This is a genomic window from Pseudomonas sp. ok272 (genome assembly GCF_900109995.1).
GTDB lineage: Bacteria > Pseudomonadota > Gammaproteobacteria > Pseudomonadales > Pseudomonadaceae > Aquipseudomonas.
In genome coordinates, this window is record NZ_FOCB01000001.1 from 224,922 (window position 1) to 281,757 (window position 56,836).

Annotated in this window: 49 protein-coding genes and 1 pseudogene (2 of these 50 only partly in view); 29 read left to right on the forward strand and 21 right to left on the reverse strand. The window is 61.9% G+C overall.

What is annotated here, in order from left to right:
* Positions 1-2,143: the 5' portion of a WG repeat-containing protein gene (locus BMW74_RS24515; RefSeq protein ID WP_139208351.1), read on the reverse strand. The gene continues 11 nt to the left of window position 1, outside the view; the window shows 2,143 of its 2,154 coding nt (coding positions 1-2,143); it begins with the start codon at positions 2,141-2,143; the stop codon falls past the left edge of the window.
* A 559-nt stretch (positions 2,144-2,702) separates the two neighbouring features.
* Between BMW74_RS24515 and BMW74_RS01050 the strand changes: the two genes are divergently transcribed.
* From BMW74_RS01050 to BMW74_RS01085, 8 genes are all read left to right on the forward strand, one after another.
* Positions 2,703-3,428, forward strand: coding sequence for a tellurite resistance TerB family protein (locus tag BMW74_RS01050; protein WP_093412292.1), 726 nt, complete (start codon positions 2,703-2,705; stop codon positions 3,426-3,428).
* Between the two features lie 172 nt (positions 3,429-3,600).
* Complete coding sequence (locus BMW74_RS01055) at positions 3,601-5,223, forward strand: methyl-accepting chemotaxis protein (RefSeq protein WP_093412295.1); 1,623 nt, start codon at positions 3,601-3,603, stop codon at positions 5,221-5,223.
* On the forward strand, positions 5,223-5,759 hold the full coding sequence (locus tag BMW74_RS01060; RefSeq protein ID WP_093412298.1) for a chemotaxis protein CheW: 537 nt from the start codon (positions 5,223-5,225) through the stop codon (positions 5,757-5,759). Before BMW74_RS01055 ends, BMW74_RS01060 begins: the two co-directional genes overlap by 1 nt.
* Positions 5,756-7,018, forward strand: a complete 1,263-nt coding sequence (locus BMW74_RS01065) for a CheR family methyltransferase (protein ID WP_093412301.1) — start codon at positions 5,756-5,758, stop codon at positions 7,016-7,018. The genes BMW74_RS01060 and BMW74_RS01065 overlap by 4 nt, the downstream gene beginning before the upstream one ends.
* Positions 7,015-7,698: a chemotaxis protein CheW gene (locus BMW74_RS01070; RefSeq protein ID WP_093412304.1), complete on the forward strand. Its 684-nt coding sequence runs from the start codon at positions 7,015-7,017 to the stop codon at positions 7,696-7,698. Before BMW74_RS01065 ends, BMW74_RS01070 begins: the two co-directional genes overlap by 4 nt.
* A complete protein-coding gene (locus BMW74_RS01075; protein WP_093412307.1) occupies positions 7,695-9,980 on the forward strand; it encodes a hybrid sensor histidine kinase/response regulator in 2,286 nt (761 codons plus the stop codon). Before BMW74_RS01070 ends, BMW74_RS01075 begins: the two co-directional genes overlap by 4 nt.
* Positions 9,977-10,987: a chemotaxis response regulator protein-glutamate methylesterase gene (locus tag BMW74_RS01080; protein ID WP_093412310.1), complete on the forward strand. Its 1,011-nt coding sequence runs from the start codon at positions 9,977-9,979 to the stop codon at positions 10,985-10,987. Before BMW74_RS01075 ends, BMW74_RS01080 begins: the two co-directional genes overlap by 4 nt.
* Before the next feature lie 48 nt (positions 10,988-11,035).
* Positions 11,036-12,037, forward strand: a complete 1,002-nt coding sequence (locus tag BMW74_RS01085; protein WP_093412313.1) for a response regulator — start codon at positions 11,036-11,038, stop codon at positions 12,035-12,037.
* A gap of 148 nt (positions 12,038-12,185) precedes the next feature.
* On the opposite strand, the gene BMW74_RS01090 is transcribed toward BMW74_RS01085, so the two are convergent.
* The 3 genes from BMW74_RS01090 to BMW74_RS01100 form a co-directional block, all read right to left on the reverse strand.
* Positions 12,186-12,350, reverse strand: coding sequence for a rubredoxin (locus BMW74_RS01090; RefSeq protein WP_256562506.1), 165 nt, complete (start codon positions 12,348-12,350; stop codon positions 12,186-12,188).
* Between the two features lie 42 nt (positions 12,351-12,392).
* Complete coding sequence (locus tag BMW74_RS01095) at positions 12,393-12,731, reverse strand: hypothetical protein (protein WP_093412320.1); 339 nt, start codon at positions 12,729-12,731, stop codon at positions 12,393-12,395.
* A 258-nt stretch (positions 12,732-12,989) separates the two neighbouring features.
* The gene (locus BMW74_RS01100) at positions 12,990-13,394 is read right to left on the reverse strand and encodes a saccharopine dehydrogenase NADP-binding domain-containing protein (protein WP_093412323.1); all 405 of its coding nucleotides are present in this window, start codon (positions 13,392-13,394) and stop codon (positions 12,990-12,992) included.
* Between the two features lie 498 nt (positions 13,395-13,892).
* Here BMW74_RS01100 and prfB point away from each other — a divergent pair.
* From prfB to BMW74_RS01135, 7 genes and pseudogenes are all read left to right on the forward strand, one after another.
* A protein-coding gene (prfB, locus tag BMW74_RS01105; protein ID WP_139208352.1) for a peptide chain release factor 2 occupies positions 13,893-14,988 on the forward strand; the annotation gives its coding sequence in 2 pieces (ribosomal slippage) (positions 13,893-13,964 and positions 13,966-14,988; 1,095 coding nt in all).
* A gap of 98 nt (positions 14,989-15,086) precedes the next feature.
* Complete coding sequence (lysS, locus tag BMW74_RS01110) at positions 15,087-16,589, forward strand: lysine--tRNA ligase (protein ID WP_093412326.1); 1,503 nt, start codon at positions 15,087-15,089, stop codon at positions 16,587-16,589.
* A gap of 112 nt (positions 16,590-16,701) precedes the next feature.
* Positions 16,702-17,406, forward strand: coding sequence for a TetR/AcrR family transcriptional regulator (locus BMW74_RS01115; RefSeq protein ID WP_093412329.1), 705 nt, complete (start codon positions 16,702-16,704; stop codon positions 17,404-17,406).
* Positions 17,407-17,622: 216 nt separating this feature from the next.
* Positions 17,623-17,730: pseudogene (locus BMW74_RS25130) on the forward strand (hypothetical protein); the annotation flags it as partial.
* Positions 17,731-17,765: 35 nt separating this feature from the next.
* Positions 17,766-19,043, forward strand: coding sequence for a flavohemoglobin expression-modulating QEGLA motif protein (locus BMW74_RS01125; RefSeq protein WP_093412331.1), 1,278 nt, complete (start codon positions 17,766-17,768; stop codon positions 19,041-19,043).
* A 163-nt stretch (positions 19,044-19,206) separates the two neighbouring features.
* A complete protein-coding gene (locus BMW74_RS01130) occupies positions 19,207-20,121 on the forward strand; it encodes an alpha/beta hydrolase (protein WP_093412334.1) in 915 nt (304 codons plus the stop codon).
* Entirely contained in the window at positions 20,118-20,447 is a 330-nt protein-coding gene (locus BMW74_RS01135; RefSeq protein WP_093412337.1) for a PA3694 family proteiin, read from the forward strand. The genes BMW74_RS01130 and BMW74_RS01135 overlap by 4 nt, the downstream gene beginning before the upstream one ends.
* A 133-nt stretch (positions 20,448-20,580) precedes the next feature.
* Here BMW74_RS01135 and BMW74_RS01140 read toward each other — a convergent pair whose 3' ends face one another.
* The gene (locus BMW74_RS01140) at positions 20,581-20,925 is read right to left on the reverse strand and encodes a pilin assembly protein (protein WP_093412340.1); all 345 of its coding nucleotides are present in this window, start codon (positions 20,923-20,925) and stop codon (positions 20,581-20,583) included.
* A 183-nt stretch (positions 20,926-21,108) separates the two neighbouring features.
* Here BMW74_RS01140 and ppc point away from each other — a divergent pair, with 183 nt between their 5' ends.
* The 6 genes from ppc to BMW74_RS01170 all read left to right on the forward strand — a co-directional run bounded on the left by ppc (position 21,109) and on the right by BMW74_RS01170 (position 27,837).
* A complete protein-coding gene (gene ppc / locus BMW74_RS01145) occupies positions 21,109-23,739 on the forward strand; it encodes a phosphoenolpyruvate carboxylase (protein ID WP_093412343.1) in 2,631 nt (876 codons plus the stop codon).
* 292 nt (positions 23,740-24,031) lie between these two features.
* Entirely contained in the window at positions 24,032-24,679 is a 648-nt protein-coding gene (adk, locus tag BMW74_RS01150; protein WP_093412346.1) for an adenylate kinase, read from the forward strand.
* A 90-nt stretch (positions 24,680-24,769) separates the two neighbouring features.
* Positions 24,770-25,444: a tRNA (adenosine(37)-N6)-threonylcarbamoyltransferase complex dimerization subunit type 1 TsaB gene (gene tsaB / locus BMW74_RS01155; RefSeq protein ID WP_093412349.1), complete on the forward strand. Its 675-nt coding sequence runs from the start codon at positions 24,770-24,772 to the stop codon at positions 25,442-25,444.
* A gap of 366 nt (positions 25,445-25,810) precedes the next feature.
* Positions 25,811-26,119 carry a hypothetical protein gene (locus BMW74_RS01160; RefSeq protein ID WP_093412352.1) on the forward strand — a complete coding sequence of 103 codons (309 nt, stop codon included), beginning with the start codon at positions 25,811-25,813 and terminating at the stop codon, positions 26,117-26,119.
* Positions 26,119-26,979 carry a DUF72 domain-containing protein gene (locus BMW74_RS01165; RefSeq protein ID WP_093412354.1) on the forward strand — a complete coding sequence of 287 codons (861 nt, stop codon included), beginning with the start codon at positions 26,119-26,121 and terminating at the stop codon, positions 26,977-26,979. Before BMW74_RS01160 ends, BMW74_RS01165 begins: the two co-directional genes overlap by 1 nt.
* A gap of 36 nt (positions 26,980-27,015) precedes the next feature.
* Entirely contained in the window at positions 27,016-27,837 is an 822-nt protein-coding gene (locus BMW74_RS01170; RefSeq protein WP_093412358.1) for an isocitrate lyase/PEP mutase family protein, read from the forward strand.
* Positions 27,838-27,880: 43 nt separating this feature from the next.
* Here the strand turns inward: BMW74_RS01170 and BMW74_RS01175 are convergent, their stop codons facing one another.
* Positions 27,881-28,501, reverse strand: a complete 621-nt coding sequence (locus BMW74_RS01175) for an energy transducer TonB (RefSeq protein WP_093412361.1) — start codon at positions 28,499-28,501, stop codon at positions 27,881-27,883.
* Between the two features lie 93 nt (positions 28,502-28,594).
* Here BMW74_RS01175 and BMW74_RS01180 point away from each other — a divergent pair, with 93 nt between their 5' ends.
* The gene (locus tag BMW74_RS01180; RefSeq protein ID WP_093412364.1) at positions 28,595-29,377 is read left to right on the forward strand and encodes a class I SAM-dependent methyltransferase; all 783 of its coding nucleotides are present in this window, start codon (positions 28,595-28,597) and stop codon (positions 29,375-29,377) included.
* Between the two features lie 112 nt (positions 29,378-29,489).
* On the opposite strand, the gene BMW74_RS01185 is transcribed toward BMW74_RS01180, so the two are convergent.
* The gene (locus BMW74_RS01185; protein WP_093412367.1) at positions 29,490-30,128 is read right to left on the reverse strand and encodes a TetR/AcrR family transcriptional regulator; all 639 of its coding nucleotides are present in this window, start codon (positions 30,126-30,128) and stop codon (positions 29,490-29,492) included.
* A 91-nt stretch (positions 30,129-30,219) separates the two neighbouring features.
* On the opposite strand from BMW74_RS01185, the gene BMW74_RS01190 reads away from it, so the two are divergent.
* Together BMW74_RS01190 and BMW74_RS01195 are read left to right on the forward strand one after the other, a co-directional pair.
* A complete protein-coding gene (locus BMW74_RS01190; protein WP_093412370.1) occupies positions 30,220-31,320 on the forward strand; it encodes an efflux RND transporter periplasmic adaptor subunit in 1,101 nt (366 codons plus the stop codon).
* A gap of 6 nt (positions 31,321-31,326) precedes the next feature.
* The gene (locus BMW74_RS01195) at positions 31,327-34,392 is read left to right on the forward strand and encodes an efflux RND transporter permease subunit (RefSeq protein ID WP_093412373.1); all 3,066 of its coding nucleotides are present in this window, start codon (positions 31,327-31,329) and stop codon (positions 34,390-34,392) included.
* Positions 34,393-34,522: 130 nt separating this feature from the next.
* Here the strand turns inward: BMW74_RS01195 and BMW74_RS01200 are convergent, their stop codons facing one another.
* From BMW74_RS01200 to plsB, 3 genes are read right to left on the reverse strand one after another with little or no spacing between them, the layout of a single operon-like run.
* Positions 34,523-35,212 carry a DUF4197 domain-containing protein gene (locus BMW74_RS01200; protein WP_093412375.1) on the reverse strand — a complete coding sequence of 230 codons (690 nt, stop codon included), beginning with the start codon at positions 35,210-35,212 and terminating at the stop codon, positions 34,523-34,525.
* Between the two features lie 27 nt (positions 35,213-35,239).
* Positions 35,240-35,638, reverse strand: a complete 399-nt coding sequence (locus tag BMW74_RS01205) for a YbaY family lipoprotein (RefSeq protein WP_093412378.1) — start codon at positions 35,636-35,638, stop codon at positions 35,240-35,242.
* A 51-nt stretch (positions 35,639-35,689) separates the two neighbouring features.
* Positions 35,690-38,194 (reverse strand): glycerol-3-phosphate 1-O-acyltransferase PlsB, encoded by a 2,505-nt coding sequence (plsB, locus tag BMW74_RS01210; RefSeq protein ID WP_093412382.1) that lies wholly within the window; start codon positions 38,192-38,194, stop codon positions 35,690-35,692.
* Positions 38,195-38,438: 244 nt separating this feature from the next.
* Between plsB and BMW74_RS01215 the strand changes: the two genes are divergently transcribed.
* Positions 38,439-38,648, forward strand: coding sequence for a cold-shock protein (locus tag BMW74_RS01215; RefSeq protein ID WP_093412385.1), 210 nt, complete (start codon positions 38,439-38,441; stop codon positions 38,646-38,648).
* 138 nt (positions 38,649-38,786) lie between these two features.
* On the opposite strand, the gene BMW74_RS01220 is transcribed toward BMW74_RS01215, so the two are convergent.
* The 4 genes from BMW74_RS01220 to BMW74_RS01235 form a co-directional block, all read right to left on the reverse strand.
* Entirely contained in the window at positions 38,787-39,164 is a 378-nt protein-coding gene (locus tag BMW74_RS01220; protein WP_093412388.1) for a hypothetical protein, read from the reverse strand.
* Between the two features lie 86 nt (positions 39,165-39,250).
* Entirely contained in the window at positions 39,251-40,060 is an 810-nt protein-coding gene (locus tag BMW74_RS01225; RefSeq protein WP_093412391.1) for a putative RNA methyltransferase, read from the reverse strand.
* Positions 40,060-41,211, reverse strand: a complete 1,152-nt coding sequence (dapE, locus tag BMW74_RS01230; protein WP_093412394.1) for a succinyl-diaminopimelate desuccinylase — start codon at positions 41,209-41,211, stop codon at positions 40,060-40,062. The genes BMW74_RS01225 and dapE overlap by 1 nt, the downstream gene beginning before the upstream one ends.
* A gap of 216 nt (positions 41,212-41,427) precedes the next feature.
* The gene (locus BMW74_RS01235) at positions 41,428-44,019 is read right to left on the reverse strand and encodes a glycosyltransferase (protein WP_093412396.1); all 2,592 of its coding nucleotides are present in this window, start codon (positions 44,017-44,019) and stop codon (positions 41,428-41,430) included.
* A 279-nt stretch (positions 44,020-44,298) separates the two neighbouring features.
* Here BMW74_RS01235 and tcdA point away from each other — a divergent pair, with 279 nt between their 5' ends.
* Complete coding sequence (gene tcdA, locus BMW74_RS01240) at positions 44,299-45,108, forward strand: tRNA cyclic N6-threonylcarbamoyladenosine(37) synthase TcdA (protein ID WP_175479134.1); 810 nt, start codon at positions 44,299-44,301, stop codon at positions 45,106-45,108.
* 768 nt (positions 45,109-45,876) lie between these two features.
* On the opposite strand, the gene BMW74_RS01245 is transcribed toward tcdA, so the two are convergent.
* The 7 genes from BMW74_RS01245 to map form a co-directional block, all read right to left on the reverse strand.
* Positions 45,877-46,281, reverse strand: a complete 405-nt coding sequence (locus BMW74_RS01245) for a SufE family protein (RefSeq protein WP_093412402.1) — start codon at positions 46,279-46,281, stop codon at positions 45,877-45,879.
* The gene (locus BMW74_RS01250) at positions 46,278-47,483 is read right to left on the reverse strand and encodes an aminotransferase class V-fold PLP-dependent enzyme (RefSeq protein WP_093412405.1); all 1,206 of its coding nucleotides are present in this window, start codon (positions 47,481-47,483) and stop codon (positions 46,278-46,280) included. The genes BMW74_RS01245 and BMW74_RS01250 overlap by 4 nt, the downstream gene beginning before the upstream one ends.
* A 124-nt stretch (positions 47,484-47,607) precedes the next feature.
* The gene (gene dapD, locus BMW74_RS01255) at positions 47,608-48,642 is read right to left on the reverse strand and encodes a 2,3,4,5-tetrahydropyridine-2,6-dicarboxylate N-succinyltransferase (RefSeq protein WP_093412408.1); all 1,035 of its coding nucleotides are present in this window, start codon (positions 48,640-48,642) and stop codon (positions 47,608-47,610) included.
* Positions 48,643-48,675: 33 nt separating this feature from the next.
* Complete coding sequence (locus BMW74_RS01260) at positions 48,676-49,038, reverse strand: ArsC family reductase (RefSeq protein WP_256562500.1); 363 nt, start codon at positions 49,036-49,038, stop codon at positions 48,676-48,678.
* Between the two features lie 399 nt (positions 49,039-49,437).
* Complete coding sequence (gene dapC / locus BMW74_RS01265; protein WP_093412414.1) at positions 49,438-50,637, reverse strand: succinyldiaminopimelate transaminase; 1,200 nt, start codon at positions 50,635-50,637, stop codon at positions 49,438-49,440.
* 109 nt (positions 50,638-50,746) lie between these two features.
* Positions 50,747-53,449 carry a [protein-PII] uridylyltransferase gene (locus tag BMW74_RS01270; protein WP_093412417.1) on the reverse strand — a complete coding sequence of 901 codons (2,703 nt, stop codon included), beginning with the start codon at positions 53,447-53,449 and terminating at the stop codon, positions 50,747-50,749.
* Between the two features lie 42 nt (positions 53,450-53,491).
* Positions 53,492-54,274 carry a type I methionyl aminopeptidase gene (gene map / locus BMW74_RS01275; protein ID WP_093412421.1) on the reverse strand — a complete coding sequence of 261 codons (783 nt, stop codon included), beginning with the start codon at positions 54,272-54,274 and terminating at the stop codon, positions 53,492-53,494.
* A 371-nt stretch (positions 54,275-54,645) separates the two neighbouring features.
* On the opposite strand from map, the gene rpsB reads away from it, so the two are divergent.
* The 3 genes from rpsB to pyrH all read left to right on the forward strand — a co-directional run.
* Positions 54,646-55,383, forward strand: a complete 738-nt coding sequence (rpsB, locus tag BMW74_RS01280) for a 30S ribosomal protein S2 (RefSeq protein WP_003219330.1) — start codon at positions 54,646-54,648, stop codon at positions 55,381-55,383.
* 190 nt (positions 55,384-55,573) lie between these two features.
* Positions 55,574-56,437: a translation elongation factor Ts gene (gene tsf, locus BMW74_RS01285; RefSeq protein ID WP_093412424.1), complete on the forward strand. Its 864-nt coding sequence runs from the start codon at positions 55,574-55,576 to the stop codon at positions 56,435-56,437.
* Positions 56,438-56,645: 208 nt separating this feature from the next.
* Positions 56,646-56,836: the beginning of a UMP kinase gene (pyrH, locus tag BMW74_RS01290; protein ID WP_071487452.1), read on the forward strand. Its footprint extends 553 nt past the window's final position; the window shows 191 of its 744 coding nt (coding positions 1-191); it begins with the start codon at positions 56,646-56,648; its stop codon lies off the right edge, out of view.

Sequence of the window (56,836 nt, forward strand, 5' to 3'; positions counted from 1 at the left end):
CCGGTATCACCGCGCCTGTTTGATCGTAGACGGTGTAGACGTCATCGTCCTCGCCATTGGCGGTGACAAAGGTATAGCGGGCGGTTTCGCCATCTTTCGCGGTGGTAGAGCTGCGCAGGTCGCCGGCAAATGCAGCGACAGACTGGTTGTCAGGCGCAATCAGCCGATAAACACCGGCCTCGGCAGCCAGGGCGGTGCCTCCTGAAAAGGTGCCGGCATCGTCATACATGAAGGGGATGACCCGTTTTCCCTGGGTGTCGATATAGCCAAACAGGTCATCGCTGCCTTTGACGGCAGCCAGTCCGTTGGAGAATGGCTTTAGTTGCTCATAGCTACTCAGGTCCAGCGGGGCGGTCTGTCCGTCTCGTTGGATATAGAAGTTACGGTCTTTGATATCGGTTACGAGCAGCAAGCCATCTTTGCCGAAGGTGTCGTATATCTCCGAGTAGGGTTCAAGGTTGAGGCGTTTTCCGTCGAGGTTGTAAATGTCGTAGTTGCTGTAGAGGTAATTGCCATCACCGTCCATGGCCTGTGTCTCTCTGGATTTCAGCGCTTTGGCGGAACGAATCCTGCTGTTGACAATGACGATGCCATTGTCGGTTTCCATCTCGTAAAACTCACCGCTGAGAATGAGTTGCCGATCACTGAGTCGATAGACCTCGCGGTGCGGGACGTCGCTGCCTTTTCGTTTGCTGTAGTTGAGCGTCGTGATGAACGGGTCGTTGACTTCAATGTTGTAATACTTCAACGGCAAGATGATTTCATGGGTCTTGATGTCTACAAGTCCCTTTACCAGGTTGTCACTCGGGTCTTTGTTGATCACCAGAAAGCGATTCTGATGCAGCTCGGCATTCATGATGTGAAAGGGTTGCAGCGTGAAGGTCTGAACGGCGCGATCCAGCAAGTAGATACGGCTGTCGCCCTTGGCATCGGAGATGTCGTAGTAGTCATCGGCGACTTGATGAAGGCGGGGGTAAGCCGGCTTGATCAGCCACTGCCCTTGCTCATCAATGAGGCCGTAGAGGTCGAGGTGCTCGTCCACGGCGACGGTCAATCCATTGGCGTAGCTGTGTTGGGTCTTGGTGATGCTGAAGGTGTGGGTGCGCTGCCGTGAGCTGGGCTTGAGGTACACGATGACGGACGTCGGGTTGCCGCTGAATTGATAAGAGGCCAGGGTTTCAGGTGGGTGTTCTTTGGCGATCGCCTCTTTTGAAGGAGCGTTGTCGATGTAGTAACTGGCCAGCTGTTTCTTATCGCTGATCGTTCCGTCGTCTATTCGTTGAACCGTCGTCATCAGGAACGCGTTGAGCTGTTCAATGTAGTACGCGTCGTTGGTGTATGACGACTGGCCATTCAACTTCAGCGCTTTACCTTGCGCATTGAACGCTTGCACGTTCAATAACGTGTCAGCGTCGCCGGCGGGCAGTGTCAGGGTGACTTCACCCGCGTTGATGGATTGCAGCGCGATACCGGCCTGGCGGTCCTTGGATGGCTCAGTAAAGGTCAGTGGTTTGACGGTGCCGGGCAACGTGTAAGTGGCCGCCAGATCAACGGACACGATGCGCTTGTTGGCGTTGACGATGACCGAGTCAGCATCGTCGGTTGTCTTCGGGCTCATTGAGGAGCCGTCTTTGAAGTGGACTAATGTGGTCTCGATTTGTACCGGGGCATATTGATATTCGTCATACCCAGGGGCTATCACGTTGAAGCCGTACTCGCGAAAGTCGCTCTGTACATAAGAGAAGCTGCCGACGATTTTCTGCCCAAAGGCCAGCGAGTCTAAATGTTGATCGAACTTGGCCTGGATCTCCGCGGCGCTGGGCGGGATGAAGGGTTCGACCTCTTGATCGTCGCGCTCATCTGACGCGGTGGCGGACAGGCGCAGGCTGGCGAGGCTGGACACGTCGTCCAGTGACGCGATCTGTTCGCTGAGCATGTCTTTTATCTGTGCCAGGGTTTTGTCCCCCAGTTCGCTTTCCAGTTCATCCTTCATGACCTGGTTGGCGGCGAGCCTGGCTTCACGTTCAACCTTCGAGGCGTGGGTCTGGAGGTAGATGACTAACAAACCAATCGAGCAGAGTGCGCCCAGAAGCAGCCATAAGTATTTGGGCTTGATGGACGCTCTAACGTTATCGGTAATCATGGGTAATCCCTTACAAGTCTAATACGGCGGCGTCATCAGGGCAGTTCGCTGCCGTTTCAGACGGTTTGGAGAGGTTGTCTACGCATTCCATCGCTTTAATCAGCAATGAGCGCTCGCTCAGCCTGGTGAGTTCGGCCTGCGCCTTCTGCGATCCGTTCGCGGCGGCCTGCTCATACCCATACATACCTTTTTAGTGCAACGCTGTTCACTTAAGGGCGTCCCGATAGTGAAGAAACCCCCGTGGCGAGCGAGCTGTTTGAGTGTCGAGCATTACCTTTTTAGTGGGCGTGTCTGGCGTGTGTGTCGTGGCCATTCACAGTCGACTTAACGTGAAGTCGGCAGGGTAGCAGCGCCGTTCACAAAGGTATCTAAGATGTTTGCGAAACCTTATCGGTGAAGCCCGGGCCGGATGACGTTTGGCGTCGCGGCAATCCGTGGCAGGGTGCGCAGCCATGCTCCGCAACATCTGGAAGCAGTCTGGCCAATGGGCGCGTGGCACTTTAGATCTAGGCTGGTGGCCTTATTTATTGGTGTAACGTCATTTTTCCGGAGGCCGCACATGAATACCCGTGGTTTGCTCGATCAACTACTCAAGTCCGGACAGGACCTGCTGCAGAACAAGGCCGGTGGCGCGCAGCGCAACACTCAAGGTCACGACAAGGGCGCCCTGGGCGGCTTGTTGGGGGGTGGGGCCGGCGGATTGGGCGGCTTGCTGTCCGGGGCCGGTGGTGGTGCCTTGGCCGCTGGCGCCATGGGCCTGTTGCTCGGGAGCAAGAAGGCCCGCAAGGTCGGTGGCAAGGTGGCGGTCTACGGTGGCCTCGCGGCCCTGGGCGTGATGGCCTACAAGGCGTATGGCAACTGGCAGGCCCAACAGGGCACGGCGCCCCGGACTGAGCCGCAAACCCTCGACCGCTTGCCGCCGGCCCAGGTCGAACAGCACAGCCAGGCGATCCTCAAGGCCCTGGTGGCAGCGGCCAAGGCCGACGGCCATATCGATGAGCGCGAGCGGGCGTTGATCGAAGGCGAGTTCAGCAAGCTGGACAACGACCAGGCGCTGCACCACTGGCTGCACGCCGAACTCAACAAACCCCTAGACCCGGCCGACGTCGCCCGCGCCGCCAGCACCCCGGAAATGGCCGCCGAGATGTACATCGCCAGTGTGATGCTGGTGGATGAAGAGAGCTTCATGGAGAAATCCTACCTCGACGAACTGGCTCGCCAGCTCAAGCTGGAACCGGGCTTGAAGGCCGAGCTGGAGAAACAGGTGCGCCAGGCGCTGGTTTGAACCCAGGCCTCACCGGGTAAGTCCCGCTTATGGGCGCGAGCAGGCGCGCGCCCATAAGCGGTAGAGCGGTGTTCATATTTACTCGGGATGAGACACAGTGCACGCGCGCTTATAGAACGCGGCAGGCCCTGGGCTATACTCGGCCCCATTTGAATGGCCCCGAGGACTGACTGTGAAGAACTGGACGTTGCGCCAACGCATTTTGGCGAGCTTTGCGGTAATTATTGCCATCATGCTGTTGATGGTCGTCGTCTCCTATTCACGGCTGTTGAAGATCGAGGCCAGCGAGACCACGGTCCGTGAGGATGCCGTGCCGGGTGTCTATTACAGTTCGATGATTCGCAGTGCCTGGGTCGATAGCTACCTGACCATCCAGCGGATGCTCGGCATGGAGGCGGAGCAGGGTGTCACCGCTGACGATGTCGCGCAGTTCAAGGCCTTCGAGCAGCGTCTCGGCGAGCAGATGAGCAACTACGCCCTGACCATCCGGAGCGTGGAAGACCGGGCCGCGTTCGATGCGTTCGAGAAGGCGCACCAGGATTACAGCCGGCTGCTGGCCACGGCCCTGGAGTTGCACAAGAATAAACAGAGCGCCGAGGCGAACAGGTTGTTCACCGAACAGTTGACCCCGGCCTGGGTCGCCGGGCGCCAGAAGCTCAATCAGATCATCAGCGAGAACAAAAGCGTGGCCGACCATGCCACCGCCGGTATCGACGATGCGGTCGTGGCGGCGAAGATCAGCATGGGCGTGTCCCTGCTGGTGGCGGTGCTCGCCGCCGGGCTGTGCGGCTTGTTGCTGATGCGCGCGATCATGGCGCCGATGAGCCGCATCGTGAAGATCCTCGACATCATGCGCACCGGTGACCTGAGCAATCGCCTGAACCTGGACCGCAAGGACGAGTTCGGCGCGGTGGAAACCGGCTTCAATGACATGATGACCGAACTCACGGCCCTGGTGTCCCAGGCCCAGCGCTCCGCGGTGCAAGTCACCACCTCGGTCACCGAAATTGCCGCCACCTCCAAGCAACAGCAAGCCACCGCCACGGAAACCGCGGCCACCACCACCGAGATCGGCGCCACCTCGCGCGAGATCGCTGCCACGTCCCGTGACCTGGTGCGCACCATGACCGAAGTCTCCACCGCCGCCGACCAGGCGTCGGTCGCCGCGGGTTCCGGCCAGCAAGGTTTGGCGCGCATGGAAGACACCATGCACTCGGTGATGGGTGCCGCCGACCTGGTCAATGCCAAGCTGGCGATCCTCAACGAGAAGGCCGGCAACATCAACCAAGTGGTCGTCACCATCGTCAAGGTCGCGGACCAGACCAACTTGCTGTCGCTCAACGCCGCCATTGAAGCGGAAAAGGCCGGTGAGTACGGGCGCGGGTTTGCCGTGGTCGCCACCGAAGTGCGGCGCCTGGCCGACCAGACCGCCGTGGCCACCTACGACATCGAACAGATGGTCCGTGAGATCCAGTCGGCGGTGTCGGCGGGGGTGATGGGCATGGACAAGTTCTCCGAAGAAGTGCGCCGTGGCATGTCCGAAGTGCAGCAGGTGGGCGAGCAACTGTCGCAGATCATCCATCAGGTCCAGGCGCTGGCACCGCGGGTGTTGATGGTCAACGAAGGCATGCAGGCCCAGGCCACCGGGGCCGAGCAGATCAACCACGCCCTGGTACAGCTGGGGGATGCCAGCGGCCAGACGGTGGAGTCCCTGCGCCAGGCCAGCTTCGCGATCGACGAACTGAGCCAGGTGGCCGTCGGGCTGCGCAGTGGCGTCTCGCGATTCAAAGTCTGATGAGCGAGCTTGTGGTCAAGCGGGGCACGGGTACCACCGCGAAACAGGCGCTGTTCCTGGTGTTTCGCATTGGCGAGGAGCGTTACGCGCTGCAGGCCATTGAGGTGGCGGAAGTGTTGCCGTGCCTGCCGCTCAAGCCGATCGCCCATGCGCCGCACTGGGTCGCGGGGGTCTTCGCCTATCGCGGCGCGGTGGTGCCGGTGATCGATGTCGCGGCACTGACGTTCGGCCAACCGGCCCAGGCGCGCACCAGCACGCGCCTGGTGCTGGTCAACTATCAACCCGAGGGCGCCGAGGTGGCTCAACGGCTGGGGTTGATCCTGGAGCAGGCCACCGACACCCTGCGCTGTCATCCCGCGGACTTCAAGCCGTACGGGCTGGACAATCGCCAGGCGCCGTACCTGGGGCCGGTGCGCGAAGATGCCCAGGGCTTGCTGCAATGGGTGCGGGTGGCCGATCTGCTGGACGCGTCGGTGCGGGCATTGCTGTTCCCCACCCCCGCGCGTGATGTGGCGAGCCTCGGGGGCATGCCATGAGCGGCGACCAGCGCTTTGTCGAGTTCCTCAAGGAACGCATCGGCCTGGACGTTACCTCGGTGGGGCCGGCGATCATTGAGCGGGCCGTGCGCCAACGCATGGCCGCGCTGCGCATCGAGTCCAGCGACGATTACTGGCGGCACCTGCAAGGCTCGCGCGATGAGCAGCAAGCGCTGATCGAAGGGGTGATCGTCCCGGAGACCTGGTTCTTCCGCTACCCGGAATCGTTCGCCACGCTGGCCAAGTTGGCGGCCAAGCGCCTCGCCGAGCTCAAGGGCATGCGCGCACTGCGTCTGCTTAGCCTGCCGTGCTCCACCGGCGAAGAACCCTATTCGATTGCCATGGCCCTGTTCGATGGCGGGCTGTTGCCCCATCAGTTCAAGGTCGATGGGCTGGACGTCAGCCCGTTGTCGGTGGAGCGCGCGAAGCGGGCGTGCTACGGCAAGAACTCCTTTCGCGGGCAGCCCATCGATTACCGCGAGCGCCACTTCAGTGCCGAGGCCGAGGGCGATCGCCTCCACGAGCGGGTGCGCGAGCAAGTGCGCCTGCAGGTGGGCAACGTGCTGGATCCGAACCTGCTGGCCAACGAAGCCCCTTACGATTTCGTGTTCTGTCGCAACCTGCTGATCTACTTCGACCAGCCGACCCAAAAGCAAGTGTTCGAGGTGCTCAAGCGCTTGACCCATGTCGACGGCGTGCTGTTTATCGGCCCGGCCGAAGGCAGCTTGTTGGGGCGCCTGGGCATGCGCTCGATTGGCATTGCCCAGTCCTTTGCCTTCAGTCGTCACCACGAGCCCGCGCCCGCATTCATCACCCCGCCCGCGCCGGTGAGCCTGCCTGCACGTCCCGTGCCTGCGTCAGCCCCGGCGCGTGGCCGGCCGTTTAGCCGCGTCGCCCCGTCGCCCCGTCTTGAACCGGTGCCGGCCACCGACGCCGTGGCCGTGCTGGCCACCATCACCCGCCTGGCCAACACAGGCAAAAGCGCTGAAGCGCGGGCGGCCTGCGAGCAGTACCTGCGTGACCACGAGCCGGCGGCCCAAGTGTTTTACTGGCTGGGCTTGCTCAGTGACATGGCCGGCCAAGTGCTGGAGGCCCAGGGCTTTTATCGCAAGGCGCTGTACCTGGAACCGCAACACCCCGAAGCCCTGATGCACCTGGCGGCACTGCTCGCCGCCCAGGGGGATGTGGCCGGGAGCCGGCGCATGCAGGCGCGTGCCGCACGCAACGAACGTATCGCTGACAGTGAGCGCAAACGATGACCGGTTCTGTTTCGTTGAACGTCACCCATGAAGATGCCCAGGCCATCGACGACTGCTGGAACCGCATCGGTATCCGCGGCGACACGTCCTGCCCGCTGCTGGTCGAACACATTCACTGCCGCAACTGCGCGGTGTATTCCGCGGCCGCCACGCGCCTGTTGGACCGTTATGCCTTGCAGCAGGACGACCAGGTCCATGCCTGGGCGACGGTTGAGGCGCAAGTCGCCACGCGCTCGTTGCTGGTGTTCCGCCTGGGCGAAGAATGGCTGGCCCTGACCACCCGCAGCCTGGTGGAAGTGGCGCCGGTGCAGGCCATTCATTCGCTGCCGCACCAGCGCTCGCGGGCATTGTTGGGCGTGGCCAACGTGCGGGGCGCGCTGATCGCCTGCCTGTCGCTGGTCGAACTGCTGGGGCTGCCAGCCAGCGCGGACGTGGCGCCGGGGGCACGGGTGATGCCGCGCCTGTTGATCATCGCCGCCCACGGTGGCCCGGTGGTGGTGCCGGTGGATGAGGTGGACGGGATTCACGCCATCGATCAGCGCCTGCTCGACAGCGCCTCGCTCTCGGGGCCCCAGGCCAGCGCCAAGTACACCCGTGGCGTCTTGCCTTTCAAGGGGCGCAGCCTGCGTTGGCTGGATGAAGAACAGGTGTTGTCCGCCGTGACCCGGAGCCTCACATGACCCCCGAGCAAATGCGCGATGCCTCGCTGCTGGAGCTGTTCAGCCTGGAGGCCGACGCCCAGACCCAAGTGCTGAGCGCCGGCCTGCTGGCCTTGGAACGCGATCCGAGCCAGGCCGATCACCTGGAAGCGTGCATGCGCGCCGCCCACTCGCTCAAGGGCGCGGCGCGGATTGTCGGGGTCGAGGCCGGGGTCAGTGTGTCCCACGTGATGGAGGATTGCCTGGTCAGCGCCCAGGAAGGCCGGTTGCTGCTGCGCCCCGAACACATCGATGCGTTGCTCCAGGGCACCGACCTGCTGATGCGCATTGCCACCCCGGGCGCCGAGGTCGGGCCGGCGGCAATCGATGCTTACGTGCGGTTGCTGGGGCAACTGCTCGATCCGGCGTCGGCGCCACCAATGCCAGCGCCGGCCGCCGAGGGGGCGATGGCTGAGTTGCAACTCGAACCGCCCGCCGCCCAGGCCCCCGCGCCGGAACCGCTGCCGGAGCGTGTCGTCGAAGCGCCGCGCAAGAGCTCGCGGATCACCGAAGGGGGCGAGCGGGTATTGCGGGTGACCGCCGAACGCCTGAACAGTCTGCTCGACCTGTCGAGCAAATCCCTGGTGGAAACCCAGCGCCTCAAACCGTACCTGGCCACCCTGCAACGCCTCAAACGCCTGCAGAGCAACGGCCTGCGCGCCCTGGAGAACCTCAACGCCCAGCTCAGCGAACAAACCCTGAGCCTGGAGGCGCAAGCCGCGCTGGAAGAATCCCGGCGCTTATTGGCCGAGTCCCAGCAACTGCTGGCGGAAAAGACCGCCGAACTCGATGAGTTCGCCTGGCAGGCCAGCCAGCGTGCCCAAGTGCTGTACGACACCGCGCTGGCGTGCCGGATGCGGCCGTTCGCCGATGTGCTGGCCGGTCAGGCGCGCATGGTCCGCGACCTGGGCCGCAGCCTGGGCAAGCAGGTGCGCCTGGAGATCGAGGGCGAGAAGACCCAAGTCGACCGCGATGTCCTGGAGAAGCTCGAAGCGCCGTTGACCCACTTGCTGCGCAACGCCGTGGACCACGGCATCGAATCCCCCGAGCAGCGGCTGCTGGCCGGCAAGCCTGCCGAGGGCCTGATTCGCCTGCGCGCCTCGCACCAGGCGGGCTTGCTGGTGCTGCAATTGAGCGACGATGGCCACGGCGTGGACCTGGAGCGCGTGCGTCGCAGCATCATCGAGCGGCAACTGTCGCCGGCCGAGACCGCGGCGCAGTTGAGTGAAGAAGAACTGCTGACGTTCCTGTTCCTGCCCGGCTTCAGCCTGCGCGACACCGTCACCGAAGTCTCCGGGCGGGGAGTCGGCCTGGATGCCGTGCAGCACATGGTCCGCCAGTTGCGCGGCGCGGTGGTGTTGGAGCAGCAGACGGGCCAGGGCAGTCACTTCCATCTTGAAGTGCCGCTGACCTTGTCGGTGGTGCGCAGCCTGGTGGTGGAGGTCGGCGATGAGGCCTATGCCTTCCCGCTGGCCCATATCGAGCGCATGTGCGACCTGGCCCCGGAAGAGATTGTCCAGGTCGAGGGCCGCCAGCACTTCTGGCACGAAGGTCGCCACGTCGGCCTGGTGGCGGCCAACCAGCTATTGCAGCGCCCGGCCAGCCAGCACAGCTCTGCGACCCTCAAGGTGGTGGTGATTCGCGAGCGCGACGCGGTGTATGGCGTGGCGGTCGAGCGGTTTATCGGTGAGCGCACCTTGGTGGTGCTGCCGCTGGATGAGCGCCTGGGCAAAGTTCAGGATATTTCCGCCGGGGCCTTGCTCGATGATGGCTCGGTGGTGCTGATCGTCGACGTCGAAGACATGCTGCGTTCGGTGGAGAAGTTGCTCAACACCGGGCGCCTGGAGCGCATTGCCCGCCACAGCCAGCAGGCGAACCAGGTGGCCCGCAAGCGCATCCTGGTGGTCGATGACTCGCTGACCGTGCGTGAGTTGCAGCGCAAGCTGTTGCTCAATCGCGGCTATGACGTGGCCGTCGCCGTGGATGGCATGGACGGCTGGAACGCCTTGCGGGCCGAGGACTTCGACCTGTTGATTACCGATATCGATATGCCGCGCATGGACGGGATCGAACTGGTCTCGTTGCTGCGCCGTGACAACCGGCTGCAATCGCTGCCGGTGATGGTGGTGTCTTACAAGGATCGTGAAGAGGATCGTCGTCGTGGGCTGGACGCCGGGGCTGACTACTATTTAGCCAAGGCCAGCTTCCATGACGACGCCCTGCTTGACGCTGTCGTCGAACTCATTGGAGGGGCGCGGGCATGAAGATCGCAATCGTCAACGACATGCCGATCGCCGTGGAGGCGCTGCGCCGGGCGCTGGCGTTCGAGCCGGCGCACCAGGTGGTGTGGGTCGCCAGCAATGGCCAGGAAGCGCTGCAAAAGTGCGCCGAGCTGACCCCGGACCTGATCCTGATGGACCTGATCATGCCGGTGATGGATGGTGTCGAGGCCACCCGGCGGATCATGGCCGAAACCCCGTGCGCCATCGTCATCGTTACGGTGGACCGCCAGCAGAACGTGCACCGGGTGTTCGAAGCCATGGGCCACGGCGCCCTGGACGTGGTCGATACCCCGGCGCTCGGCGCGGGCAACCCAAAGGACGCCGCCGCACCGTTGCTGCGCAAGATCTTCAATATCGGCTGGCTGATTGGCGAGCGTGGCACCCGGGTGCGTTCGGCGCCACCGCCATCGCGGCACCTGGGGCAGCGCAAGAGCCTGGTGGCCATTGGTTCGTCGGCGGGCGGACCGGCCGCGCTGGAAGTGCTGCTCAAGGGGCTGCCCGCCGATTTCGCGCCGGCCATCGTGCTGGTGCAGCATGTCGACCAGGTGTTCGCCGCCGGCATGGCCGAGTGGCTCGCCAGCGCCAGCGGCCTGAACGTGCGCCTGGCCGAGGAGGGCGAGGAGCCCCAGGCGGGCACGGTGTTGCTGGCTGGCACCAACCACCATATTCGGTTATTGAAGAGCGGCGCGCTGGCCTACACCGCCGAGCCGGTCAACGAGATTTACCGTCCCTCGATCGACGTGTTCTTCGAGAGCGTGGCCAGCCACTGGCATGGCGATGCCGTGGGCGTCCTGCTGACCGGCATGGGCCGTGATGGGGCCCAGGGACTAAAAATGATGCGCCAGCAGGGTTACCTGACCATTGCTCAGGATCAGCACAGCAGCGCGGTGTACGGCATGCCCAAGGCGGCCGCCGCGATCGATGCCGCTGTGGAAATCCACCCGCTGGAAAAAATAGCGCCACGATTGCTGGAGATCTTTACCCAATGAACGACATCCGCCGCTGTGCTCATCAGCCAGTCACTCAGGTGAACCCTTATGGATGATTTACAGCTCGACGACTTCAAGACCGATGAGAACGCCGCGATGGTGCTGTTGGTCGACGATCAGGCGATGATCGGCGAAGCCGTGCGCCGTGGCCTGGCGAACGAAGAAAACATCGACTTTCACTTCTGTGCCGATCCGCACCAGGCCATCGCCCAGGCCGTGCGCATCAAGCCCACGGTGATCCTGCAGGACTTGGTCATGCCCGGGCTCGATGGCTTGTCGCTGGTGCGCGAATACCGCAACCACCCGGCGACCAAGGACATTCCGATCATCGTGCTGTCGACCAAGGAGGACCCGCTGATCAAGAGCGCGGCGTTCGCGGCCGGGGCCAACGATTACCTGGTCAAGCTGCCGGACAACATCGAGTTGGTGGCGCGCATTCGCTATCATTCGCGCTCCTACACCACGCTGATCCAGCGTGACGCGGCCTACCGGGCGCTGCGGGTCAGCCAGCAGCAGTTGCTCGACACCAATCTGGTGCTGCAACGCCTGATGAACTCCGACGGCCTGACCGGGCTGTCCAACCGTCGGCATTTCGACGAGTACCTGGAACTGGAGTGGCGACGGGCCATACGTGATCAGAGCCAACTGTCGCTGCTGATGATCGATGTCGACTACTTCAAGTCCTACAACGACAGCTTCGGCCACCTGGAAGGCGATGAAGCCCTGCGCAAGGTTGCCGCGGCAATCCGCAACGCCAGCAGCCGACCGTCGGACCTGCCCGCGCGCTACGGCGGAGAAGAGTTCGCCCTGGTGCTGCCCAACACCTCGCCGGGCGGCGCGCGACTGGTGGCCGAGAAACTGCGCCAGACGGTGGTCGCCCTGAAAATCCCCCACATCGCCCCGGCCGATGGCGCCAGCCTGACCATCAGTATTGGCCTGTCGACCATCACCCCGCAGCAGAGCAGCGATAGCCGGCAGTTGATCCTGGCGGCGGACAAGGGCCTGTACCTGGCGAAGCACAATGGGCGCAATCAGGTGGGGATTGAGTAGTAACCCAGCTTCTTATGTATCGCCTGGGCTTGCACAAGGAAGGGTTGAAGAAGTTGCTGACAAGTTTGTTCTTGATGGACTAGAAATAAACTTGTCAGCGATTCGTGAAGACTCAACAGACTTATAGTGTGCTGCGTCGTAGATAAAATTAGCTTCGCGGTAGGAGTACTCGCTCAAAATCCTCCTTAGGCATCTGGCAATCCGGGCATAGCCAGTTGTCGGGGATATCTTCCCAATACGTACCGGGTGCTATTCCATTTTCAGGATCACCCATCGTAGGGTTGTACTCATAGCCGCAGACAGTACAGATCATTACGAGCTCTTTGGTTGGCATGATTAAAGTCCTGTTGGTTTGTTAGAGTGCTACTGTTGCAATTAACCCTGTCGCACCTAGAAAAAAACCTATGAGTGCGCCTCTGCCAGGTAGTTCTTTTAGCATGGCGTATATAACGATAGGCTCTAAAATAAGCAGGAGCGTCAAAGAGGCGACAGTCACTACCCAGATGTTTCCGGTGGCTTTATATCCAAGCCAGTATGCAAAAATCAGGCTTATGCCGGCGATACTAATCAGTAGTATGGGTTTTAGAAACATTAATGGGTTTTCCATTGGTCGACCCTCAAGTTTTGAAGCGTATACTTCGCTGTAGATTGTGAGTACTTCGCCGATGATCATCAGTATTAGTGCTGCAATCATGTAGTGATGATTTTTCATTGTCGACCTTTATAGAGTGCAGATAAAATCGCATTGATTACATTGTTTCCGAGTTCGTTGTCATCCAGCAGGAAGTGAGGGCCGTCGTGATCAAGCAGGAAAGTGTTCTGATAGGCGCCTCCTTCAAGTTTAGCTATGCTGTGAAGTGCATTTTCAGCCTTGCTTAAATTCGAGGTGTGAGTGTGTTTGAGTATTTTTATCGCGTTTCCAAAGTGGATGGCTTCATCGGATATTAAATTTTTAATCCATGTGCGTATTTTTCAACTCTTTCCGTAGATCGTAATTGCTAGTAAGGCTGTGGTCTTTCTGGTTGCCATACTCCCAAGGCTCTATACACGTGTCTAGGTACAGTGTTTTAAATCGCTGTGTGAGTCCTATCAGTGCTGTACTTGAAACGGATACCGCTAGGTTCAAAAGAAAACGTGTGCTGCTTAGTAGGGGAGACAAGACTTCGATGAAGTTGTTGTTGGTGATGTGTTTCTTGTGTAGTGTGGCTGAGAACTCGGTTGCAATGTCCTGTCGAGTTTTGTCTACTTCTTTGTCGAAGATCGTTATATTTGCATTGTAGTGTTCAATCAATAGCGGCAGTAGTGCCTGGGCTATGCTGCCAAAGCCGACGATTATTATGTTGTTGATGGGGCTCATAATAGTCCTTTAATTTTAGGCGGCGGCCGAGAGGCCAGGGTTAATTGAGTTGTCAGGCGGCTTCTCTGTAGTAGTTAAAACTATGTGGCGTGCAGCGTGTGGTCTCAACGATTAACTTGATATGCTGGAGTGGCTTTAGTTAAGTGTTGGTCGTGTGCTTTGATTCGTCTTTCGTTACATATTTATATGCGTGAATTCGGTGTTGTGCAATTGCTAACTTGGTAGGACGGTTCCGTTTTTTTTGAGGTTTTTTCCTACAAGATTATTGGTGTAGTCATCTTGTCGTGGATGGATTTTCTGATGGTGTGGCGGATATGTCTGAGACGAGATTCCGGGACTGCCCCGGCCTGAAAGGTTTCAGTCCATGGCATGTGCTCAAGGGCATGATCGGGCTGACCCTGGTGATTTCGATGATTGGCCACCTGGCGGGCTGCCGTGACAGCCTGATTACGTTATACTCGCCGGCTTTCAAAAGTTCGCCAACGAGTGCTGCCCGCCATGGAAATCAACCCGATCCTTAACAGTATCAAGGACCTGTCCGAGCGCTCCGAAACTATTCGGGGGTATCTTTGACTACGATCAAAAGCATGAGCGTCTGACCGAGGTCAATCGCGAGCTTGAAGATCCGGCTGTCTGGAACAACCCTGAGTACGCTCAGAACCTGGGTCGCGAGCGTTCGCTGCTGGCCCAGATCGTAGAAACCCTCGATGAAATGTCCAGCGGCCTGGCGGATGCCAAGGACCTGCTGTTGATGTCCGCCGAGGAAGAAGACCAGGCCGCCGTCGATGACGTCGCTGCCGAAGTCGAACGCCTGCGCGAGGCCCTCGAGAAGCTCGAGTTCCGCCGCATGTTCAGCGGTGAGATGGACGCCAACAACGCCTACCTGGACATCCAGGCCGGCTCCGGCGGCACCGAGGCCCAGGACTGGGCCAACATCCTGCTGCGCATGTACCTGCGCTGGGCGGATAAACGCGGTTTCGACGCCACCATCATGGAACTGTCGGCCGGTGAAGTGGCCGGGATCAAGGGCGCGACCATCCACATCAAGGGTGAATACGCCTTTGGCTGGCTGCGCACCGAGATCGGCGTGCATCGCCTGGTACGCAAGAGCCCATATGATTCGGGCAACCGTCGCCACACCTCGTTCTCGGCCGTGTTCGTGTCGCCGGAAATCGATGACAACATCGAAATCGACATCAACCCGTCCGACCTGCGCATCGACACCTACCGTTCCTCGGGTGCCGGTGGCCAGCACGTAAACACCACCGACTCGGCGGTACGGATCACCCACGTTCCGAGCAACACCGTGGTCAGTTGCCAGAACGAACGCTCCCAGCACGCCAACAAAGACACCGCGATGAAAATGTTGCGGGCGCGCTTGTACGAGCAGGAAGTGCAGAAGCGCAACGCCGCTTCCCAGGCCCTGGAAGAGACCAAGTCGGACATCGGCTGGGGTCACCAGATCCGCTCGTATGTGCTCGACGCGTCGCGGATCAAGGATTTGCGCACTAACATCGAACGCAGCGACTGCGACAAGGTGCTCGATGGCGACATCGACGAGTACCTGATCGCCAGCTTGAAACAAGGGCTCTAAGGCCCGCCCTACAGAGGCTGCATCCTGTAGGCGCGTGGCCCGCCCGCGAACCCCGGCCATAAGCCTGGGGCAACGAACCTGATGGAATCTTTAAAGACATGAGCGACCTAGAACTCGACCCGCAAGCCCTGCAACAGGAAGAAAACACCCTGATCGCCCTGCGCAAGGAAAAGCTGGCTGCCGAGCGTGCCAAGGGCAATGCCTTCCCGAACGACTTCCGCCGCGACAACTACTGCGATGCGCTGCAGAAGCAATACGCGGACAAGACCAAGGAAGAGCTGGCAGAGGCTGCAATACCGGTCAAGGTTGCCGGTCGCATCATGCTCAACCGTGGTTCGTTCATGGTGATCCAGGACATGACCGGGCGCATTCAGGTCTACGTCAACCGCAAGACCCTGTCTGAAGACACCCTGGCCGACGTCAAGACCTGGGACCTGGGCGACATCATTGCCGCCGAAGGCACCCTGGCGCGCTCCGGCAAGGGCGACCTGTACGTTGAGATGACCAACGTGCGCCTGCTGACCAAATCCCTGCGCCCGCTGCCGGACAAGCACCACGGCCTGACCGACACTGAGCAGCGCTATCGCCAGCGCTACGTTGACCTGATCGTCAACGAAGAGGTGCGCCAGACCTTCCGCGTACGTTCGCAGGTGATTGCCCACATCCGCAGCTTCCTGATGCAGCGCGACTTCCTGGAAGTCGAGACACCGATGCTGCAGACCATCCCGGGTGGCGCGGCGGCCAAGCCGTTCGAGACGCACCACAACGCGCTGGACATGGAAATGTTCCTGCGTATCGCTCCGGAGCTGTACCTCAAGCGCCTGGTCGTGGGTGGGTTCGAGAAGGTGTTCGAGATCAACCGCAACTTCCGTAACGAAGGTGTATCGACTCGCCACAACCCAGAATTCACCATGTTGGAGTTCTACCAGGCCTACGCCGACTACGAAGACAACATGGACCTGACCGAGGAACTGTTCCGCGAGCTGGCCCAGTTGGTCCTGGGCAGCACCGACGTGCCGTACGGCGACAAGGTGTTCCACTTCGGCGAGCCGTTCGTGCGCCTGTCGGTGTTCGACTCGATCCTCAAGTACAACCCCGAGCTGACCGCCGATGACCTGAGCGACATCGACAAGGCTCGTGCCATCGCCAAGAAAGCCGGGGCCAAGGTGCTGGGCTTTGAAGGCCTGGGCAAGTTGCAGGTGATGATTTTCGAAGAGCTGGTGGAGCACAAGCTGGAACAGCCGCACTTCATTACCCAGTACCCGTTCGAAGTCTCGCCGCTGGCCCGTCGCAACGATGACAACCCGAACGTCACTGACCGTTTCGAGCTGTTCATCGGTGGCCGTGAAATCGCCAACGCCTACTCCGAGCTGAACGATGCCGAGGACCAGGCCGAACGCTTCATGGCCCAGGTTGCCGACAAGGACGCCGGGGACGACGAAGCCATGCACTACGACGCCGACTTCGTTCGCGCCCTGGAGTACGGGATGCCGCCGACCGCCGGTGAAGGTATCGGTATCGACCGTCTGGTGATGTTGTTGACCAACTCACCGTCGATCCGCGATGTGATCCTGTTCCCGCATATGCGACCGCAAGCGTAAGTGCTTCCCTTTAAAAAGCCGCCTACTTCAGGCGGCTTTTTATTGCCCGTCTGGTACAAATGTATCAATTTGTTGCTTTCATCTGAGAGGAATGCCTGTCGTGAATCGTGCAATGGCTCAACAGGGGGCGGCGGGCGTCGCCACAGCGGTCGCTGAAAGCGTTCAGTACCAGGGCCGCAAGCCCAGCCGACAAGGCAGCGAGCAGCGTCGACAGGAGATTCTCGATGCCGCGATGCGCATCGTCGTGCGTGACGGCGTGCGGGCCGTGCGTCATCGGGCGGTGGCGGCCGAGGCCGCTGTGCCGCTGTCGGCGACCACCTACTACTTCAAGGATATCGATGACCTGCTCACCGATACCTTTGCCCAATACGTGGAGCGCAGCGCGGCCTACATGGCTAAGTTGTGGGCCGACCACGAAGGCCTGCTGCGGGAAATGGTCGCGGCTGGCGAAGGCAACGGTGAGGCGCGAGCGCAACTGGCGGACGACATTGCCCGGTTCGCCGCCGACTATATTCATCGGCAACTGATCAATCGTCGCGAGCACCTGATGGCCGAGCAGGCGTTCCGCCAGGAAGCGCTGCTGAACCCGCGCCTGGCGCTGTTGGTGCGCTCGCACCAGCAAATTCTCCTACAGGGTACGTGCCAACTGTTCCAGGTCCTGGGTTCGCCAGAGCCACAGCAAGATGGCCAAGTGTTGACGGCGATTATCGGACGGATGGAATATCAGGGCCTGCTCAATGGCGCAGAGCCGCAGGCGGAGCAGGACCGGCTGGGCATCCTGACGCGGTATATGCATTTGGTGTTGGCGTCGGTGTAACTCATGGGCATCGACACCGCCCTTGTGGGGACGAGCCCTGCGGGAGCGAACCTGCTTGCGAAAGCGTCAGCCAATGACGACTGACGGCGAATGTGATGGCCGCTTCGCGAGCAGGCTCGCTCCCACAAGGTGGGGTGTATCAACTGAAGGTCGGTGGCGTCTTCACCAGGAGTCATGAATGAAGCACTGGCGTGTGGTGGTGATCGCCTTGTCGTGTTGGTCGACAGTGACCTGGACCGGGTGTTTGCCTACCTCGACGACCCGGCCAACTCGGATGTATTCGTGGAAGCGGCGCGCTATCAACGGCCGCTCAAGACCCAATAAACGCAGCACGTAAGGCACAACCAAGGGAGCAACCGGTGGACGATTACCAGCAGACGATACGCACCCTGTCCGATCGCATTGTGCTGGCGCAGACACCGATCCGCGTGCTCGATGCGGTGAAGTGGGATGAAAGCATCCGCCAGGGGTTCCTCAAGGCCAAGGGCAAGGAAATGCCGGCCGTGGACCGTGATTATTACCTCAATCGGCCGCTGTCCTTCGATTCAAGCAAGGTCAAGCTGGAGTTCCAGAACATCGAGCGCGACATCACCCGCCAGCTCGGCCAGTTCAACCCGGTCGGGCAGATCATGCGGCGCATGTGCAAGGAGTACCGCATGGTGGTGCGCATGCTCGAAGCTCGGGGCACCGAGGATTTCGGCTTGATCTCCCAGGAACTGTACGGCGCCGCCTCCGACGCGTTCCACGCCGGCGACCCGACCCTGGCTGACCTCGGCCTGATGATGTCCGACTACCTGAACAACATCGATGGCCGCGGCGATCTCAAGGACGAGCCGAAGATCCTCACCGCCAAGGAAGCGGTGAGCATGTTGCAAACTCGCTTGAACAAGGTCTTTGGCGAGGCCGAGGAAACCATCCGGGTGTTTGAGTCCGACGGTATCGTCGCCGATGCCGCGGCCGGCGCCGACTACATCAAGATTCGCACCGACGCGATGTTCAACGAGCGCGATGTGCGCGCCCTGGAAGTCCATGAAGGCCTGGTCCATGTCGGCACCACCCTCAATGGCCTGAACCAGCCGATCTGCACCTTCCTGTCCAAGGGGCCACCGTCTTCGACCGTGACCCAGGAAGGCCTGGCGATCCTGATGGAGATCATCACGTTTGCCTCCTACCCCAGCCGCCTGCGCAAGCTGACCAACCGGACTCGCGCCATCCACATGGTGGAGGAGGGCGCGGACTTCCTGCAGGTGTTCGCGTTCTTCCGTGAACAGGGCTTTGAAATGGCCGAGAGCTATGGCAATGCCAGTCGAGTGTTCCGTGGTTCGGTGCCGACGGGTCTGCCATTTACCAAAGACTTGTCCTACCTCAAGGGCTTTATCATGGTTTACAACTACATTCAGTTGGCCGTGCGCAAAGGCAAGCTTGAGCAGATTCCGTTGCTGTTTTGCGGCAAGACCACCCTGGAAGACATGCGGACCTTGCGCCAGTTGGTGGACGAAGGCCTGGTGGAACCGCCCAAGTACCTGCCCGCGCAGTTCCGCGACATGAATGCGCTGTCGGCCTGGATGTGTTTCTCCAACTTCCTCAACCACCTGAGCCTGGATCGGATCGAGGCGGATTACTCGAACATCCTTTAAGGACGATGAGGCCCTATGTGGGAGCGGGCTTGCTCGCGAAAGCGGTGTGTCAGACAACGCAGGTGTTGAATGTGAAACCGCGTTCGCGAGCAAGCCCGCTCCCACAGGTCCGTCATTTCCCGCCAGGGTGTGTTCTAACTTATTTTTGCGAGGCTTCAAACGGATGAGAATCCTCGGCATTCTTTGCCTGCTCCTGACCCTCGGCGGTTGCAGTTCCTGGCTGTTCTACCCCGAGCGTGGCCTGGCGTTCACCCCGGAGCGCGCCAACCTGGCCTACCGCGACGTCACCCTGACCACCGCCGACGGCGTGAAGCTGCATGCCTGGTGGTTGCCGGTGAAGGCGGGGGTGGCGGTCAAGGGCACGGTGCTGCACCTGCATGGCAACGGCGGCAATCTGGCGGCCCACCTGGGCGGCAGCTACTGGTTGCCGGAGCAGGGTTATCAGGTGTTGCTGGTGGACTATCGCGGCTACGGCCTGTCCGAGGGGTCGCCCAGCCTGCCGGCGGTGTTTCTGGACGTCGACGCGGCGTTCAAGTGGCTCGACCGCGCGCCAGAGGTTCAAGGTAAACCGTTGATTGTCCTGGGCCAGAGTCTCGGCGGTTCGCTGGTCGTGCATTACCTGGTCGAACATCCCGAGCGCCAGCGCCAGCTCAAGGCCCTGGTGCTCGATGGTGCCCCCGCCAGTTATCGAGACATCGGCCAGTATGCGCTGAGCACCGCGTGGCTGACCTGGCCGCTGCAGGTGCCGTTGTCGTGGGTGGTGCCGGACGGCGACAGTGCAATCAAGGCCATGCCGTACCTGACGGGTGTGCCGAAGTTGATCTTCCACAGCCTCGACGATTCGATCATCCCTCTTTCCAACGGCATCCGACTGTATCAAGCTGCGCCCCCGCCGAAGGTGCTGCAATTGACCCGTGGCGGCCATGTGCAGACCTTCGCCAACCCGGCCTGGCGCACCGTGATGCTGCGTTACCTGGATGACCCGCAGCATTTCAACGGTATCCGCCGCCTGGGTGAGCTGCCCAATTACCCTGCACCCCCGAATTCTGACGTTGACCCGCAAGAGAGCCCGCAATGAGTGAAGAACGTAACGCCATCCCGCTGATCATCACCGGTATCTGCACCATCCTCGGCACGGTGGGTGCCCTGTGGTGGTACGGCTACCTGCACTTTGCCAAACCCGAAGACGCGCTGCTGCTCAACGAGTTCACCATGCTCAAGACCGTGCCGGGCGAGGACTACAAAGTCTCCCTGGAGCCGGCCGCCCAGGTGGCACAGTGCATCGATGGCGTGCTGGTGCTGTTCGACACCGAGCAGAAAGGCCTGACCGGCGTGCTGATCAACAGCAAGAAAAAGGCCGTGCGCTGCATGGGCCAGGAAACCCCGCAACAGCTTGAGCCTTGAGCTGATTGAGTCCGCCCCCTTGTGGGAGCGAGCCTGCTCGCGAATGCGATTCATCTGTCAAAGCAATGTTGGCCTGACACACCACCATTGTGAGCAGGCTCGCTCCCACAGGGATTGCACCCCCTGCTGTTGATCAGTGCTTGTGCTTGCCACTGTCGGACGCCAGGTCATGCAAATGCTGGCGTGACAGCGCGAGAAAACGTGGCGTAGGGCCGACGTCCTCGTAGAGCGGATCGCCTTCTTCATCGGTTGCGATGACGTGCTGGCCCTTGATGTAGGGGAAGCTCGCTTCCAGTTCTTCGAGGGCCGCGCCGATCAGTTCACCCAGCAATTCCTCAGGGTGCCGCTTGGGGTACATCTCGCTCAGTGCCGCCAGCCGTGCGGCGGCTTCGACGTCCAGGTGAAGGGTGTAGCCGGTCTTGGTCAAGCGGCCTTTGGCGGTTGCTTCCCAGTGCTGGGCAAGTTCACGGATTCTCATGATGACCTCAATTAACGCCTGCTCGTGACAGGTTGCGCTGAGTGTCCGGCCGCGGCCGGCAAGCCAGGGTACGGCTTACTGTTGAGACTAGCCGCAACGGCTAAGGTTTGAGGTCATTCGTCGCCTGCTTGTCAGCGCCCACGGTTGGCGGCACTCTTGAGGCTCTACGCCGGAGATCTGCTGATGACTGATATCGATGCACGCTTGCGCGAAGATGTTCACCTGCTGGGTGAGTTGTTGGGCAACACCATTCGCGACCAGTACGGGGATGGCTTTCTCGACAAGATCGAGCAGATCCGCAAAGGCGCCAAGGCCGACCGGCGTGGCTCGATGGACGCCGAGCTCAGTGCCAGCCTCAATCAGTTGCGTGACGACGAGCTGCTGCCGGTGGCGCGGGCGTTCAACCAGTTCCTCAACCTGGCGAACATCGCCGAGCAGTACCAGTTGATCCATCGCCGCGAAGAGTCCCAGCCCGCACCGTTCGAGGCACGGGTGTTGCCCGAGTTGCTCGCCCGGCTGCGCGCCGAGGGGCACAGTGCCGAGTCCCTGGCCCGGCAGTTGGCTCGCCTGGAAATAGAACTGGTCCTGACCGCGCACCCCACCGAAGTCGCGCGCCGCACCCTGATCCAGAAGTACGATGCCATCGCCGCACAGCTGGCGGCACAGGACCACCGCGACCTCACAAGCGCTGAGCGCGGGCAGATCCAGCAACGTTTGCAGCGCTTGATCGCGGAAGCCTGGCACACCGAAGAAATCCGCCGTACCCGGCCCACGCCCGTGGATGAGGCCAAATGGGGGTTTGCGGTGATCGAGCATTCGCTGTGGCAGGCGGTCCCCAGCTACCTGCGCAAGGCCGACCAAGCGCTGCACGCCGCGACCGGCCTGCGTTTGCCGCTGGAGGCGGCGCCGATTCGCTTTGCCTCGTGGATGGGTGGCGACCGCGATGGCAACCCGAACGTCACGGCGGCGGTGACCCGCGAAGTGCTGCTGTTGGCCCGCTGGATGGCGGCTGACCTGTACCTGCGTGACGTTGATCAGTTGGCCGCCGACCTGTCGATGCAGCAGGCCGATGCCGCCTTGCGGGCCAAGGCCGGCGACAGCGCCGAACCTTATCGCGCGGTGCTCAAGCAACTGCGTGAACGCCTGCGTGCCACGCGTAACTGGGCGCAGGCCTCGCTGGCCGCGAACACCCCGGCGCCAGCCGAGGTATTGCAGCACAACCGTGAGCTGCTGGATCCGCTGGAGCTGTGCTTTCAGTCGCTGCACGCGTGCGGGATGGGGGTGATCGCCGATGGCCCGTTGCTGGACTGCCTGCGTCGGGCAGTGACGTTCGGCCTGTTCCTGGTGCGCCTGGACGTGCGCCAGGACGCCGCGCGCCATGCCTCGGCGATGACGGAGATCACCGATTACCTCGGGCTCGGTCGTTATGAAGACTGGGACGAAGCGGCACGCATCCGCTTCCTGATGGCGGAGTTGCACAACCGGCGCCCGCTGCTGCCCGCCCACTTCAAACCGTCGGCCGACACCGCCGAAGTGCTGGCGACCTGCCGTGAAGTCGCGGCGGCCCCCGGCGCGTCGCTGGGCTCGTACGTGATCTCCATGGCGGGCGCGGCGTCGGACGTGCTTGCGGTGCAACTGCTCCTGAAGGAATCCGGGGTGCTGCGCCCGATGCGCGTGGTGCCGCTGTTTGAAACCCTCGCTGACCTGGATAACGCCGGGCCGGTGATCGAGCAGCTGTTGCTGCTGCCGGGCTATCGCGCCCGCCTGCAAGGGCCGCAGGAAGTGATGATCGGCTACTCCGACTCGGCCAAGGACGCCGGCACCACGGCGGCGGCCTGGGCCCAGTACCGGGCCCAGGAGCGCCTGGTGGAGATCTGCCGCGAGCAGCAAGTCGAGCTGCTGTTGTTCCATGGTCGCGGTGGCACCGTCGGGCGTGGCGGCGGCCCGGCCCACGCGGCGATCCTGTCGCAACCGCCGGGCTCGGTGGCGGGGCGTTTGCGCACCACCGAACAAGGAGAAATGATTCGTTTCAAATTCGGCCTGCCGGACATCGCCGAGCAAAACCTCAACCTGTACCTGGCCGCGGTGCTCGAAGCGACCTTGCTTCCACCGCCGCCGCCCGAGCCGGCGTGGCGTGGGATGATGGATGCCTTGGCGGCCGACGGCGTGGCAGCGTACCGCGCCGTGGTGCGGGAGAATCCGCAGTTCGTCGAGTACTTCCGCCAGTCCACCCCCGAGCAGGAACTGGGTCGCTTGCCCTTGGGCAGTCGTCCGGCCAAGCGCCGGGCTGGCGGCATCGAAAGCCTGCGGGCGATTCCGTGGATCTTCGGCTGGACCCAGACCCGCCTGATGCTGCCGGCCTGGCTCGGCTGGGAAGCGGCCCTGAGCAATGCCCTGGCCCGGGGCGAAGGGGCGTTGCTGGCGCAGATGCGCGAGCAGTGGCCGTTCTTCCGCACCCGCATCGATATGCTGGAGATGGTGCTGGCCAAGGCCGACGCCGACATTGCCAGGTCTTACGATGAGCGATTGGTGGCGCCTGAATTGTTACCTTTAGGCGCGCATTTACGCGACCTATTGTCGCAGGCCTGTGCCGTGGTGCTTGGCCTGACCGGGCAGTCGCAACTGATGGCCCATAGCCCCGAGACGCTTGAGTTCATCCGCCTGCGCAACACCTACCTGGACCCGCTGCATCTATTGCAGGCCGAGTTGCTGGCCCGTTCGCGACAGCCGAATGTGCTGCAGGGCAGCCCGGTGGAACAGGCGTTGCTGGTGTCTGTGGCGGGGATTGCGGCCGGTTTGCGCAACACCGGATAAAGCGCCCGGCACGGTTTGGGTCGCGACGTTGCGGTGGCGCGCGAGCGGTCCTGGAGGGCCGGTTGCACCTGCCAGGCGACAGTTTGTGATGGGGTTGCGACGTCGCTGGCCGGCGCGCCGGGGTGCAACAGGTGCCGGTTCCTCCGACTTTCGGCGGCTTGTGTGGGTCGTTCCTGCTGTGTATCTTGATCAGCCTTTGGCCGTTTGGGCGGCCTACACGACCCTATTTTTAAGATTGGCCCCATGCGGCGAGTCTGTTTCGTATCTAAATAAAAAATTGAGGAGCACATCAATGCGCGTCATTCTGCTGGGAGCTCCCGGGGCCGGAAAAGGTACTCAGGCTAAGTTCATCACTGAAAAATTCGCTATTCCACAGATCTCCACCGGCGACATGCTGCGTGCCGCCGTCAAGGCTGGCACCGAACTGGGTGTGAAGGCCAAGGGCATCATGGATGCAGGTGGCCTGGTTTCCGATGACCTGATCATCGCCTTGGTCAAGGACCGTATCGCCCAGGCAGACTGCGCCAATGGTTTCCTGTTCGACGGCTTCCCGCGCACCATTCCCCAGGCCGAAGCACTGGTAGACGCCGGCGTTGAACTGGACCACGTGGTTGAGATCGCCGTCGACGACGAAGAAATCGTCCAGCGTATCGCCGGTCGTCGTGTCCACGAAGCCAGCGGTCGTGTCTATCACACCGTGTACAACCCGCCAAAACTGGCGGGCAAGGACGACATCACCGGTGAAGCACTGGTGCAGCGCAAAGACGACACTGAAGAAACCGTGCGTCATCGCCTGTCGGTCTACCACTCCCAGACCAAGCCGCTGGTGGACTTCTACCAGAAGCTGTCGGCTGCCAAGGGCAAGCCGGTCTACAGCCACATCGCAGGCGTTGGCTCGGTTGAAGCCATCACCGGCAAGGTGCTTGAAGCGCTGAGCTGAAAAGTCTGAGTGGCTTTACCTTCTACGGCCCGCTTGCGGGCCGTAGTTGTTTATACTGGCGCACTTTTTACCTCTGTGACGGATACATCGATGAGCACCTTGTTGGCCCTGGACACCGCGACTGAAGCTTGCTCCGTTGCTTTGCTGCATGACGGCAAGGTCACGAGCCATTACGAGGTGATCCCGCGCCTGCATGCGCAGAAGCTGCTGCCGATGATCCAGCAACTGCTGGCTGATGCGGGTACCACGTTGCAGGCGGTCGATGCGATTGCCTTTGGCCGGGGCCCGGGCGCATTCACGGGGGTGCGGATTGCCATTGGCGTTGTCCAGGGACTGGCGTTTGCCCTGGATCGTCCGGTGTTGCCGGTGTCCAACCTGGCCGTGCTGGCCCAGCGGGCCTTGCGTGAGCACGGCGCGACCCAGGTCGCGGCGGCCATCGATGCGCGGATGGACGAAGTCTATTGGGGCTGCTACCGCGAAACCGCCGGGGAAATGCGCTTGCTCGGTGCCGAGGCGGTGCTGCCGCCGGAAGTCGCGGCGCTGCCGGCGGATGCCTCGGGTGAGTGGTTCGGGGCGGGCACTGGCTGGGGGTATGGCGAGCGCATCGCGGTCAGCGTGAGTGGGCAGGACGCCAGCATGCTGCCGCACGCCCTGGACTTGCTGACCCTGGCGCAGTTCGCCTGGGCGCGGGGCGAGTCGATCCCGGCCGACAATGCGCAGCCGGTCTACCTGCGTGACAAAGTGGCGACGCCCAAGGCGCGGTAATTCATTGCACCGCCTCGCATCCCACAGATGCCGGGGAACTCCTGTAGGAGCGAGGCTTGCCCTAATGCCAGTCAGTTAAGGCGCCAAACCTGTGGGAGCGAGCCTGCTCGCGAAGGCGGCAACACAGCCAACATCTCCGTTGACTGACCTACTGCTATCGCGAGCAGGCTCGCTCCCACGTGGTTTTCGCTTAACTGACTGGCATTAAGGCTTGCCCGCGAAAGCGATCTCCTGGGCAAGCCAATCGTCAGTTTCCCCTCGCGGTTTTAAACCTTTTGTCCTTTATGTGTTCTAGTTATCACTTGGCGATTTGCGAACGAGGTTAAGTGCCGCTAAATTGCCATCATTGAACACGGGCATGTACTTATGCGTATTGACGGCTTTTCTTCTCAGTCCTTTCCCATCCAGCGCAAGCCTCGCAAGGGCCAGGCGACGGTGGATGAGTCCCTCGAGGATATCGAAGGCGAGCTGGAATTCCCGACCGAAGAGCAACTGGCCGCCCGAGCTGCCAAAGCCGCTGCCCAGCGCCTGAGCAACCTCCCGGCCCGCCAGCAGGACATGCTCTACCATCGTTCGATGAACCGAAGCGTGGCGATGGCCCTGGCCAGCTACCTCAGCACCGCCGGCTTTGTTGACTGGGAAATGGAAGTGCTGGGTCTCGACCTGTACATCTGATGCAACGGCCTTATTACCTCGGTTGTCCGTCCTGGAGCGAAAACGCCTGGCGCGACTACCTGTATCCACACACCGCCCGCCCGAATGAGTTTCTAGGCCTGTATTGCCAGGTGTTCAACGCCGTCGAAGGCAACACCACGTTCTATGCGCGGCCCGCGCCGACGACGATAGAGCGCTGGGCACAGGTCATGCCCGAACACTTTCGCTTCACCGCCAAGTTCCCCAGCGACATCAGTCATGGGGGCGACCTGCGTGAGCAACTGACGGCGGCCGACACCTTCGTGCAACTGCTCAGCCCCCTGGGCGCGCGCGTCGCGCCGCTGTGGCTGCAGCTGTCGAAGGCCTTCACCCCGCAACGCCTGGGGGAACTGGCCGGGTTCATCGATGGCGTGCAGCGTCCACTGGCGGTGGAGGTGCGCCATCCAGAGTTCTTTGCCAAGGGCGATGCCGAGCGTCGTCTCAATCGCCTGTTGCGCGAGCGTGGGGTGGAGCGCATCTGCCTCGATCCACGGGCACTGTTCAGTTGCACCTCGGGCGAACCGTCAGTGCTCCATGCCCAATCGAAGAAGCCCAACGTGCCCACGCGGCCGGCGGCGTTCAGCCAGTTTCCGCAGGTGCGTTTCATCGGTCATCCGGTGCTTGAAGCCAACGAGGCATTCCTGACACCGTGGGTCGAGAAAATCGCCCAGTGGATCGAAGAAGGGCGCACGCCGTACATCTTCCTGCACACCGCCGACAACCTGCTGGCCGCCGCGCTGGCACAGCGTTTTCATGCGCGCTTGATGCTGCGTTTGCCTGGCTTGGCGGCCTTGCCTGAGTTATACAGAGAGCCCGTCGCCGAGCAATTGGGCTTGCTCTGACGACGGGTCTTTCCCATCGCCTACAGGAGCGAGCCAATGGATGCGCAAACCCTTAGAGCTGAAGCGTTCAAGACCATGCACGAACGTGCCGGGGCCTTTGTGATTCCCAATCCGTGGGACGCCGGTTCGGCCAAGATGCTCGCGAGCCTGGGGTATCAGGCGCTGGCGACCACCAGCGCCGGCTACGCCTTTTCGATGGCGCGCCCGGACGGCGCGCTCACGCTCGACGATACCCTGGCCAACGTGCGAGCGATTGTCGCGGCGACGGACTTGCCCGTGGCGGTCGATCTGGAAAACGGCTTCAGCGACGATCCCTGGCGATCGGCCCAGAGCCTGCTGCACGCCGCCAGTGCCGGGGCGGTCGGTGGCTCGATCGAGGATGCCACGGGGCGCGAAGAAGGCCCGATCTACTGCTTCGAACACGCCGTGGCGCGGATCGAGGCGGCGGTCGCGGTTGCCCGCAGCTTGCCGTTCCCGTTCACCCTGACTGCACGCGCCGAGAACTATCTGCACGGCAAGCCTGACCTGGCCGACACCATTCGCCGTTTGCAGGCATTCGCCGAAGCAGGCGCCGATGTGCTTTACGCCCCGGGCTTGCGCACGGCCGAAGAGGTGCTGGCGGTGGTCCGCGCCGTGGCGCCCAAACCGGTCAATGTGTTGATGTCAGGCGGGTTGAAGCTGAATGTGGCGCAGCTCAGTGAGATGGGGGTCAAGCGCATCAGCGTCGGCTCGTCCATGGCGCTGGCCGCTTATGGCGAGTTCTACCGGGCTGCCCAGGAGATCCACGACCATGGCACGTTCACCTACACCGAGCGGTCGATGCCGTTCCAGCAGGCCAATCAGTTGTTCAAGGGCTGAGCCATAGCGTCGGGCGAGGCGGGTAGTGAGCGCCTTGCCTGATTCAGGCAGCGATGCGCAGGTTGTGCAGGACGATGGGGCGGGCCCAGCCGATGTCGAAGTCGAACTGCTTGCGCTGCTCCTCCAACTCTTCAGGCGGGTAGGGCGGCGCGGGCTTGTCCAGCAAGTCGAGTTCGAACTCGGCAATCGGCAGGAACAACGCGCGCGGTTGTGGCGCCGGCCCCGGCTCGGGCAGCGGCTGGCCAGCGGTGAGCACGATCGGGCGAACCCATGCGCTGTCGTAGTTTTGCTGTGACTGCTGGGCGACGATGTCATCGGCCGGGAACGGCGGGGCCGGTTTGTCCAGCAGCTCCATTTCGAATTCGGCGATCGGCAGGAACAGCGGCTCCGGCGGGCGAATCTCGGTGTCGACCACATCGCAGGCGCGTTGCGCGACGATCTTGTCCAGCAATTGCGAGCCGCCAGGGGGTTCATCCGGACCGTCGACGGCCACCGGGACGTAGGAGCCGGCTGGCGGTGCCCCCTCACCCAACTGATCGGCCAGCGCCTGGGCAAAGAAATCCTGCCACAGATGACTGACGCCGCTCAGTGTTTGGGTGTTCTGCCGGCTGTATTCGCGGTAAGGCGTAATAAAGCCGCTGGGGATGCGTTGAAGGTCTGACATTTTTCTCGGTCGACGCTCAGCTCTGGCAAAATGCTCGATAGTTTGGTTATCGGCCGTTTTTGCCGAAATTTAATTTTTTGAGTGTGTTTTCTGATGAGTGAGCAACCTGCGGCCAGCCGTATCAAAGTCGAGGCCCTGGCCGATGCCTTTCAGGCGCAAGCCGAGCACTGGGCCGAGCGCCTGGGTTTGCCGCTGCAACTGGACGATGCCGAGTTCGCCTTGCAAGTGGGCGAGCAGGGCTTGCAGCTGCAACAGCTGGGCCCGGATGCGCCTGGCCCGGTGCGTGTGGATTTCGTCGAGGGTGGCGCGGCCCATCGCCGGTTGTACGGCGGTGGCAGCGGGCAGATGATCGCCAAGGCCGTGGGAGTGGCCCAGGGCGTACGCCCGCGGGTGCTGGATGCCACGGCAGGGTTGGGCAAGGATGGCTTCGTGCTGGCCAGCCTGGGCTGCGAGATGAGCCTGATCGAGCGCCAGCCGCTGATTGGCGCCCTGCTTGAAGATGGCCTGGCCCGCGCGGCGCAGGATTTCGACGTGGCGCCGATTGTCGCGCGCATGCAGTTGCTCAAGGGCAACTCGATTGAGCTGATGCGCACCTGGCAAGGCGAGCCACCGCAGGTGATCTACCTCGATCCGATGTTCCCCCACCGGGAGAAAACCGCGCTGGTGAAGAAGGAAATGCGCCTGTTCCGGCCACTGGTGGGCGATGACAATGATGCCCCCGCGTTGCTGGCGGCCGCATTGGCCCTGGCGAGTCACCGCGTGGTGGTCAAGCGCCCGCGCAAGGCACCGTGCATTGAGGGGCCCAAGCCCAGCCATGCGTTGGATGGCAAATCAAGCCGCTACGACATCTATCCGAAGAAGGCCCTCAAGCCTTGAGACCGCGCTGATTTCATCGCGAGCAGGCTCGCTCCCACAGTGGGTCGACGTACCAGCCCTGTGGGAGCGAGACCGGCTTGCCGGCGAACGCATCACCCCAGCCCTGTCAGGCTCACTCAGGCCGATAAGCGCGCATAAACAACGCCACCACTTCGCACACATGAGCCTCGGCCGCCTCACCGGTCAACGGCTCGCCACAGCCGAACATCAGACGGAAATTCCCCGCGCCCTTGAGCAGGCAGAAGAAGTGCTCGGCAGCGTTGCGCGGCTTGTCGATGGCCAGCACACCCAATTGGTCGATTTTGCCGAGCAGGCGCTCCATGCCCTGCAGCATCCGCTGGGGACCGGCTTCGAAGAAGATCATCGACAGTTTTGGGTCCTGGCTGCCGAGCGCCATGATCAGGCGATGCAAATTCACCGATTCATCGCTGTTGATCAGCTGATGAAAGCCTCTGGCAATGTTCAGCAATACATTTTCTACCGGCATGCCGTCGGGCAATTCAAAGAACAACGTAGGCAATTGCTCTTCGCATTTGGCCATCACCGCGGCGGAAAACAGCGTTTCCTTGTCGTTGAAGTGGCTGTAGACCGTCAGCTTCGACACGCCGGCCCCGGCGGCTACCGCGTCCATGCTGGTGTTGGCGTAGCCGTTGTCGAGGAACAGGCGTTTCGCCGCCTCAAGGATCGCTTGGCGCTTGGCGAGATCCTTCGGGCGGCCAGGGCCGTTGGAGGTGAAGAGATTGTCGGACATTTTCTTTTAATACTGGACTGGTGAGTTTGCTATTAATAACATACCGGCCAGTATAAATATTCCAAGCACCATTAGCGAAAGGTCCTTCACCATGTTCCGCTATGTCTTGCCCCTCGCACTGCCAGTCAGCCTGGCGTTCTTCTTGTCCGCGTGTGGCCACGAAGAACCGGCGCAAACCTCTGTGCGTCCGGCCATGGTGGTTCAGCCAGAGCCTTCGGCCCAGGCGATGAGCAGCTATCCCGGTGAAGTTCGGGCGCGCTTCGAGCCAGACCTGGCGTTTCGTATTGGCGGCAAGGTCAGCCGACGACTGGTCGAGGAGGGCGAGCGGGTCAAGGCCAACCAGCCGTTGGCCGAACTCGACCCACAGGATGTGCGCCTGCAACTGGAAGCCGCCCGCGCCCAAGTGGCGGCCGCCCAGGCCAACCTCAATCTGGTGCGCGCCGAGCGTGATCGCTACAAGACCCTGATGGAACGGCAGATGGTCAGCCGCTCGCAGTACGACAATGCCGAAAACCTCTACCGCTCCGGCGAGGCCCGTCTCAAGCAGATCAAGGCCGAGTTCGACGTGGCCAGCAATCAGGCCAGCTATGCGGTCCTGCGTGCCCCGCAAGATGGGGTGGTGGCCAAGCGGGCGGTGGAAGTCGGACAAGTCGTCGCCGCCGGGCAAACGGTGTTTACCCTGGCCACCGATGGCGAGCGTGAAGTGTTGATCAGCCTGCCGGAGCACAACTTCGGTCGTTTCAAGGTCGGCCAGCCGGTGACGGTTGAACTGTGGAGCCAGCCGGGCCAGCGGTTCGCCGGGAGCATCCGTGAACTGTCGCCCGCTGCCGATCCCAAGTCGCGCACCTTCGCCGCGCGCATTGCCTTCACCGCCGGCAAGGTGCCGGCCGAGCTGGGCCAGAGTGCCCGGGTGTTTATCCAGGCGGGCGACGCGGTGTCGCTGTCGGTGCCGCTCTCGGCACTCACCGCCGAAAACGGCGCGACGTATGTGTGGGTGGTCGGTGCCAATAACACCCTGAAAAAGACCCCGGTGAGTGTCGGAGCATTCGGTGAGAAAAGCGTGCCGGTACTCCAAGGCCTCAGCCCCGGCGACTGGGTCGTGGCGGCCGGCGTGCATGTGCTCCATGACGGCCAGCAGGTGCGGCCGGTGGATCGCTCCAACCGTGTGGTCAATCTAGCGGTCAAGGAGTAGTCCCCGATGGGTTTCAATCTTTCCGCCTGGGCGCTGCGCAATCGCCAGATCGTACTGTTCCTGATGATCCTGCTGGCGGTTGTCGGCACGTTGTCCTACACCAAGCTGGGGCAGAGCGAAGACCCACCGTTCACCTTCAAGGCCATGGTGATCAAGACCAATTGGCCGGGGGCGACGGCCGAGGAGGTCTCGCGACAAGTCACCGAGCGCATTGAAAAGAAACTGATGGAAACCGGCGAGTACGACCGCATCGTGTCGTTCTCGCGCCCCGGTGAATCCCAGGTGACGTTCATCGCCCGGGACTCGATGCACTCCAAGGAAATCCCCGAGCTCTGGTACCAGGTGCGCAAGAAGGTCAGCGACATTCGCTATACCTTGCCGCCGGGCATCCAGGGACCGTTCTTCAACGATGAATTTGGTACCACCTTCGGCAATATCTACGCGCTGACCGGAGACGGTTTTGACTACGCGGTGCTCAAGGATTACGCCGACCGCATCCAGATCCAGCTGCAACGGGTCAAGGATGTGGGCAAGGTCGACCTGCTCGGGCTGCAGGACGAAAAGATCTGGGTTGAGTTATCCAACGTCAAACTCGCCACCCTCGGCTTGCCGCTGGCGGCGGTGCAGCAGGCACTGGAAGAGCAGAACGCAGTCTCCAATGCCGGGTTCTTCGAAACCGACAGCGAGCGCTTGCCGCTGCGGGTGACCGGCAACTTCCAGACGGTCGAGCAGATCAAGGCGTTCCCGATCCGCGTGGGCGACCGCACGTTCCGTATTGGTGATGTGGCTGAGGTGCGCCGAGGTTTCAACGATCCTCCGGCCCCGCGCATGCGCTTCATGGGCGAGGACGCTATTGGCCTGGCCGTCGCGATGAAAGACGGCGGCGACATCCTGGTGCTGGGCAAGGCGCTGGAGCAGGAATTCAAGCGCATCCAGACCAACCTCCCGGCCGGTATGCAGTTGCGCAAGGTCTCGGATCAGCCCGCCGCCGTGAAAGCCGGCGTGGGTGAGTTCGTCCAGGTATTGATCGAGGCACTGGCGATTGTCTTGTTGGTGAGTTTCTTCTCCCTGGGCGTGCGCACCGGCATGGTGGTGGCCCTGTCGATCCCGTTGGTGTTGGCGATGACGTTCGCCTGCATGTACTACCTGGGGATCGGCCTGCACAAGATTTCCCTGGGCGCCCTGGTGCTGGCCCTGGGTTTGCTGGTGGACGACGCGATCATTGCCGTGGAAATGATGGCGATCAAGATGGAGCAGGGCTACGACCGAATCAAGGCGGCGAGTTTCGCCTGGACCAGCACGGCATTCCCGATGCTCACCGGGACCTTGATCACCGCCGCCGGCTTCCTGCCGATTGCCACCGCGCAGTCCGGCACCGGCGAATACACCCGCTCGATCTTCCAGGTGGTGACCATCGCCTTGCTCGCGTCGTGGGTCGCGGCGGTGGTCTTTGTGCCTTACCTGGGTGAGAAACTGCTGCCGGACCTGGCGAAAATTCACGCGGCCAAACACGGCGCTGGCCAGCCGGACCCCTATGCCACGCCTTTTTACCAGCGTGTGCGGCGCCTGGTGGAGTGGTGCGTCAGCCGGCGTAAAACCGTGATCACCTTGACCGTGGTGTTGTTCGTGGCCTCGGTGGTGCTGTTTCGCTTTGTCCCGCAGCAGTTCTTTCCGGCTTCCGGGCGATTGGAGCTGATGGTGGATCTGAAGTTGGCCGAAGGCGCGTCGCTGAGCAACACCACCGCCGAGGTCACACGCCTGGAAGCGCTGCTCAAGGAGCGCGCCGGTATCGACAACTACGTCGCCTATGTGGGCAACGGCTCGCCGCGTTTTTACCTGCCGCTGGATCAACAATTGCCGGCCGCCAGCTTCGCCCAATTCGTGGTGCTGGCCAACAATATCGAGGAGCGTGAAAAGCTGCGCACGTGGCTGATCGAAACCCTCAACGAACAATTCCCGGCCTTGCGCTCGCGGGTCACGCGCCTGGAAGTCGGGCCCCCCGTGGGCTATCCGGTGCAGTTCCGGGTGACCGGTGAACACATCGAGCAAGTGCGGGCCCTGGCGCGCAAGGTCGCGGCCAAGGTGCGGCAGAACCCCCATGTGGTCAACGTGCACCTGGATTGGGAAGAGCCGAGCAAGGTGGTGTACCTGAACGTCGATCAGGACCGCGCCCGGGCCCTGGGTGTCAGCACGGCGAACCTGGCGAAGTTCCTCCAGAGCTCGCTCACCGGTTCCAGCGTCAGCCAGTACCGCGAAGACAACGAGTTGATCGAGATCCTGTTGCGCGGCACCTTGAGCGAGCGCAGCGAGCTGTCCTCGCTGTCGAGCCTGGCGGTGCCCACCGATAACGGCAAAAGCGTCGCGCTCTCCCAGGTGGCGACCCTGGAGTACGGTTTCGAAGAGGGGATCATCTGGCACCGAAATCGCCTGCCGAACGTGACGGTGCGCGCCGACATCTATGGCAAGGAGCAACCGTCGTCGCTGGTCCAGCAGATCCTGCCGAGCCTGGAGCCGATTCGCGCCGAGTTGCCGGACGGCTACCTGCTGGACGTCGGAGGCACAGTGGAAGACTCCGTCCGTGGACAGGACTCGGTGAAAGCCGGCGTACCCTTGTTCATCGTGGTGGTGCTGACGTTGCTGATGCTGCAACTGCGCAGTTTCTCACGCACGGCGATGGTGTTTCTGACGGCGCCGCTGGGCTTGATCGGCGTCACCCTGTTCCTGATCGTGTTCCGCCAGCCATTCGGCTTCGTGGCCATGCTCGGGACCATCGCACTGTCGGGGATGATCATGCGTAACTCGGTGATCCTGGTGGACCAGATCGAGCAGGACATCCGCGCCGGGCTCAAGCCCTGGAACGCGATCATCGAAGCAACGGTGCGGCGCTTCCGCCCCATCGTCCTCACCGCCCTGGCCGCCGTGCTGGCGATGATTCCATTGTCGCGCAGCATCTTCTTCGGCCCGATGGCGGTGGCGATCATGGGGGGCTTGATCGTCGCAACGGCGCTGACCTTGTTGTTCCTGCCCGCGCTGTATGCGGCGTGGTTCAGGGTCAGGAAGGAGCCGGCGTGATCGGGGACGTGCCGGTGATGCAGTGAGGGGCATGGGCGAGCGGCCGGACGGTGTTCCGTCTGCTCGCGAAGGTGGTCGGCATGCCGACGCCTTCGCGAGCGGGCTCGCTCCCACGGGATGTGGGTGAGGCTTAGAGGGTCCCAAACACCTTTTTCGCCAAGCTGGTCGCGGCAGCGGCGGGGTTCTGGCGCAGGGTTTGTTCTTGCTTGCCGATCATCTCGAACAGGCCATTGAGCGCTTGTTCGGTGACGTAGTTTTCGATGTTGGCGTTCTTCGCATCCAGCACACCGAGGGTGGCGGCCTGTCCGGCGAAGGCGTTGTACTGCTTGGCCAGGCCGACCTGGTCGGTGGCTTGCTTGACGATGGGCAGGAACTTGGCGCGGATCTGATCGCGGCTGCTCTTGTCCAGGTACTGGGTCGCCGACTCCTGGCCGCCGGTGAGGATGCCCTTGGCGTCGCTCACGCTCATGTTCTTGACCGCATTGACTAGGATTGGCTGCGCCTGGGTGACGGCGGCCTCAGCGGCCTTGTTCATGCTGGTTTCCAGTTGATCGACCTGGGCGCCCATGCCGAACTGTTTCATCTTCTTGGCGACCTTGCCCAGGTTGCCGGGCAGTTCGATCTTCACCTCGGGGTTGTTGCTGAAGCCCCCGGGTGTGCCCAATTGCTTGACTGCCAACTGCGCTCCCTGGGTCAAGGCATCCTTGAGTCCACCGGTGGCGTCACCTTGCGACAGGTCGCCGAGGGACAGCGCCAGGGCGTTGGCACAGATCAGCAGGCCCGCACACAGGCTGGCGACGCGAAGGGTAGGGCGGAGCATGACGATATCCTTGTTCGAAAAAGACACTTAGCGCACCGCGTCGACGCGGACTTTTAACGGCTGCGGATCCTTGCCATCCAACAGCACGGCGTGGTGTTCGGTGGTGATGAAGATCAGCTTGCCCTGGTCTTCGATGCGCGCGCTGACCGAGTAGCGGTGGCCGGGCTCGACCAGCAGCGGGTCATAGCTTAAGTGGAACTTCAGCGGCACCTGGCCTTGGACCGGGCCTTGCTGTTGATCGATGATCTGCGCCGGCGCGTCGGCCCGGGACACATCCTGCAAGGTGACGCTCAGGGTCGCGGTCGGTGGCAGGGCGATGCGCTGCAGGTAGAACACTTCGCCATCCAGCGCTGTCTTGGGCGCGGAGGAGGGTGTTTGGCAGGCTGCCAGCAACGCGGCGGCGGCGAGCAGGGTGAGTTTTTTCATCGGTAATCTCCGTGTCGAAGGCGCCGAACCCATGTTGGCGCCTGGAACAATCTAGACGGTTTGCGGCGGTGGCGCCGGTTGGTCGGCCGCATCTTCACTGCGATGCAGTGCGACCTGGCGAATCGACAGGCGAATCTCCGCCGGCAGTACGCGCTTGGCAGCGCCTTCGGCCAGTTCGCCGAGCAGTTCGTGGTAGCTCAGCTTGCCGGCCTCGTCGCGACGCACGACGCCCTGGTCGAGCAGGGTCTGGATGAAGTGGCGGAACAGGCTCTTGTCGAAGAATTCCGGGGCGTTCAGGCCGTGCAGGATCGACAGGCGCTGGGCCATGACGGTGCACAGGTCTTCCAGCTCTTCGGCGCTGAGGGTGTTCTGGCCGCTGTTGAGCAGCAGCGAGATCGCCATGTAGAAGCGTTGCAGGGTCTGGGCGATGCTCTTGGACAGCAGGGTTAGCAGCACGAAGTGCCGCGAGCTTGGCGCCGGACGCAGGTACACGTCGTTCTCCAGGCGCAGCAGGCCTTGTTCGACAAACGCTTCGAGCCATTGATCGACCACGCCGTCCAACTCGTCCAGCGACCAGCGAATGAACAGCTCCGATTGCAGGTACGGATACAGCGCGTGGGTGTAGCGCAGGATCTGTTCGCGGGTCATCCGCGAGGCGCTCTGGAAGAAGCTGGCCAGCAGCGCCGGCAGGGCGAAGATGTGCAGCACGTTGTTGCGGTAGTAGGTCATCAGGACGGCATTTTGCTCGTCCAGGTAAAGGATCTTGCCCAGGGCGTCGCTTTGCTCCGAGAGCAGGTCCATGTCCTTGACGTATTCGATCAGCGCCCGGCCATCGCCTTCGGGCAAGGTGGTGTGTGGCGAGTAAGGCACACGGCGCAGCAGTGCCAGATAGAGGTCCAGCACCCGCGCCATCGCGCGGTCGTCCAGGGCCAGGCGACTGGTGGACAGCAGCGCCAGGGCCACCAGGTTGACCGGGTTGATCGCCGCGGCTTCGTTCAAGTGCCGCGCCACGCGCTCGCCCAAGCGGTTGGTGGTCTCATTGAGCCAGGCCGGCTTGAACTGTGGGCCCAGGTCCTGGCTGCGCCAGTCCGGTTGCTCGCTGTCGAGGAACTCGGCCAGCTTGATCGGCTCGCCGAAGTTCACCGCCACCTGGCCAAAGCGCTGCTTGAGCGCGCCGATGACCTTGAAGATGTCGAAGATCGATTCTTTCTTCTTGCTTGCCCCGCGCAGCTCGCCCAGATAAGTACGGCCTTCCAGTACGCGCTCGTAGCCGATGTACACCGGCACGAAGACAATCGGCATGCGCGAGGAGCGCAGGAAGCTGCGCAGGGTGATCGCCAGCATCCCGGTCTTGGGTTGCAGCATGCGCCCGGTACGCGAGCGACCGCCCTCGACGAAGTACTCCACCGGGAAGCCCTTGGTGAACAAGGTGTGCAGATATTCGTTGAACACCGAGGTGTAGAGCGGGTTGCCCTTGAACGTGCGGCGCATGAAAAACGCCCCGCCACGGCGCAGCAAGTTGCCCATCCCCGGCATGTTGAGGTTGATCCCGGCGGCGATGTGCGGCGGGGTCAGGCCATTCTTGAACAGCAGGTAGGACAACAGCAGGTAGTCGATGTGGCTGCGGTGGCACGGCACGTAGATGACTTCGTGGCCCGGTGCGATCTTTTGCACGCCTTCGATGTGGTTGACCTTGATCCCGTCGTAGATCTTGTTCCAGAACCAGCTCAGGACCACTTCGAGGAAGCGGATGGCGGTGTAGGTGTAGTCCGAGGCGATCTCATTGCCATAACGCAGCGCCTGGGCCTTGGCCTTCTCGGGGGAGATGTTCTCGCGCTCGGCCTCATCAAGGATGGCTTGCTTGACCAGCGGCTGGTTGAGCAGGCCCTTGACCAGGTTGCGGCGGTGGGAGATGTCCGGGCCGATGACGGCGGCCTTGAGGTTGCGAAAGTGCACCCGCAGGATGCGCTGGGCCATGCGCACGGTACGCTCGTGGCCCTTGTTGTGTTCGATCAGTTCGCGCAGGTGGATCGGTGCGGAGAACTGCACCCGGGTCTTGCGGCCCAGCACAATGATGCTCAGCAGGCGGCGCAAGCGCCCGGTGACCGCCCAGCTGTCGGCGAACAACAGTTTCCAGGGGCTGGATTCGCTGTCTGGCGACTGCCCCCAGAACACGCTGACCGGAATGATCTGCGCGTCTTCGGCGGCGTTCTGGGTCAGGGCGCTGACCAGGCGGGTCAAGGTCGGCGGCGCGCCACGTTTGTCCTGGCGGCCGAGCCAGTCGGGCTCCGGCGTCAGGTAGAAGAACGCGGCGGGTTCCACCAGGTTACCCACCGCTACCGGCAGCACCGGGCGCGGCAGGCCGGCCTTGGTGCACTCGGTGTCGACCACGGCCAGGTCACTCAACGAGGGGTTTTGCAGGACGTAAAACACCGGGCGACTGCGGTCGAGGTCGAGGGTCAGGGACGACTGGTTGATCGTCTCGGAGCGAACCCAGAGGTACAACAGTCGACGCACGGTACCAAACACAAGACGGCGAAACGGGGAGCGGGTCATACGGCATCTGCTTTAGTTGAAAAAACCGAGCGACTGCTCGGGGCCGGTAGTGTGCCGGATTCATCGAAAATCGGCAAAAAAGCACCGAAGTAAAGTGAGTTGAGAGTTTTCACGGCTGTCATATACTCGGCCCGCGATTTGCCACTATCGAGGCTGTCCACGACAGCTCGGCGAGACCTGGCAGGCGCCATAAAGACTTGTCCATGAACAGGTCGATTCAATAATAAAAAGGGAGTACTGATTGATGGCAACGCGCGAGATCGGCAACGTTAAGTGGTTCAACGACGCCAAGGGCTACGGTTTTATTCAACGCGAAGGCGGGGCAGACGTGTTTGTGCACTACCGCGCGATCCGTGGCGAAGGCCACCGTTCGTTGGCCGAGGGCCAGCAGGTGGAATACGCCGTGGTGGACGGGCAGAAGGGTTTGCAGGCTGAAGACGTCGTGGGGTTGTAACCCCATCTTTTCAGAGCACTGAAAATCCATGTGGGAGCGGGCTTGCCCGCGAATGAGGCGATGCGGTCTGTCAGGTTAACCGTGTCATCGTTCTTCGCGAGCAAGCCCGCTCCCACATTTGATCCGTGCTGTTCAGGGTTATACGGTCTTCCAGGTGATCTCTTCTTCACCGTCCGCGCTGATGCGCATCCAGCGATCGGCCGTTTCTTCACCTTCTTCCTCGACCCAGGTCCCCGGCGCGCAGCGCACTTCGACGTTCAGCGCGGCAAAGGCGGCGCGGGCGCAGGCGAGATCGTCGTCCCACGGCGTCTGGTCACTTTCCAGGTACAGGCTGTTCCATTTGCCCACGGCCTTTGGCAGCCAGGTCACCGGCACGTTGCCGGCCTTGCACTTCCAGGTCTGGCCCTTCTGCACCCAGTCGGTGCACGGACCCAATGCCGCACCCAGCCAAGTGGCGATGGCCTTGTGGTCGACGTCGGCGTCCTTGAGGTAAATCTCGATATCGGGTTGGCGCATGGATGTTCCTCACTGCGGGTTACGAAAAATCCATTCGCGGATTTAGCCGGCCATGGGCAGGTGCCCAGGGCCAAGAAGGTTAAAGGTTAGGACAAAACGAAGTAATCGTAGCGCATCGACACGCTGACCTCGAACGGCTCGGCCTGTTCGATGACGGCTGCCCGGCGCTCGGCACTGGCGCGCCAGCCGTGGGGCGTCATGGCCAGCAGGTTGGCGCGGTCCTGGGGTTGGTCCAGGGTCAGCTTGAAGTCCAGGGTTTCGCTGTGTTGCAGCGACATGCCCTCGGGTACCAGCGCCAAGTGCTTGTCGTCGGTGTACTCGCGCACTTCGTCGTACAAGCGCTCGCGCAGTTCCATCAAGTGGCCGCTGGTCGGTCCGACTTTCATCAGGCCGCCGCCAGGGCTGAGCAGGCGCTTGGCCTCCAGCCAGTCGAGCGGGCTGAAGACGCTGGCCAGGAACTGGCAACTGGCATCGGCCAGCGGCACGCGGGCCATGCTGGCGATCAACCAGGTCACCTGCGGGTTGCGCTTGCAGGCGCGCTTCACCGCTTCGCGGGAGATGTCCAGCGCGTAGCCATCGGCCTGGGGCAGGGCGTCGGCGATTTGTGCGGTGTAGTAACCCTCGCCACAGCCGATGTCCAGCCAGCGCTGGGGCGCGCGTTCTGCGGCCAGTTCGGCCAGGCGCTTGGCTACCGGGGCGTAATGCCCGGCGTTGAGGAAGTCGCGGCGGGCCTCGACCATGGCCAGGTTGTCACCGGGGTCGCGGCTGTTCTTGTGCTGCACCGGCAGCAGGTTCAGGTAACCCTGGCGGGCACGGTCGAAGCGGTGCCCGGCCGGGCACGCCACGCCATTGTCGACCGCATGGAGCGGCGCGCTGCAAAGGGGGCAGGCGAGCATCAGGCGAGCAACTTGATCAGGGTCTGGTAGTAGATGTCGGTCAGCACATCGAGGTCCGCGGCCAATACCCGCTCATTGATCTGGTGGATCGTCGCGTTGACCGGGCCCAACTCGACCACCTGGGTGCCCATGGTGGCGATGAAGCGCCCGTCCGAGGTACCGCCGCTGGTGGAGGCGCGGGTGTCGCGGCCGGTGACGGCCTTGATGCTGGCCGACACGGCGTCGAGCAAGGCGCCCGGCTCGGTGAGGAACGGCAGGCCGGATAGCGCCCAGTCGATGTGCCAGTCCAGGCCATGCGTGTCGAGGATCACTGCCACGCGCTGTTGCAGGCCTTCGACGGTGGATTCGGTAGAGAAGCGGAAGTTGAACACCGCCACCAGGTCGCCGGGGATCACGTTGGTCGCGCCGGTGCCGGAGTTGAGGTTGGAGATCTGGAAGCTGGTCGGCGGGAAGAAGTCGTTGCCGTCGTCCCAGTGCTCGGCGGCCAGTTCGGCCAGGGCCGGGGCGGCGAGGTGGATCGGGTTCTTTGCCAGGTGCGGGTAGGCCACGTGGCCCTGCTTGCCGCGCACGGTGAGCTTGGCGCCGAGGGAGCCGCGACGACCGTTCTTGACCACGTCACCGACCAGGGTGGTGCTCGACGGTTCGCCGACGATGCACCAGTCCAGGCGCTCCTTGCGGGCCATGAGGCGCTCGACCACGGCTTTGGTGCCGTGATGGGCCGGACCTTCTTCGTCGCTGGTGATCAGGAAGGCCACCTTGCCCTTGTGGTCCGGGTAGTCGGCGACAAAACGCTCGGCCGCCACGGTCATGGCCGCCAGGCTGCCTTTCATGTCTGCTGCGCCGCGGCCGCAGAGCATGCCGTGTTCGTCGATCAGGGCATTGAACGGGTCGATCTGCCAGGCCGCTACCGGGCCGGTGGGGACAACGTCGGTGTGACCGGCGAAGCACAGCACCGGGCCGTCGTGGCGGCCATGGGTGGCCCAGAAGTTATCCACATCCTCGATGCGCATCGGCTCAAGGGCAAAGCCGGCATCGCCCAGGCGCTGCATCATCTGCTTCTGGCAATCGGCGTCCACCGGCGTGACGGAAGGACGGCGGATCAGGTCGATGGCCAGTTGGAGGGTCGGCGAAAGGTCGGCGTGGGCCGTCATGGAAAACTCCGGAAACATGAAATTGGGCACAGGCTAATGTGGGAGCGGGCGTGGTCGCGAAGCTTTTGGCGTCAGTGATCGCCTCTTCGCGGGCAAGCCCGCTCCCACAGGGATTGAGTTCGGCCGTTGAATCGTACCTGGCCAAGCCCCGCAAAATGGCGGCTATCTTAAAGCAAAACGGCGACCAGAGGCCGCCGTTTAGTGGATTGCAGCGATTTATGCCGCGGTGGCCGGCTCCGTCTCAGGTGCCGGTTTAGGCAGCGACGAGAGATAGGCCATGATCAGCGCGGCCAGGTACGGCAGCGACTGCACCAGCAGCATGGCCACCCAGAAGCGCATGTCGTTGGTCGGCAGGCCCTGTACCAGGAAAATGCCCAGCGCCGCGCCCCACAGCAGCAACATGATGAACATCTCTTCGCGGGCCTCGGAGATCGCCAGCCAGAAACCGTGGCTGTCGGCGTTCTTCGGCGTGCGAATGAACGGAATGCTGCTGGTGAAGAACCCATACAGCACCGCCTTGGCGATGGTGTGGGACAACGCGAGTCCGGCCAGGGCCGCGCAGAACGCATCCTTGAGGTTCACACCCACCGCACGGCGGTAGAGGAAGATGATCTTGGCCACCTTGAACACGAACAGCGCCAGTGGCGGGATCGCGAAGATCAGCAGCGGCGGGTCGACCCGTTGCGGCACGATGATCATCGCCGCGGACCACAGCAGGGCGCCGACGGTGAAGAAGATGTTCATGCCATCGGCGACCCACGGCAGCCAGCCCGCGAGGAAGTGATAGCGCTGGCCCCGGGTCAGCGCGGTGTCCTTGCCCCGCAACAGGCTGGCGGTGTGTCCCTTGATGATCTGGATCGCGCCGTAGGCCCAGCGGAAACGCTGCTTCTTGAAGTCGATAAAGGTATCGGGCATCAGGCCCTTGCCATAGCTGTGGTGGTGATAAGCCGCCGACAAGCCTTTATCGAAGACGCGCAGGCCCAGTTCGGCATCTTCGCAGATGCACCAGTCGGCCCAACCCAACTCGTCGAGCACGCTGCGCCGCGTCATGGTCATGGTGCCGTGCTGGATGATCGCGTCGCGGTCGTTGCGCGTCACCATGCCGATATGGAAGAAGCCTTTGTACTCGGCGTAGCAGAGCTTCTTGAAGGTGCTTTCGTTCTGGTCGCGGTAATCCTGGGGCGACTGCACGATGGCGATTTTCGGGTCGGCGAAGTGCGGCACCATGTGCTTGAGCCAGTTCGGATCGACGCAGTAGTCGGAGTCGATCACCGCGATGACTTCGGCGTCCTTGGCGGTGTGCGGCAGCAGGTAGTTCAACGCGCCGCCCTTGAACCCGGCCAACGGGGCGACGTGGAAGAACTTGAAGCGCGGGCCGAGGGTTTCGCAATAGGCCTGCACCGGCTCCCAGACGGCCGGATCCTTGGTGTTGTTGTCGATGATCAGGACTTCGAAGTCCGGATAGTCGAGCTTGGCCAGGGCGTCGAGGGTCTGTTTGACCATCTCTGGCGGCTCGTTGTAGCACGGCACGTGGATCGAGACTTTCGGCCGGTAGTTGGAGTCACCGTGCACGGGCAGGAACTCGCGCCGGCGTTTTTTCACCCACACGGCCTCGGCCAATTCATGGGCTTCGGTGAGCAAGACGATGAACACCCCGAACGCGCCGAGGGCGAGCAAGAAACCCACCGTCAGGCTGAACCAGGTGCTGTACTGCTGGCTGTAGTCGTAACCGATCCACACCAGCACCGAACCGCAGAGAAACGCGATGAAGGTCAGGAAGGTCCGGCCGCGCTGGCGCAGGGCCGAGCCGTCGATCATCAGCAGGGTCAGCGACAGCAACGCCAGCACCACCGAGCCAACGGCCAGCACGCGCCATTGCGGGATCGCCACCACCGGGCCTTCGAAGTTGAACTTCTGCTGGCGCGCGGCGTTGTACACGCCCCAATAGGCGCCGACGGAGCCTTCATCGCTGGCCTTCCACGGCTGGTCGAAGGCTTCGATCACGAAGTAGTTATAGCCCTGGCGGTTGAGCTTGTTGACCAGGGTGCGCAGGTAAATTGCCTGGTCCGCCGGTGTGGCATCGGCTCCACCGCGCATGCGGCCGTTGCTCGGCCAGCCGACCTCGGAGAGCAGCAGCGGTTTTTTCGGGAAGATTTTCTTCAAGTCGCGGGCGCGGTCCAGGACGAACTGGCCGGCCTCGTCCACTGGGATGAATTCCCAATAGGGCAGGATGTGCGCGGCGATCAGGTCGACGTGCTTGGCCAGTTGCGGGTACTTCTCCCAGATGTGCCATTGCTCGGAGGTGGTCACCGGAACCTTGACCGCCGCGCGGACGCGGTCGAGCAGGACGATCAACGCCTCGGGCGTGATCTCCTCGCGGAACAGGGCTTCGTTGCCGACCACCACCCGCACCACGCTGCGCGAGGTGTTGGCCAGCTCGATGGCGCGCTGGATCTCGCGCTCGTTGCGCTCCAGGTCCGGGCTGATCCAGATGCCGAGGGTCACGCGCAGGCCGAATTCCTCGGCCAGCTTGGGAATGTCCCCCAGGGAGCCGTCGACCGAGTAGATGCGGATGTTGTCCGTCAGCTTGCTCATGATCTCCAGGTCACGACGCATTTCATCGTCGGAGGGGTACTGGTTTTTCTGTGGGTACTGGCCTTGTTGGAACGGCGAGTAGGAAAAACCGGAGATCTGCTCAGGCCAGTTGGGGGTAGTAACCGGGCGGTTGATCAGCGCCCAGAAGCCGGTGAACAGTGCGGCGATGGCCAGCACTACGACCAGGTTGAGTCCTAATTTACGCGATGACATAGATGTTTCGGGTTCCAAAGAGAGTGGAACATTGGAGAAGACAGCTACCTTTCGGTGGTGCGAATCCTACACATGTACTTAAAGGAGCTTACAGCATGTGGAGTATTGCTCCGACCTTGGGCAGTGATTGACGGCTTAAGTTCTGTTTCCGGTCAGCGCGCTGAAGATTTACCTTTTGAGGTGGGAAGGTTTTATCGGGTCGTCGGTTTTTTGCTGTTTTATGTGCTCCAATTCTCCGTCGGTCCTATAATGCGCGCCGGTTTTTGGGATGCATCGGTCATGAGTACAGAAGATCCACGGTTTGCCGGTATCGCCCGCTTGTACGGCATCGAGGGCCTGGCACGCTTGCGCAGCGCCCATGTGGCGATTGTCGGTGTCGGTGGGGTGGGTTCCTGGGCGGCGGAAGCCATCGCCCGTTGCGGGGTGGGCGAGATATCGCTGTTCGACCTCGATGACGTGTGTGTCAGCAATGCCAACCGCCAGTTGCACGCGTTGGACAGTACCGTCGGCAAACTCAAGGTCGAGGTGATGGCTGAGCGCCTGCGCGGGATCAACCCGGACTGCACGGTGCATGCGGTGGCGGACTTCGTCACCCGCGAGACCATGGCCGAGTACATCACCCCGAACATCGATTGCGTGATCGATTGCATCGACAGCGTCAACGCCAAGGCGGCGCTGATTGCCTGGTGCAAGCGCCGCAAGATCCAGATCATCACCACCGGCGGTGCGGGCGGGCAGATTGATCCGACGCTGATCCAGGTGTGTGACCTGAACCGCACGTTCAATGATCCCTTGGCCTCGAAAGTGCGTTCCACCCTGCGCCGGGACTACAACTTCTCACGCACGGTGACCCGCCACTACAGCGTGCCGTGTGTGTTTTCCACTGAGCAACTGCGCTATCCCAAGCCTGATGGCAGCATTTGCCTGCAGAAGAGTTTTGTCGGCGACGGGGTCAAGCTGGACTGCGCCGGGGGCTTTGGCGCGGTGATGATGGTGACGGCGACCTTTGGCATGGTGGCAGCGACCAAGGCGGTGGATAAGATTGTGGCGGGTGTGCGGCGGCCGGCGGATAAGGTCAAGGTGGCCTGATAGCGGGCCTGTTTCTAGCGGATGTACCCGGATTCCCTGTGGGAGCGGGCTTGTCGGATCGCCTTACCGTCGTGAAGGCGGCCTGACAGCCAGCCTGGCTCTTGGCGGGTGTACCTATCCGTTGCTGCGGGTGTGGCGGCTGGCGGTTTCGCCCTTACGGCGACTCACTTTTTTTACAAGCGCCTAAAAAAAGTAAGCAAAAAAACGCTCGCCCCAAGCGTTCGGCCCCTCGCTAATGCTCGGCGTACCTTCGCTACGGTATCCCGCTGGGGGCATCGCCCTCCGGTTTGCTTCGCTGCACCTCCCTGCGATGTGTTCGACTGCGTCGAACGGCGCTGCGCGCCAGTCCCCAGAGGGATACCTTCGCTCAGCCTGCCGATGGGGCGGGTGGATCAAGAGCCAGATCAAGAGCGGCAGGCGAGCTAACGCTCGGCCTGTTGAGTGGTGAAGGGCGGATCGGCGGGAGTTTGGTGGTGGATTTGCTTTTGGTGGGAGTGAGCCTGACGGATCGCCGCACCGTCGCGAAGGCGGCCTGACAGCCGGCCTGTTTCTGGCGGATGTACCCAGATTCCCTGTGGGAGCGGGCTTGCTCGCGAAGGCGGCCTGAAATTCGGCCTGTTTCTAGCGGATGTACCCAGATCCATTGTGGGAGCTGGCTTGCCGGCGAAGGCGGCCTGAAATCCGGCCTGTTTCTGGCGGATGTACCCGGATTCCCTGTGGGAGCAAGTCTGTCGGATTGCTGCACGGTTGCGATGGACTGCGCAGTCTTTACCGAGCTATTTCACGCATGCGCTGTAGCACTGCAGTCAGGCCGTTGCTGCGCGAGGGGGACAATTGGCGGCTGAGGCCGAGTTGTTCGAACCATTCGGGCAGGTCCACGTGTTGCAATGCTTCTGTCGACAGTCCGTTGACTCGCGCCAGCAGCAGTGCCACCAGTCCGCGAATCATCCGGGCATCGCTGCTGGCGGTGAATTGCCAGTGGCCCGCGTGCAGGGTGCCCACCAGCCACATTTGGCTCTCGCAGCCGTGTACGCGGTTGGTCTCGCACTTGTCGGCATCGCTCAGTGCGGGCAGGCGTTCGCCCCATTGCATCAGCAGGCGCGCCCGTTGTTCCCAGCCGGCAGCGTCCTGGAATGCCTGGAGCGCGGTAATGGCGTCGGCGGGCAGGCTCATCGCAACAACTCCAGGGCTCGATCCAGGGCGTCGAAGAAGCGCTCCAGGTCGTCGGAGTCGTTGTACAGCGCCAGCGACACGCGGATGGCACCGGCCAGTTCGAAGCGTTTGAGCAGTGGCATGGCGCAGTGATGCCCGGCACGTACGGCGATGCCTTGTTCCGTCAGCAAGTGGGCGAGGTCGGCGTTGTGCACGTCGTCGACGACAAAGCTGGCGAGCGCCAGTTGCGGGTTGCCCAGCAAGCGAATGCCATTGCGCGCGCGCAAGCCATGCAGCAAGTAATCATGCAGCGCCGCTTCATGGGCGGCCACCGCGTCCTGGTCCAGGCCGGCGAGGTAGTCGAGGGTCGCGCCCAGGCCGATCACACTGGCGATCGGCGGGGTGCCGGCTTCGAAGCCCAGCGGTGCGGGGCGAAAACGTGCGTCCTGGTAGTTGGCGTCCAGCACCATCTCGCCGCCGAACTGCCAGGGGCGCAGCAATGCCAGCGCCTCATTGCGTCCGAATAGCACGCCCAGGCCGTCGGGCCCATACAGCTTGTGACTGGAAAACACGTAGAAGTCGCAACCCAGCGCCTGGATATCGTGCCGGCCATGGACGATGCCTTGGGCGCCGTCGACCACGGTCAGGGCGTTTTGCGCGTTGGCCAGTTCAAGCAGTGGGGCCAGCGGTTGCCAGGCGCCCAGCACGTTGGACAACTGGCTGACCGCCAGCAAGCGGGTACGCGGGCCGATCAGGCGGGCGGCGGCATCGAGGTCGATCAGGCCGTCGGCGTCCAGCGGCAAGACCACCAGCGTCGACTGCCGGCGCTTGGCCAGTTGCTGCCAGGGCAACAGGTTGGCGTGGTGTTCCAGGGCGCTGATGACAATCTCATCGCCCGGGTTGAAAAGATGTTCCAGGCCATAGGCCAGGAGGTTCAGCGCAGAGGTGGTGCCGTGGGTGAAGATGATCTGCCCGTGATCGCCAGCATTGAGCCATTGGCCAACTTTGCGTCGACTGTCCTCGAACGCCTGCGTGGCGTGGGCGGCGGGCAAGTGTTGGGCGCGATGGACGTTGGCCGCGCCATTGGCGTAGTAGTGGGTCAATGCGTCCAGCAGGGCCTGGGGCTTCTGGGTGGTAGCGGCGTTGTCCAGGTAGGTCTGGCCTTGCCGTTGCAGGGCGGCGATGGCCGGGAAGTCGGCGCGCCAGGGTGAGGCAATCATCATGTGTATGGCCCATGCGTCTGACCGTGTGGGAGCGAGCCTGCTCGCGAAAGCGTCCATGAGGCCGCCAAAAAGCTTCGCGAGCAGGCTCGCTCCCACAATCGATCGGTTACGTTGCCCGCAATGCTTAGTTGTGGGCGTGCAGCGCTTCGTTCAGTTCGATGGCCGACTTGTGGGTTTTGCACTCCACGGCACCGGTCTGGGAGTTGCGACGGAACAGCAGGTCGCTCTGGCCAGCCAGTTCGCGGGCTTTCACCACTTTGACCAGGTTGTCATTGGCGTCCAGCAGCGCCACCTTGGTCCCGGCGGTCACGTACAGGCCCGACTCGACGGTGTTGCGGTCGCCCAGTGGGAAACCGATACCGGCGTTGGCGCCGATCAGGCAGCCTTCGCCAACCTTGATCACGATGTTACCGCCGCCGGACAGGGTGCCCATGGTCGAGCAACCGCCGCCCAGGTCCGAACCCTTGCCGACGAATACGCCCGCCGATACGCGGCCTTCGATCATGCCCGGGCCTTCGGTGCCGGCGTTGAAGTTGATGAAGCCTTCGTGCATCACGGTGGTGCCTTCGCCCACGTAGGCACCCAGGCGCAGGCGCGCGGCGTCAGCGATGCGCACGCCGGCCGGCACCACGTAGTCGGTCATTTTCGGGAACTTGTCCACCGAGAACACTTCCAGCAACTCGCCACGCAGGCGGGCTTCGAGTTGGTGTGCAGCCAGTTCGCCCAGGTCGATGGCGCCTTGGCTGGTCCAGGCCACGTTCGGCAGCAACGGGAAGATCCCGGCCAGGCTCAGGCCGTGGGGCTTGACCAGGCGGTGGGACAGCAGGTGCAGCTTGAGGTAGGCCTCGGGGGTGGAGCTCAGTTGGGTGTCTTCGGCCAGCAGCGTGGCAACCAGCGGCTTGTGGCTCTCGGCCAGGCGTGTCAGCAGCGCGGCCTGGATGGCGTCGATGCCTTTGAGGGCGTCGGCCAGTTGTGACGCCTGGGCGGTGGTGAAGGCAATGGCCTGGTTGCCTTCGCTGTAACCCAGGATCGGCGTAACGGCGGCCACGATCTCAGCCGATGGCTTGAGCAGGGGGGCGGCGTAAAACACTTCCAGCCAGGTGCCTTGACGGTTTTGCGTGCCTACACCGAAGGCCATGCTGAACAGGGAATTGGACATGCTATTACCTCTAACGAAATTGAACGGGCTGCCTTACTTGAGTGCGGCCGCGTAGATATCTGGCTTGAAGCCAATCAGGGTTCGGTCACCGAGATCGAGCACCGGGCGCTTGATCATCGAGGGTTGTGCGAGCATCAGTTCGATGGCCTTGGCTTGATCGAGATCGGCTTTGCGTTCGTCATCGAGTTTGCGAAAGGTCGTGCCTGCACGGTTGAGCACCACTTGCCAGCCATGCTCGTTGCACCACTGGGTCAAGTGTTCACGGTCGATTCCGGCCGTCTTGTAATCATGGAATTCATAGCCGGCAGCGTGTTCATCGAGCCAGGTGCGCGCCTTTTTCATGGTGTCGCAGGCTTTGATGCCGAAAAGGTGCAACGGTTTGCTTGAATCGGTCAAGGAATTGCCCCCTTTACAGGTGCTGGAGTTCAAAGGTGACGGATTATGCCATGACCGGGCGGCTTGGGGGTCGTCCTGGCCGGGCATTGGTGCGCGGGGTGGCCGGCTGCGACCTTGGTGCAAAAGCCAGCCCTTAGTCTAAGCGGCTAATGTGGCACTTCGACGGCAAGGTGTTACCTGATGTGTGTTATTGCGTGTTAAGTGAGCACGGGCCGTCGTGTGGGAGTGCGCCTGACGGATCGCCGCACCGTCGCGAAGGCGGCCTGCCAGCCGACCAATCTCTTGCGGATGTACCCCGTTCAAAACTGTGGGAGCGAGCCTGCTCGCGAAGGCGGTGCGTCAGTCAACAGGAATGTCGAATGCACTGCGGCGTTCGCGAACAGGCGATGTACCTGGGGCTTACGGACGGCGTTGGATAAACGCGCGAATCCGCTCGGCGGCTTCGACGCATTCGGCCAGCGGCGCAACCAGGGCCAGACGCACGCGGCCTGCGCCTGGGTTGAATCCGTCAACTTCCCGCGACAGGTAGGAGCCCGGGACCACGGTCACGTGTTCCTCGATAAACAAGTCGCGACAGAACGCGGCGTCGTCGCCCTTTACGTTTGGCCAGAGGTAGAAGCCACCGTCCGGGCGCTGGATGTCCATGACCGGGCTGAGGGTCGCCAGCACCGCATCATATTTCTCGCGGTACAAGTCGCGGTTGGCGCGTACGTGCGCTTCGTCGTTCCAGGCGGCGATGCTGGCCCGTTGGGTCTGAACCGGCATGGCGCAACCGTGGTAGGTGCGATACAGCAAAAAGCCCTTGAGGATCTCGGCGTCTCCGGCCACGAAGCCCGAACGCAGGCCCGGCAGGTTGGAACGCTTGGACAGGCTATGGAACACCACGCAGCGCTTGAAGTCCTGGCGGCCCAGTTCCACGCAGGCGCTGAGCAGGCCCGGTGGCGGGGTTTGTTCGTCGAAGTACAGTTCGCTGTAGCACTCGTCGGCGGCGATCACGAAGTCGTGTTCGTCAGCCAGGGCAATCAGCTTCTTCAGGGTGTCCACCGGGATCAGCGCGCCGGTGGGGTTGCCTGGCGAGCACAGGAACAGGATCTGGCAGCGCTTCCAGACATCGGCCGAGACCGCGTCGAAGTCCGGGTTGAAGCCGTTTTCATCCAGGCACGGCAGGTAGTGCGGCTTGGCACCGGCGAGGAAGGCGGCGCCTTCATAGATCTGATAGAACGGGTTCGGGCTCACCACCAGCGCATCGTCACCGCGGTTGACCACGGTCTGGGTGAAGGCGAACAAGGCTTCGCGCGTGCCGTTGACCGGCAGCACGTTGCGCGCCGGGTCCAGCCAGCCGTTGGGCACGTTGAAGCGCCGTTCGCACCAGGCGGCGATGGCTTCGCGCAGGGCCGGGATGCCGAGGGTGGTCGGGTACACGGCCATCTGGTCCAGGTTGCTGGCCAGGGCTTCGGCGACAAAGCTGGGCGAACGGTGCTTCGGTTCGCCGATGGACAGCGCGATCGGGCGCTTGTCCGGGTTGGGCGTGACGGCACCGAGCAGGGAGCGCAGTTTCTCGAATGGGTAGGGCTGGAGCTGGTTCAGGGCGTTGTTCATGGGGGCCTCGTTCAGTGTGGCAGCGAGCCTGCTCGCGAAGGCGAGGTGTCAGTCGGCACGACGACAGCTTCGCGAGCAGGCTCGCTCCCACAGGGTGGAATGGGGTGGCTCAAATGTTGATGCGCGACAGCTTGATGTCGGGCTCATGGTTGACGTTCAGTTGCTCAACGATTGCATCCTGCAGCCGGCGGCAGAGTTCAGGGTCTGACAGCGGTTGGTTGTGAGCGTCGGTGATGAAGAATACGTCCTCGACCCGCTCGCCCAGGGTGGCAATCTTGGCGTTCTGCAGCGACAGGTCGAACTCCAGGAAGATCCCGCCGATCCGCGCCAGCAGGCCGGGACGGTCCGGGGCGCTGAGTTCGAGCACCGTCACAGGGCGCTGGGCGTCATTGGAGATGGTCACCTGGGGGGCGAAGGCAAAGTGCTTGAGCTGGCGTGGCACCCGGCGCTGGATGATGGTTGGGTAGTCATCCGGGTTGCGCAGGGCTTCGCTCAGGCCGTCGCGGATCTGTTTGACCCGGGCCGGGTTGTCGCCAATCGAGTCGCCATCGGTGTCGAGCACGATGTAGGTGTCGAGGGTGAACTGGCTGCTGGAGGTGATGATCCGTGCGTCGTGGATGTTCAGGTTGAGCTGGTCCATCGCCGCCACCGTCACGGCGAAGAAGTCGTGCTGGTCGGGGGCGTAGATGAAGATCTGTGTGCCGCCCTCGAACTCGCGCTGGGTGGTTTCCTTGATCAACACCAGTGGACCGGCTTCGGCCGGTTGCTGGAGGATGGCGTCGCTGTGCCAGGCCACGTCGTCGGCGGTGTGGCGCAGGAAGTAGTCATCACCCAGTTGCGACCAGAGTTGTTCGACGTCGTCCGGGTCCGTGCCGCCGCGTACCAGGATATCCAGGGCGGCGTCCTGGGTCTGGCGGATCTGCTCTTCGCGGTCCACCGGGTTTTCCAGGCCACGGCGCAACGCGCGCTGGGTCTCGGTGTACAACTGGCGCAACAGGCTGGCGCGCCAGGAGTTCCACAGGGTCGGGTTGGTGGCGTTGATGTCGGACACCGTCAGCACATACAGATAGTCGAGGTGGGTTTCGTCACCGACGATTTGCGCAAAGTCGTGGATCACCTGCGGGTCGGACAGGTCCTTGCGCTGGGCGGTGGTGGACATCACCAGGTGGTTCTGCACCAGCCAGACGATCAGGCGGCTGTCCCAGACCGGCAGTTGATGGCGTTGGCAGAACGCCTGCGCATCGACGGCGCCGATCTCCGAGTGATCGCCATGCCGGCCCTTGCCGATGTCGTGGTAGAGCCCGGCGAGGTAGATCAGCTCGGGCTTGGGCAGGCGGCCCATGAGCGTGCTGGCCAGCGGGAATTTTTCCGACACCTGGGTGTACTGCAATTTACGCAGGTGCTTGATCAGGTTCAGGGTGTGGGCGTCGACCGTATAGATGTGGAACAGGTCGTGTTGCATCTGCCCGACGATGAAACCGAACTCGGGCAGGTAGCGCCCGAGGATGCCGTAGCGGTTCATCCGCCGCAGATTGCGGTGGATACCGAACTTGCACTTGAACAGCTCGATGAACAGGCTGGTGTTACGGATGTCGTGGCGGAAATCGTCGTCGATCAGGCCGCGATGTTCGCGCAACAGGCGAATGGTATCGGCGCGCACGCCTTTGATTTCCGGTTGCTGGGCCATCAGGACAAAGATCTCCAGCATGGCAAACGGCGTGCGTTTGAACACGTTGCTGTTGATCGCCTCGATGTAGCCGTCATGCAACTGGAAGCGCGCATTGATGGGTTGCGGCAGTGCCTCGTCTTCCGGGGCGAGGATGATTTCCTCGAAGTGCTGGATGATCAGGTCACTGAGCTGGGCAATGCTCATCACCACTCGGTAGTACTGCTGCATGAAGTTTTCGATGGCCTGCTTGGCATCATCGCCTTCAAAACCCAGCAGGCCGGCAATCGAGCGCTGGTGATCGAGCAGCAGGCGATCTTCGGCACGCCCGGCGAGCATGTGCAGGGCGTAACGCACCTTCCAGAGAAACTCCTGGGACGAGGCGAGCAGGGCGTTTTCACTTTCGACCAGGAAGCCTTCGCCGGCCAGGGCGCGCAGGTTCAGCGTGCCGTATTGGCGGCGGGCCACCCACAATATGGTCTGGATATCCCGCAGGCCGCCCGGCGAGCCTTTGACGTTGGGCTCCAGGTTGTATTCGGTGTCGTTGTACTTATGGTGGCGGGCTTTTTGTTCGGCGCGCTTGGCGAGGAAGAACTCCTTGGCCGGCCACATGTGTGCGGTGCTGGTCACTTCGAGCATGCGCTGGCGCAGGTGTTCGGGGCCGGCAATGGTGCGGCTTTCCATCAGGTTGGTGACGACGGTCAGGTCGGCGCGGGCTTCTTCGGCGCATTCGTCCACTGAACGCACGCTCTGGCCGACTTCCAGGCCAATGTCCCATAGCAGCGTGAGAAAACGCTCGATGGAGTCGCGGAAAATCTCGTGATCGGCGCTGTCCAGCAGGATCAGCAGGTCGATGTCGGAATAGGGGTGCAATTCGCCGCGCCCATAACCGCCGACGGCGACCAGGGCGATATCGGCGTCTTGACTCCAACTGAACTGTTCCCAGGCTTTTTGCAGGATGTTGTCGACGAACCAGGCACGATCCTCGATCAGTCGGCGAATGTCCCGGCCTGCGCGAAAGCGCCCGTCGAGCACCTCGCGAGCCTGGCGGATCGCCTTCTTGAAGGCCGAGATAGGGCTTGCCTTCAGGGCCAGTTCAGCCTGGAACTGGCCGCGGTCGAAGAGTTCGGGATCCACCTGCGGCATCGATTGGCTTTCCTATCTATCTATAAAGCTGGGAACGGCAGGTCAGGCGGATACGCGTGGAATGGTGTCATCGCTGCGCAGGGTGAAGATCTCGTAACCGGTGTCGGTCACCAGCAGGGTGTGTTCCCACTGGGCGGAGAGCTTGCGGTCCTTGGTGATGGCGGTCCAGCCATCGCCCAGCACCTTGGTGTCGGCGCGGCCCTGGTTGATCATCGGCTCGATGGTGAAGGTCATGCCCGCCTTGAGTTCCATGCCGGTGCCGGCGCGGCCGTAGTGCAGGATCTGCGGCTCTTCGTGGAACACCTTGCCGATGCCATGGCCGCAGAACTCGCGCACGACCGAGAAGCCGTTCTTTTCAGCGTGCTTCTGGATGATCTCGCCGATGTCGCCCAGGCGGCAGCCTGGCTTGACGATTTCGATGGCCTTGTACATGCATTCCTGGGTGATCTGCGACAGGCGCTCGGCCCAGACCGGCACGTTGCCGACGTGGAACATGCGGCTGGTGTCGCCGTGGAAGCCGTCCTTGATCACCGTCACGTCGATGTTCAGGGTGTCGCCATCCTTGAGCGGCTTCTCATTCGGGATGCCGTGGCAGACCACGTGGTTGATCGAGGTGCAGATCGACTTCGGGTAGCCCTTGTAGTTGAGCGGGGCAGGGATGGCGTGCTGCACGTTGACGATATAGTCGTGGCAGATGCGGTCCAGCTCTTCGGTGGTGATGCCGGGCTTGACGTGTTCGGCAATCATTTCCAGCACTTCGGCGGCGAGTTTGCCGGCGACGCGCATTTTTGCGATGTCCTCTGGGGATTTGAGGGTGACAGTCATACAGGCTCTCTCTACGCTCAGTGGCGTTTTCTAATACGCAATGGGCTTGGCGCGATGCTGCTCGCGGCCCTGAAAAAGGCGATTCTAACAGACGATTACGGCAAATCCGTGGCTCTGTGTATCGCGTTGCCCTATAGAATGGCGCATTCTTGGACGATTCCAAGGGTAGAACCCGGGCGGGCGCCTGGTTTTTACAATCCGGGTTTCGTTTTCGCCCTCGGTATGATATAAAATGCGCCGCTTTCCGGGGATACCCCGAAAGGCTTAAATCCACACACGTGTCGACACGATGACCTGGGTGCCTTCAGCTGAAGCTGCTGGTTGGTCATTGGGATACGTGGAGGCCAAACCCGACTTATTAAGGAACTATCATGTCCCAAGTCAACATGCGCGATATGCTGAAGGCCGGTGTGCACTTCGGTCACCAGACCCGTTACTGGAACCCGAAAATGGGTAAGTACATTTTCGGCGCGCGTAACAAGATCCACATCATCAACCTTGAAAAAACCCTGCCAATGTTCAACGAGGCACTGACCTTCGTAGAGCGCCTGGCCCAGGGCAAAAACAAGATTCTGTTCGTCGGCACCAAGCGTTCCGCTGGCAAGATCGTTGCTGAAGAAGCAGCACGTTGCGGTTCGCCGTACGTCGATCACCGCTGGTTGGGCGGCATGCTGACCAACTTCAAAACCATCCGTGCTTCCATCAAGCGTCTGCGTGACCTTGAAGTGCAAGCCGAAGACGGTACTTTCGCCAAGCTGACCAAGAAAGAGGCGCTGATGCGCACTCGCGACCTGGAAAAGCTCGATCGTTCCCTGGGTGGTATCAAGGACATGGGCGGTCTGCCTGACGCACTGTTCGTTATCGACGTTGATCACGAGCGCATCGCGATCACCGAAGCCAACAAGCTGGGTATCCCGGTTATCGGCGTAGTCGATACCAACAGCAGCCCGGAAGGCGTTGACTACATCATCCCAGGCAACGATGACGCAATCCGCGCTATCCAGCTGTACATGGGTTCGATGGCTGACGCTGTCATCCGCGGTCGCAACCACGTTGCTGGCGGCACCGAGCAGTTCGTAGAAGAAGCTCCGGTAGCAGCAGCTGAGTAACTGACGCCTTGGCGTTGACTCAGTAAGCAAAAAGGGGGCTTGGCCCCCTTTTTGCCACCTCGAAAACCATTTGTCGGCGCCCACTGCTTTAACTGTAATGTGTGGCAGCTAACAAAGGTGGTTCGGGAAGAATTGAACGCCCGTTCGATCGGGTGGAATGGTTGATAACCTATCCAAGAGGAATTTTGAAATGGCAGAGATTACTGCAGCGTTGGTCAAAGAACTGCGCGAGCGTACTGGCGAAGGCATGATGGATTGCAAGAAAGCCTTGACCAAGGCTGACGGCGACATCGAAAAAGCCATTGATGACATGCGCGCTTCGGGCGCCATCAAGGCTGCCAAGAAAGCAGGCAACATTGCTGCTGAAGGCGCAATCGCTATCAAGGGCGACGGCAAGGCTGCCGTGATCCTGGAAGTGAACTCGCAGACTGACTTCCTGGCCCTGCAAGACGATTTCAAGAACTTCGTCGCTGCAAGCGTTGAGAAAGCCTTCGCTGAAAAACTGACCGACGCAGCTCCGCTGATCGCCGCTCAGGAATTGGCTCGCGAAGCGCTGATTGCCAAGGTTGGCGAAAACGTCAACATCCGTCGCCTGGCTCGTATCGAAGGTGATGTTGTGGGTGCTTACCTGCACGGTAACAAAATCGGTGTTGTTGTCGCGCTCAAAGGCGGCGACGAAGAGCTGGCTAAAGACGTTGCCATGCACGTTGCAGCGACCAACCCTGAGTTCCTGCTGCCAACGCAGGTCTCCGCTGAAGCTATCGAGCGCGAAAAAGCCGTGTTCATGCAGCTCAACGAAGACAAGATCAAAGGCAAGCCAGCCGAAATCGTTGAAAAAATGGTTGCCGGTCGTATCAGCAAGTTCCTGGCTGAAGCCAGCCTGGTTGAACAGGCTTTCGTTAAAAACCCAGAAATCACCGTTGGTGCTCTGGTCAAGAAAGCCGGCGCTGAAATCGTTTCTTTCACTTACTACAAAGTAGGTGAAGGCATCGAGAAGCCAGTCGACAACTTCGCTGAAGAAGTTGCTGCTCAACTGGCTGCTTCGAAGCAATAAGACAGTTTTCAACTGTCGCCCAAGAGAGGCTGCCCGCTCACGCGCGCAGCCTCTTTTCAGATGGGGATGCCAATTTATTTGGATTCTCGTCGGAACTGGCTTACAAAGCCGTGATCCGATGGCGCTGTGACAGCGTCAAGCTAGAGTGAACGCAGGCTGTAAACAGCCAGCAAAGAATTTTTAACAAACGCCACAGGAGAGATTCGCAATGGCTCAGCAGGGCAGTGGTTATCAGGCTCGCTATAAACGCATTCTACTCAAGCTTAGTGGCGAGGCCCTGATGGGCTCCGAAGAGTTCGGGATCGATCCCAAGGTACTCGACCGCATGGCACTGGAAGTCGGCCAACTGGTCGGTATCGGTGTTCAGGTGGGTCTGGTGATTGGTGGTGGCAACCTGTT

What these genes read in the sequence shown, in the direction of transcription:
- BMW74_RS01050 (WP_093412292.1), top strand. Translation starts at nt 2,703, where the DNA reads ATGAATACCCGTGGTTTGCTCGATCAACTACTCAAGTCCGGACAGGAC.
- BMW74_RS01060 (WP_093412298.1), top strand. Translation starts at nt 5,223, where the DNA reads ATGAGCGAGCTTGTGGTCAAGCGGGGCACGGGTACCACCGCGAAACAG.
- BMW74_RS01065 (WP_093412301.1), top strand. Translation starts at nt 5,756, where the DNA reads ATGAGCGGCGACCAGCGCTTTGTCGAGTTCCTCAAGGAACGCATCGGC.
- BMW74_RS01070 (WP_093412304.1), top strand. Translation starts at nt 7,015, where the DNA reads ATGACCGGTTCTGTTTCGTTGAACGTCACCCATGAAGATGCCCAGGCC.
- BMW74_RS01075 (WP_093412307.1), top strand. Translation starts at nt 7,695, where the DNA reads ATGACCCCCGAGCAAATGCGCGATGCCTCGCTGCTGGAGCTGTTCAGC.
- BMW74_RS01080 (WP_093412310.1), top strand. Translation starts at nt 9,977, where the DNA reads ATGAAGATCGCAATCGTCAACGACATGCCGATCGCCGTGGAGGCGCTG.
- BMW74_RS01085 (WP_093412313.1), top strand. Translation starts at nt 11,036, where the DNA reads ATGGATGATTTACAGCTCGACGACTTCAAGACCGATGAGAACGCCGCG.
- BMW74_RS01090 (WP_256562506.1), bottom strand. Translation starts at nt 12,350, where the DNA reads ATGATCTGTACTGTCTGCGGCTATGAGTACAACCCTACGATGGGTGAT.
- BMW74_RS01095 (WP_093412320.1), bottom strand. Translation starts at nt 12,731, where the DNA reads ATGATTGCAGCACTAATACTGATGATCATCGGCGAAGTACTCACAATC.
- BMW74_RS01100 (WP_093412323.1), bottom strand. Translation starts at nt 13,394, where the DNA reads ATGAGCCCCATCAACAACATAATAATCGTCGGCTTTGGCAGCATAGCC.
- lysS (WP_093412326.1), top strand. Translation starts at nt 15,087, where the DNA reads ATGAGCGACCTAGAACTCGACCCGCAAGCCCTGCAACAGGAAGAAAAC.
- BMW74_RS01115 (WP_093412329.1), top strand. Translation starts at nt 16,702, where the DNA reads ATGGCTCAACAGGGGGCGGCGGGCGTCGCCACAGCGGTCGCTGAAAGC.
- BMW74_RS01130 (WP_093412334.1), top strand. Translation starts at nt 19,207, where the DNA reads ATGAGAATCCTCGGCATTCTTTGCCTGCTCCTGACCCTCGGCGGTTGC.
- BMW74_RS01135 (WP_093412337.1), top strand. Translation starts at nt 20,118, where the DNA reads ATGAGTGAAGAACGTAACGCCATCCCGCTGATCATCACCGGTATCTGC.
- BMW74_RS01140 (WP_093412340.1), bottom strand. Translation starts at nt 20,925, where the DNA reads ATGAGAATCCGTGAACTTGCCCAGCACTGGGAAGCAACCGCCAAAGGC.
- ppc (WP_093412343.1), top strand. Translation starts at nt 21,109, where the DNA reads ATGACTGATATCGATGCACGCTTGCGCGAAGATGTTCACCTGCTGGGT.
- adk (WP_093412346.1), top strand. Translation starts at nt 24,032, where the DNA reads ATGCGCGTCATTCTGCTGGGAGCTCCCGGGGCCGGAAAAGGTACTCAG.
- tsaB (WP_093412349.1), top strand. Translation starts at nt 24,770, where the DNA reads ATGAGCACCTTGTTGGCCCTGGACACCGCGACTGAAGCTTGCTCCGTT.
- BMW74_RS01160 (WP_093412352.1), top strand. Translation starts at nt 25,811, where the DNA reads ATGCGTATTGACGGCTTTTCTTCTCAGTCCTTTCCCATCCAGCGCAAG.
- BMW74_RS01165 (WP_093412354.1), top strand. Translation starts at nt 26,119, where the DNA reads ATGCAACGGCCTTATTACCTCGGTTGTCCGTCCTGGAGCGAAAACGCC.
- BMW74_RS01170 (WP_093412358.1), top strand. Translation starts at nt 27,016, where the DNA reads ATGGATGCGCAAACCCTTAGAGCTGAAGCGTTCAAGACCATGCACGAA.
- BMW74_RS01175 (WP_093412361.1), bottom strand. Translation starts at nt 28,501, where the DNA reads ATGTCAGACCTTCAACGCATCCCCAGCGGCTTTATTACGCCTTACCGC.
- BMW74_RS01180 (WP_093412364.1), top strand. Translation starts at nt 28,595, where the DNA reads ATGAGTGAGCAACCTGCGGCCAGCCGTATCAAAGTCGAGGCCCTGGCC.
- BMW74_RS01185 (WP_093412367.1), bottom strand. Translation starts at nt 30,128, where the DNA reads ATGTCCGACAATCTCTTCACCTCCAACGGCCCTGGCCGCCCGAAGGAT.
- BMW74_RS01190 (WP_093412370.1), top strand. Translation starts at nt 30,220, where the DNA reads ATGTTCCGCTATGTCTTGCCCCTCGCACTGCCAGTCAGCCTGGCGTTC.
- BMW74_RS01195 (WP_093412373.1), top strand. Translation starts at nt 31,327, where the DNA reads ATGGGTTTCAATCTTTCCGCCTGGGCGCTGCGCAATCGCCAGATCGTA.
- BMW74_RS01200 (WP_093412375.1), bottom strand. Translation starts at nt 35,212, where the DNA reads ATGCTCCGCCCTACCCTTCGCGTCGCCAGCCTGTGTGCGGGCCTGCTG.
- BMW74_RS01205 (WP_093412378.1), bottom strand. Translation starts at nt 35,638, where the DNA reads ATGAAAAAACTCACCCTGCTCGCCGCCGCCGCGTTGCTGGCAGCCTGC.
- plsB (WP_093412382.1), bottom strand. Translation starts at nt 38,194, where the DNA reads ATGACCCGCTCCCCGTTTCGCCGTCTTGTGTTTGGTACCGTGCGTCGA.
- BMW74_RS01215 (WP_093412385.1), top strand. Translation starts at nt 38,439, where the DNA reads ATGGCAACGCGCGAGATCGGCAACGTTAAGTGGTTCAACGACGCCAAG.
- BMW74_RS01220 (WP_093412388.1), bottom strand. Translation starts at nt 39,164, where the DNA reads ATGCGCCAACCCGATATCGAGATTTACCTCAAGGACGCCGACGTCGAC.
- BMW74_RS01225 (WP_093412391.1), bottom strand. Translation starts at nt 40,060, where the DNA reads ATGCTCGCCTGCCCCCTTTGCAGCGCGCCGCTCCATGCGGTCGACAAT.
- dapE (WP_093412394.1), bottom strand. Translation starts at nt 41,211, where the DNA reads ATGACGGCCCACGCCGACCTTTCGCCGACCCTCCAACTGGCCATCGAC.
- BMW74_RS01235 (WP_093412396.1), bottom strand. Translation starts at nt 44,019, where the DNA reads ATGTCATCGCGTAAATTAGGACTCAACCTGGTCGTAGTGCTGGCCATC.
- tcdA (WP_175479134.1), top strand. Translation starts at nt 44,299, where the DNA reads ATGAGTACAGAAGATCCACGGTTTGCCGGTATCGCCCGCTTGTACGGC.
- BMW74_RS01245 (WP_093412402.1), bottom strand. Translation starts at nt 46,281, where the DNA reads ATGAGCCTGCCCGCCGACGCCATTACCGCGCTCCAGGCATTCCAGGAC.
- BMW74_RS01250 (WP_093412405.1), bottom strand. Translation starts at nt 47,483, where the DNA reads ATGATGATTGCCTCACCCTGGCGCGCCGACTTCCCGGCCATCGCCGCC.
- dapD (WP_093412408.1), bottom strand. Translation starts at nt 48,642, where the DNA reads ATGTCCAATTCCCTGTTCAGCATGGCCTTCGGTGTAGGCACGCAAAAC.
- dapC (WP_093412414.1), bottom strand. Translation starts at nt 50,637, where the DNA reads ATGAACAACGCCCTGAACCAGCTCCAGCCCTACCCATTCGAGAAACTG.
- BMW74_RS01270 (WP_093412417.1), bottom strand. Translation starts at nt 53,449, where the DNA reads ATGCCGCAGGTGGATCCCGAACTCTTCGACCGCGGCCAGTTCCAGGCT.
- map (WP_093412421.1), bottom strand. Translation starts at nt 54,274, where the DNA reads ATGACTGTCACCCTCAAATCCCCAGAGGACATCGCAAAAATGCGCGTC.
- rpsB (WP_003219330.1), top strand. Translation starts at nt 54,646, where the DNA reads ATGTCCCAAGTCAACATGCGCGATATGCTGAAGGCCGGTGTGCACTTC.
- tsf (WP_093412424.1), top strand. Translation starts at nt 55,574, where the DNA reads ATGGCAGAGATTACTGCAGCGTTGGTCAAAGAACTGCGCGAGCGTACT.